Origin of the sequence: Aeromonas sobria, assembly GCF_050266975.1 — a bacterium.
GTDB classification, from domain to species: Bacteria; Pseudomonadota; Gammaproteobacteria; order Enterobacterales; family Aeromonadaceae; genus Aeromonas; species Aeromonas sobria_B.
Window position 1 is genome coordinate 1 of the sequence record NZ_JBKISU010000029.1, and the last position, 54,653, is coordinate 54,653.

Here is a 54,653-nt window from a genome sequence, read left to right on the forward strand (position 1 = left end):
TCCCGCTGCCGCTCGACTTGCATGTGTTAGGCCTGCCGCCAGCGTTCAATCTGAGCCATGATCAAACTCTTCAATTTAAGTTTGGTTGCTTCGAAAAGCGGCTCAATGAATTGCTGAAATAAACTGTGACAACCGAAGTTGTCTTGGTCACTTCACCAGACATTGAAAATCAAAAATTGTTTTTGATGCTCGATGCTGTGAGTGCCCACACAGATTGCTTGATTCAAATTGTTAAAGAGCGACGCAGCTTTTGGCTGCTGCGGGAGTGGCATTCTACTCAACCGCCTTCTCGAGTCAAGCCTTATTTTGTAAGGCTTTTCGAGGCTATCGACGAGGTTGTTTGCGTTGCCGCTTGCCCTGTCGATGGAGGCGCATTATAGAGAGATTGATCTCACTGGCAAGCCCCTCGATGCAATAAAATTGCAAAAATCGGCGTTTATTTAGTTATTCATAACCAACCACAGCTTTTATACAACTTTATCCACAGAGCCGGGTCTGGGATTGCTAGAATGGCCGTAAATCAAGGAGGCCAAGATGGACTTGCGACTAAGACCCTATAAGGGAAAGCGCCCGCAACTGGGCAAAGACGTATACGTGGATCCCTGCGCCACTTTGGTGGGAGACATAGTGCTCGGCGATGATGCCAGCATCTGGCCCCTGGTGGCGGCGCGGGGGGATGTGAACCACATCCGCATCGGCGCCCGCAGCAATGTGCAAGACGGCACGATTCTGCATCTCAGCCGCAGTAGCGAGGCCAATCCCCATGGTTACCCCCTGCTGATCGGGGAAGATGTCACCGTCGGCCACAAGGCCATGCTGCATGGCTGCACCATAGGCAATCGGGTGCTGGTCGGCATGGGGGCCATACTGCTGGATGGGGTGGTGGTCGAGGATGATGTGATGATAGGCGCTGGCTCTCTGGTACCACCGGGCAAACGGCTCGCATCCGGCTTCCTCTATATGGGGAACCCGGTCAAGCAGGCGCGGCCGCTCAAGCCGGCAGAGATTGCCTTTCTGAAAACCTCGGCCGACAACTACGTCCTGCTCAAGGACGAATACCTGCAAGAGGCCTGAAACACCGCCGCCACAAACAGGAAGCCCGGCATGATGCCGGGCTTCTCTGCTTATATGGCTAGCCAGTCACCCGGGTCAGGCTCAGTGGGCCTGATCCCAGTTGTCCCCCACCCCGGCCTCGACCACCAGCGGTACATGCAGCTCGGCCGCCGCCGACATCTTCTCCTTGATGAGGGTGACGTACTCGTCGACCTTGTCGGCACGGATCTCGAACACCAGTTCATCGTGGACCTGCATCAGCATGTGGATGGAGTCATCCTCGATGCCTTTGAGCCACCCTTCGACCTGGATCATGGCGCGCTTGATGATGTCGGCGGCCGTGCCCTGCATGGGTGCGTTGATGGCGGCCCTCTCCGCCGCCTTGCGCAGGCCGGCGTTGCGGGACTTGATGTCCGGCAGATAGAGGCGACGACCGAACAGGGTCTCGACGTAGCCCTGAGCTTCCGCCTGCTGGCGGGTACGCTCCATATACTCCAGCACGCCCGGGTAGCGCTCGAAGTAGAGATCCATGTATTTTTGCGCCTCGGCACGGCCGATCCCCAGCTGCTTGGCCAGACCGAAGGCACTCATGCCGTAGATTAGGCCGAAGTTGATCGCCTTGGCGCTGCGGCGCATGTCGCTGGTGACCGCATCGAGCGCCACCCCGAACACCTCGGCGGCGGTCGCCTTGTGGATGTCCTTGCCCTCGGCAAAGGCGGTCAGCAAACCCTGGTCACCGGAGAGGTGCGCCATGATGCGCAGCTCAATCTGGGAGTAGTCCGCCGCCACCAGCTTGTAGCCCTGGATCGGTACGAAGGCCTGACGGATGCGGCGACCCTGCTCGTTGCGCACCGGGATGTTCTGCAGGTTGGGGTCGGTCGAGGAGAGCCGGCCGGTCGCCGCCACCGCCTGATGGTAGGAGGTGTGCACTCGCCCGGTCTGGGGCTTGATCATCAGCGGCAGCTTGTCGGTATAGGTAGACTTGAGCTTGGCCAGGCCACGGTGCTCCATCAGCAGGCGCGGCAGATCGTAGGTCTCCGCCAATTCCGCCAGCACCTCTTCCGCGGTAGACGGGGCGCCCTTGGGGGTCTTCTTGAGGATCGGCAGCCCCAGCTTGACGAACAATATCTCGCCGAGCTGCTTGGGTGAGGAGAGGTTGAACTCCTGGCCGGCCAGCTCGTGCGCCTGCTTCTCCAGCTCCACCAGCCGCACCTCGATCTCCTGACTCTGCTGGTGCAGCAGCTTGGGATCTATGGTGGTCCCGAGCCTCTCCATCCGTGCCAGCACCGGCAGCAGGGGTAGCTCAATCTCGGTGAACACCTTGGCAAGCGTGGGCTGTTTGCTCAGTTCGCCCCACAGGGTCTGGTGCAGGCGCAGGGTGATGTCGGCATCTTCCGCCGCATAGGGCGCCGCCTGCTCCAGTTCGATCTGGTTGAAGGTGAGCTGCTTGGCCCCCTTGCCGGCGATCTCTTCGAACGAGATGGTGTCGACGCCCAGATACTTCCTGGCCAGAGAGTCCATGTCGTGACGGCTGGCGGTGGAGTTGAGCACATAGGATTCGAGCATGGTGTCGAAGGCGATGCCCTGCAGGTCTATACCGTGATTGAGCAGCACGTTGCGATCGTACTTAAGGTTCTGCCCCACCTTGAGACGGGCCGGATCCTCCAGCAGCGGCTTGAGCCTGCCCAGCACCTGCTGTTCGGTCAGCTGGGTTGGCGCCCCCAGATAGTCGTGACCGAAGGGAACGTAGGCCGCCTTGCCCGGCTCGATGGCGAACGACACGCCAACCACTCTCGCCTCCATATAGTCGAGACTGGTGGTCTCGGTATCGAAGGCAAACAGCTCGGCCCCGGCCAGCTTGCCGAGCCAGCCATCCAACTCGGCTTCGGTCAGGACGCATTGATACTCGGTCTCGATGGCCGCCGACGCCACCGAGTCAGCCTGGGCACCCTCTCCCTCGTCATCGCCCCCTTCCAGCTCCTTGAGCAGATTGCGCAACTCATACTCGCGGTAGACCGCCAGCAGGGACTCCTTGTCGATCGGGCCCAGCACCAGCTGCTCCAGGCTCTGTTCCAGCTCGACGTCGGTCTTGATGGTGGCCAGCACATAGGAGAGGCGAACCTGCTCCTCCTGCTCGCGGAACTTGTCGGCAAAAGCCTTGGAGCCGCGAAAGCCCAGGGCGGCGACCTTGTCCAGATTGGCGGCGATCTCGTCTATGCTGCCGATCCCCTGCAGCAAGGCCAGCGCCGTCTTCTCGCCAACCCCCGTCATGCCGGGGATGTTGTCCACCTTGTCTCCCATCAGGGCCAGGTAGTCGATGATGAGCTCTGGCGGCACGCCGAACTTCTCGATCACCCCGTCCCTATCTGTCTTCACATCCTTCATGGTGTCGATCAGGGTGACATGGTCGGAGACCAGCTGGGCCATGTCCTTGTCACCCGTGCTGATGAGCACCGGCAGCTTCTTCTCGGTCGCCTGACGGGCCAGGGTGCCGATCACGTCGTCCGCCTCCACTCCTTCCACCATCAGGAAGGGGAAGCCCATCGCCTTGATCATCTGGTGAATGGGAGCAACCTGGCTGCGCAGATCGTCCGGCATGCTGGCCCGGGTCGCCTTGTACTCGGGGTAGATGTCATCGCGGAAGGTCTTGCCCTTGGCGTCGAACACCACGGCGACATGGCTGTCGGGGTATTGCTTGCGCAGGCTGCGCATCATGTTTGCCATGACACGGACGGCGCCACTTGGCAATCCGGTGGAGGTTCGCAGGTCGGCCTGCTGGGAGGCGAAGAAGGCGCGATACAGATATGAAGAACCGTCGACCAGAATGAGGGGATTGCTAGGGGCCATGAAGTCGTCCTGCCAGAGAGATAAACAGCCGCTAGGATGCCACAGGGACCCCCTGGCACCAAGGGGGCCGGCCTAACCTATTGTTGGATGCATGCCAAACAAATTCTGTGGATAACTCTGTGACCAAAAATGGCATGAGCTGACCAAGCCTGTGAAGAACAACGGAAACAAAAAACAAAAAACCATTAATATCAATAAATTATACCATCACCACAAGATAAAGATGTATCAAGGATGACATGGCCAAATGTGGAAAAAATTTTAAGGGGATGAGTCAGGCAGGATCCAAAACGAAACAATCCTAGCACAGCATCCTGACTTGACCAGCCGGGGGCGAACGATAACCATACAAAAGTGCCAGTTTCCACCTTGGCTCACATTTTCGACAACAAGGAGTCTTCCCATGAAAAAAGTGGCCGTGATCTTGAGTGGTTGTGGCGTGTTTGATGGCGCCGAGATCCACGAGGCGGTGATCAGCCTGCTGGCGCTGGCGCGCCAGGGCGCCGCCGTCCAGTGCTTCGCTCCCGACGTGCCCCAACTGCATGTCATCAATCACCTGACCGGCGAGGTGAGCGAGGGGGAGAGCCGCAACGTGCTGGTCGAGGCGGCGCGCATCTGCCGCGGCCAGATCCGCGATGTGGCCGAGCTCGATGCCGCCGATTTCGATGCCCTGCTGCTGCCAGGCGGTTTCGGCGCCGCCAAGAACCTGTGTGACTTCGCACTCCAGGGGGCCCAGTGCCAGATCCAGCCCGATGTGCTCAAAGCGTGCCAGAGCTTTGCCCGCGCCGGCAAGCCCGCCGCCTATATCTGCATCGCGCCGGCCATGATCCCCCTGGTCTATGGGGCCGGCACCCTGGCCACCATAGGCAAGGATGAAGGAACCGCCAATGCCATGGAAGCCATGGGTGCCAGCCACCTCGCCTGTCCGGTCAACGAGTTCGTGGTGGATGAAGAGCGCAAGGTCATCTCCACCCCGGCCTACATGCTGGCCAACAACATCGTCGAGGCGGCAGACGGCATCGAGAAGACGGTCAAGCAGCTGCTGGCCATGTGCTGAGGCAAGGAGCCAGGTCGCTGCCCGCCATCAACGAGAAGGCCGCTCATCGAGCGGCCTTCTCACTTGCGGCGAGGAACGGCGTGGGATCAGATGGCTTCGTCCATCTGATCGATCTTGCCGAGCAGGGCGCGCAGACGCTCTTGCCAGGCTTGATGCTCGTTGCGCAGCTGATGGTTCTCATCTTGCAGCTGGTTGTTCTGCTGCTTCAGTTCGTCCAGCTCCATCTTCAGCAGGGAGATGTTGTCGACGGCGGATTGGACTTTGGATTCGAGTTGTTCAAGGACTTCTAATGACATGATGCGTACCTGTTTGTTCAATTGCGATGCCCCACAGAGGGCAATGCCAGCGCGTGGAGTCAGCATACCCTGAGCCGCTTCGCACAAACAAGCCGGCACGAGGGAAAATGCGGTCTCGCCGCCATCCCAGCTCAAATCTGCGTCGATTTTCTTCACATGGGCCGGGATTCATCCCTGCCAGGCGATATATCCGCCCAGCAGCAGACAGGCCATCAGATACATGAAGGCGCCATAGGTCAGGTTCCAGCGCAGCAGCAGAGAGGCACTCAGGTTGTAGCGGGCGGCCAATGCCAGGTTGGAGCCGGAGAGGGGGCTGGTACCGGTCGCCAGTCCCCAGCCGAGCAGGAAGCACATGCCGAGCAGGCTGGGATCCGGCTGCAGGGGCCAGAGCAGCGGCGCCAGCCCCGAGATGCTGATCAGGGGATGCACCCCGAAGATGGCCACCACCAGGATCAGCAGCAGGGTCAGCGACGCCTCGAACCAGCCGAAGTGCTGGAACAGCGGCAAGCCGTGATCGCCGACGGCCAGGGTGGACAGGGCGCTATTGATCCCTGCCGCCAGCAGGCCGGCACCGAGAAACAGTACCAGCTGGCCGCCGATGGCGGGGAAGCGTTCCACCACCTGACGCTTGAGCGCCAGGGCGCGCCCCTGGCGTGGCATGAAGATCAGCGCCAGCAAGGGGGCCACCAGAGCGATCACCGCCAGAATGCTGAGGGCGGGCCACCACTGCTTCACCAGCAGCACGGCCGCCGCCAGGGCCAGCGGCAGTCCCAGGGTCTGCAAGCGCAGCGGATAGCCCTGAAAATCGGCGATCGCCCCCAGCCGCTCGACCTGCCAGGCGGTGACCCCCATGGAGATGAGGGCGCCGAGCATGCCGAACGGCAAGATGGGAGCCAGTCGCATGCCGGGGGCATAGGTGAGCGCCACCGCCATGGCCACGAAGAAGGGGGACCAGAATGCAGCGGCGCAGAAGATACGGCTCAGCACCATGACCTGGCGTCGCTCCAGGCTGTTGTTGCGCTCCAGCCGATCGCCAATGATGAAGAGCACCGACAGATTGATCACGGCCCCCAGCAGATTGAGGCTCGCCATGGTGCTCCACAGCCCCTTGCGGCCTGACCAGGCAGGGGTGCCGGTCAGCAGCCCCGAGGTCGCGAGATTGAGGGTGCTCACGGCGGCGAACATGGTCAGCATGTTGATGTTGGGCAACAGCCACTCCCCCAGGGTGAGGTCGGCGCCACGCACGAAGGAGAACAGCAGCAGTATCAGGGCGGCGCCGTATAGCACCAAGGCCTGGCGCCTAGCGGCTCCCGCCATCCTGGGCCAGGTCAGCAGGGACGCCATCCAGGCCGCCAGGGCGGCGGGCCAGGGCGAGATGCCCCCGTAAAGGTGCAGCAGATTGAGCAGCCACATTGCCAGGATGAGCCATCCCGACCACCACTTGGCCATGGTCCAGCCTTACATCAGGAGAGTCAGAGGCACTGGTCCATGTCCAGCGAGGGTTTGTCGCACTCGGGATGACCGACGATCTTGGCAGGCACGCCGGCGACCGTGGTATGGGGCGGCACCGGGTTGATCACCACACTCCCCGCCCCTATCTTGGCCCCCATGCCGACCTCTATGTTGCCGAGCACCTTGGCACCGGCGCCGATCATTACCCCTTCACGGATCTTGGGATGGCGATCGCCCCCCTCCTTGCCGGTTCCCCCCAGGGTCACACTCTGCAAGATGGAGACATCGTCCTCGATCACCGCCGTCTCACCGACCACTATGCCGGTGGCATGGTCAAACATGATGCCTTTGCCGATGCGGGCGGCGGGATGCACATCCACCCCGAACACCACCGAGATCTGGTTTTGCAGATAGAGCGCCAGCGGGCGGCGCCCCTGCTGCCACAACCAGTGGGCCACCCGATAGCCTTGCAGGGCGTGGAACCCCTTGAGATAGAGCAGGGGGGTCGAGAAGAACTCGACCGCGGGATCCCGCTCCTGTACGGCACAGATGTCGGCTGCCACCACGGCCAGCAGGTCGGGATCGCTGCGCAGGGCCTGTTCTATCACCTCGCGCAGGGCGATGGCCGGCATGGTGGCGCTGTCGAGCTTGTTGGCAAGCTGGAAGCTCAGGGCCGAGCGCAGCGTCTCATGATTGAGAATGGTGGAGTGGAAGAAGCTGGCCAACATGGGCTCCTGGGTCGCCATCATGCCCGCTTCCTGCTGAATTTTTTGCCACGTACGGGCAACCAGATCATCCATGTTACTGCCTACTGTTGTTCGATGGGGGAGCCTTGCCGTTCCTTGTGCACCACAGAGATGGGGTCCATGTGAATGATGACGTCCGTCCGCTCAAAGGCCTGGCGCACCGCCAGTTCCGCCTCGTCGGCGATCTGGTGGGCCTTGACCAGGGGGAGCTGATCATCCAGCTCCAGATGTAATTGCACAAAACGGGTCGGCCCGGATTGGCGGGTACGCAGATCATGCACACCGTGCACACCGGCGACCTCACAGCAAAGGGCCATTATTCTCGCTTGTTCCTCCTCTGGCAACTGGCGATCCAGCAGGGCCTGCACCGACTCGTACCCTATGGTCAACGCCCCCCACAGCAGGAAGAGGCCGATCAGGATGGCAAACAGGCCATCGGCCCAGAGCCAGCCCTGTCCCGCCAATACCAGGGCGAGCAAGACGCCGCCATTGAGCAGCAGATCGGAACGGTAGTGCAGCATGTCCGCCTTGATGGCCACACTGCCAGTGCGCCGCACCACGAATTGCTGGAAGCCCACCAGCAGCAGGGTCAGCACCATGGAGCCCAGGCTCACCCAGATGCCCGCCTCCAGCCGCAAGATGGGATCCTCCTTGAGCAGGGAGGAGATGCCGTGCATCACCAGCAGCAGGGCCGACCCCGCGATGAAGGCGGACTGGATCAGGCCGGCCAGGGATTCCGCCTTGCCATGGCCGAATCTGTGCTCCTCGTCGGCGGGGGTCATGGCATAGCGGATGGCGAGCAGGTTGATGATGGAGGCACTCACGTCCATGAAGGAGTCGGTCAGGGAGGCCAGCAGGCTGGAAGAACCCGTCATCAGCCAGGCGATCAGCTTGCCGGTGATGAGCAGGGTGGCCGTGCCGACGGCGGCCATGCTGGCCAGGGTCACCCAGCGGGAATATTGTTGATGGCTCACAACCGGCTTTCCTCTTGCGGTTAAAAATCTATTATACCCTGACCCTGCGCCCCCCTTGGCGCGAAAAATGATCGGAACTGGCGACTGATGAACAGAATTTTGCTGGTCGATGACGACCTGGACCTCACCCAGCTGCTCCACGAAATCCTGACCCTGGAGGGTTTCCAGGTGACGGTGGCCGACGATGGCGAGCAGGGACTGCACCAGTTGGCGCTGCACGCCTTCGATCTGATCCTGCTGGACGTCATGATGCCCAGGCTCAACGGCTTCGCCATGCTGGCCAGGCTGAGGGAGCGGCTCGATACCCCAGTGCTGATGCTGACCGCCCGCGGCGACAGCCAGGACAGGGTCAATGGTCTGGAAGCGGGCGCCGATGACTACCTGGCCAAGCCATTCGACGACAGGGAGCTGCTCGCCAGGATCCGCGCCATACTGCGCCGCACCCAGGGCAGCAACCCAGCGCGAGTGGGCGCCGACGAGGTGCAGTTCATGGATATCCAGCTGCAACCCGGCTTGCAGCAGGCCTGCTGCGACGGCAGGCAGCTGGAGCTGACCGCCACCGAGTTTGGCCTGCTGGAGTGCCTGCTGCGCAGCCCGGGGCAGATCATCAGCAAGAAGCAGCTCTCGGAACAGGTGCTCGGCAAGAAGCTCGAGCCCTTCGATCGCGCCATCGACATGCACCTGAGCAACCTGCGCAAGAAGCTGCCGGAGCGAGCCGATGGTCAGCCCCGTTTCAAGACGGTGCGGGGCCGCGGCTACCTCTGGCTGGACGCGACATGAGACTCCCTCCCCTCCATGGTCTCTCGGGTCAGATCTTTCTCTGGTTCTGGAGCATGTTGCTGCTGATCCTGGCGGTGGTGATCAGCCTCCCCTCCCTGGATCCACGCAACACCATCCCCCTGCCCCCCAAGGAGCGGCTCTCCATGCAGCAGCACGTGCGCACCCTGCTGCAAGGTGCCCGGCCCGACCGGGCATTCGACCTGCAACAGGCGTTGCAAGCCGCCGGTCTGATGCAGGTGGGCAGCATCTATGTGCGGGACCAGGCGGGCCAGGTGCAGGCCTCCACGCCGCCGGACAAGTTCGTGATGCGGTTCATGCTGGAGGTGGATCAGCCGGACAACCCCATGATGGGCCGCGACCACAACGATGCGGTCACGGGTCCCTTCCTGCTCGAGCACAATGGTCACAGCTACCAGGTCTACTTCGGCCTCAATGTCGACAACCCCTATCTGTTTCTGGTGATCCAGATCCTGGACCACCCCGTGCTGATCCTGTTGGTCGCCATGCTGATCAGCACGCCACTGTGTCTGTTGCTCGCCATGCGGCTGACTCGCCCCATTCAGCAGTTGCAGCAATCCGTCTCCCAAATCGCCGCCGGTGAGCTGGAAACCCGGATCCCCAACCTGGAGCGGCGCGACGAGATTGGCCAGCTGGCCGACAACGTCAGCCACATGGTGGAAACTCTCAAGCTGATGATACAAAAACAAAAACAGCTGTTATCTGACATCTCCCACGAGTTACGCAGCCCTTTGACTCGCATCCAGCTGGCCCAGGCGCTGATCCGTCGCAAGCAGGGCGACAGCAACGAGCTGGCCCGCATCGAGTCTGAAATAGGGCGGCTCGACAAGCTGATCGGCGACCTGCTCGATCTCTCCCGCGCCCAGCAGCGGGTGGAGGCGCCCATCTACTACCCCCTCGCCGAGCTGCTCGAGCCCATACTGGATGACGCCCTGTTCGAGGCCCACCAGAGCGGCAAGCGCCTGGTCCTTCCCCCCCTGCCCAGCCTCTCGCTGCGGATCTGGCCCGAACTGCTGGCGCGCGCCCTGGAGAATCCGCTGCGCAACGCCCTCAAATACGCCGAGAGCCTGATCGAGGTGGAGTGGCACAGCACGGCGCAGCATTGGATCATGAGCATCCGCGATGACGGGGCAGGAGTGCCCAGCGATCAGCTGGCGCTGCTGTTCCAGCCCTTCTACCGGGTCGACGATGCCCGCAACGGCCAGACCGGCGGGACCGGCCTCGGACTGGCCATCGCCGCCGAGGCGGTGCACCGCCATGGCGGCCATATCACGGCCGCCCATAACGTGCCCCACGGCCTGCTCATCACCATCACGCTGCCGCTGACATGAGCCTCTTTTCATTGCCGCAGCGGCTGGGTATGCTGACGCCCCTCCCGGCCCCCATCAGGATCTTGTCATGCTCGATATCGTGCTCTATCAACCGGAAATTCCCCCCAACACGGGCAATATCATCCGACTCTGTGCCAACACCGGCTATCGGTTGCACCTGATAGAGCCACTAGGATTCGAGTGGGACGACAAGCGGGTCAAGCGCGCCGGGCTCGACTATCACGAATTCGCCGAAGTGAAGCGCTGGCCAAGCTATGAGGCCTTCCTCGCGGCCGTGGCGCCCAGGCGGGTATTCGCCTGCACCACCAAGGGTGCCCGACCCCACTCGGCCGTCGACTTCACCCTGGGGGATGCCTTGCTGTTCGGCCCCGAGAGTCGTGGCCTGCCCATGGAGATCATCGAGAGTCTGCCGGGCGAGCAGCGCCTGCGCATCCCCATGCTGCCCCAGAGCCGCAGCATGAACCTGGCCAACGCCGTCTCGGTGTTCGTCTACGAGAGCTGGCGCCAGCTCGGCTATCGAGGCGCCCAGTAGAACCCCACGACACAGAGGGCCCGCTTGCTGACAAGCGGGCCCTCTCGATATCGGCGTGGTGAAGCAGGATCAGGCGCGGGATGCGAGCAGCCGACCATCCCGCTCCATGCGCCAGCAGAGCAGACCCAGGCTCAGGCCCCGGCCGACCATGAGCGCCGCCATCGCCGCCCAGAGCGCATCACTGCCCAGGGATTGCGCCAGCCACCAGACCGGGAAGAAGCCGCCAAATACCGCCACCAGCATGCTGTTGCGCATCTCACGGGCCCGGGTCGCCCCGATGAAGACCCCATCGAACAGGAAACACCAGACCGCCAGCAGCGGCATGGCCACCAGCCAGGGCAGGTTGTGTTGTGCCTCCCGGATCACCTCGGGCAGATCTGTCATGCTGGCGACAAGGCCTGGTCCCCCCAGGGCGAACGCCAGGGTAAAACCGGCGGCAATCAGCAGGGCCCAGCCCAGGTTGAGCACTATCACCTCCCGCAGCCCCTGACGGTCACGGCGCCCTATGGCGCGCCCGACCATGGCCTCGGCCCCATAGGCAAACCCATCCAGCCCGTACGAGATCAGCATCAGCAGATTGAGCAAGACCGTATTGGCAGCCACCGTCACGTCACCGAGCCGGGCTCCCTGCAGCGTCATGAAGGCGAAGCAGAGCTGCAGGCAGAGGGAGCGGATGAAGATGTCGCGGTTGAGCCCCAGCAGACGCAAGAAGACAGGCCACTGCCGAAAGCGGCGCAGGGCGCCCTGCCAGACCGCCGGATCCAGCGCTCGCAGGCGGCGGCTCACCAGCCAGATGCCGACCCCGAGCGCACAGTGATCGGCGATGAGGGAGGCCGCCGCCACCCCTTTGACCTCCCAACCCAGTCCCAGCACGAAGAGAGCATCGAGGGCCATGTTGACGAGATTGGTCAGGATCAGCAGCGCCATGGGCGTGCGGGCATCCTGCAAGCCCAGCAACCAGCCCATGATCACCAGATTGCACAGGGCCGCCGGGGCACTCCAGATCCGCACAGCCACATACTGACCCGCATAGTGCTGCACCTCGGCCGAGCCTCCGCTCAACCCAATGATCTGAGGCAGGAGGGGGAACACCAGCAGCATGATGCCCACCCCCAGCAACAGTGCCAGCGCCATGGCCCGCATCAGGGTATCGAGCATCTCCCGCCCGCAGGCCGCGCCATGGGCCTGGGCGGTCAGCCCTGTGGTCGACATGCGCAGGAAGCCAAGCAGCCAGAAGATGAGATTGATCAGGGTCGCCCCGACCGAGACACCACCGAGAAACCAGGCCTGACTCAGGTGGCCGATGACCCAGGTATCGACCAGCCCGAGCAGGGGGGTGGTGATGTTGGAAAACACCATGGGCAATGCCAGGGCGAACACGGCGCCATGGCGGGCAGGGTCCCGCAGCCAGTCGGGGAAACGCGCCACGGGCTCAGCTGCCGGACAGGGTCAGGATACGGTCAAAATCCGAGACCAGTGCCTTCATCGCCACATGAGGCACCTGACCCGGGGCGGACTCGGGTCGAAAGATGGCTTGTAGCTGACCTTCTGGATTGACCAGCACGATGGAGGCCGAGTGATCGATGAGGTAATCCTTCTCCCCCTGCTCGGCGATTGAGTAGATGAGTCCCAGGTTGCGGACGAAGGGGAACAGGGCGCCATGGGGCGCGGTCGCCGCCTTGAAGTCGGGCTGGAAGAAGGCGACGTAACTCTTCAGGCGCGCCGGCGTGTCCCGCTGGGGATCCGCCGAGATGAAGACCACCTGACTGCGCTCGTCCAGCTTCTGCAACTTGGGATAGACGGACCTCAGATCGGCCAGAGTGGTGGGACAGACGTCGGGACAGAAGGTGTAGCCGACGAACAGGAAACTCCAGTGCCCTTTCAGGTTTGCCGGCGTGAAGGGCTGGCCATCGGCATCGGTCAGCGAGAAGGGGCCAAGGTCTCGCCCAGCGGCATAATAGGTGGCCTGTTCAGGCTCTTCGGGTTTGTGGATAAACCAGGCGCTGGAAACACCCGCGATAAATACCAGCAATAACAGGGGGAAACGCCACTTAGCCATAGTCAATCCAGTGATCCGCCAACAAGACGATGAAGAGTACCATCAGATGGGTGATGGAAAATTTGAAGCATTGTATCGCAGTCTGCTCGTCCGGGGAGAACTTGAGACGCCAGGCCCACTGCACAAACCTCAGATTGAGGCAGAGGCTGCCGATCAGATAACCCGGGCCTGCCATGCCAACCAGCCAGGGCAGCAGGCACACCAGGGTGAGCAACAGGGTGTAGAGCAGCACGCAGGTTTTGGTGAACTCGATGCCATGGGTCACCGGCAACATGGGAATATTGACCCTGGCATAGTCATCTCGTCTGTGGATGGCCAGCGCCCAGAAGTGGGGCGGGGTCCAGGTGAAGATGATGGCCACCAGCAGCAGGGCGTGGGGATCCAGCATCCCGGTGACCGCGGTCCAACCGAGCAGGGGAGGCATGGCCCCCGCCAGCCCGCCAATCACTATGTTCTGCGGGGTCGCCCGCTTGAGCCAGACCGTGTAGACGACGGCATAACCTATCAGGGAGCCTGCGGTCAGCCAGGCGGTCAGGCCGTTGACGCCCAGCCAGAGGATGGCGATGCCGCCGGCACAGAGCGCCAAGGCAAACGTCATCGCCTGACGAGTCTCGATACGCCCCCTGGCGACCGGCCTGTGGTGGGTACGCGCCATGCGCAGGTCTATGTGCCTGTCGAGCACATGATTGATGGCGGCCGCTCCTCCCGCGGCCAGGCCTATTCCCGTCAGGGACAGGAGCACCAATCCCGGGCCCGGCAGCTGGCCGGTGAGGTACATGCCGACCAGGGCGGTGAGCAACAGGAGCGCGACCACCTTGGGCTTGGTCAGCATCAGATAGTCTTGCCAACGCCATCTCGCCGTGGCGTGCAGTGCATGCGTTCGCGCCATCTCAACGCTCCCCTGTTTGGGCCGACCGGCGGCCGAGTGCAAACCAGACGGTCACCATGGTGAGCAGCAGCAAGGCGGCCACCCCATGGTGAGCCAGGGCCACGGGCAAGGGCAGCATGAGCCCAATGTTGCTCACCCCCAGCACCACTTGCAGCAACACCAGGGTGGCCAGCACGCCTCCCAGAACCGACCATCCCTCTCGACCCAGCTGCCAGGCCAGCCACAGCAGCGTCAGTACCGTCACCAGGGCCCAGCTTCTGTGGGTCAGTTGTATGGTCATGCGAGCCCCGTAGGGCAGCACGCCAAACTGATAACTGTCGCTCGGCGGCGGCACGGGATCGAACGCGCGAATGAAATCGAGCCAACGCCACCAGGGGCCCTCACACCAGGGCAGCTGATGGCAGGTGAGCGCCGCGTAGTTGGCCGACGTCCAACCACCAAGAGCTATCTGGATCACCAGCACCACCAGGCCGATCCGAAGCAGCCACAGCGTCCGCCCGGGCGCCTGCACCGATGGCGAGGCGTGTGTCGATGACCAGTGTCTGAGCGCGGCGAGCCAGAGCAAGGCCAGAATGGTCATGCCGCCCAGCAGATGGCTCAGCACCACCAGTGGAAACAGGTTCATGGTCACCGTCAGCATGCCGAGCAACCCCTGACCCACCACCAGTGCCAGCGTCAGCCAGGCGAGCCGCCGACCCTGCCGCCGGTGGAGAGAGAACAGGGCCTGAGCGAGGATGACAAGCCCGAGCAGGCCAGCGCAATAACGGTGGATCATCTCATTCCAGGCGAGGTGGGGTTGCAGTGGGGTATCCGGAAAGCGGCGCTCTGCCAGCATCAGCTCATGGCTCTGGCTCGGCACCAGGTGAAAACCGTAACACCCGGGCCAATCCGGGCAGCCGAGTCCGGCCTCCGTCAACCGGGTGTAGGCGCCGAGCACCACCACCACCGCCGCGAGCAACAGGGCACACAGACTGATCCAGCGCATATTCCCCCCATGGGCCCAATGGGCCAGATGGTCTCTTGTTATTATCCGATCCTTGATAACTTCAATAGCTTGCGAAGGTCTGCCAGCAATGCCTCCCCGGCCGCAAGGCCCCCTCCCGCCTCCAGAACGATGGGGTAGCGCAGTATCAGCCGTCCCTGGGGATCGGCGATATAGATGAACCCCTGGACCAGGCCGCTCTGATTCTCCGCCGCCTGGATCAACGGGTCGCCGCTCTCGCCGCCCAGGCGCATGGGCACCACCCGCTCCCGCTCCTGGCCAAGCGCCAACCAGCTCTGATGCAGCAGGAAGAGCCCGGCCTCACAACGGGCATCACACACCGCCTGCGTGGGCATGAGCATATGCCAGCGACCCTGTTGGGGAACCTGCCCCTCTACCCACTCCCCTTTCGCCGTCACCCCACCTTCGAACCAGTGCTGGTTCAGCACCAGCCAGGCGATCGTGGGAGAGGCCAGAAAGACCAGCACCAGACCGAGCAACGGCATCATCTTCATTCAACCTCCTTGTCATCGTCATGGGAGGACGCCTTGCGCCACCACCAGAGCGTGAGACCCGCCAGGGTCAGGGTCATGGCAAACCACTGCACGGCATAACCGATGTGGCGCTCGGGGGTCATGGGGTTACCCGGCTTGTGACGCACCAGGTCGGGCCAAGGGCCGCCTTCCTCCAATATCAGGACAAAGGGGAGTACCGGCCGCTGCCACCGTTCGGTCAGCCAGGCGGTGTCTATCGCCTGGACTCGCGTTGGCCACTCTTCCTCTGGGCCGCCGAGACGCAGAGGGGGATGATAGGGGCGCGCCACCCGTCCTCGAATTCGGTACTCTCCTGCCGGTTGCGAAACAGCTGGTATAACCTGACGATCTTCTCCTTGGGGCACCCAACCCAGATCGACCAGCAATAACCCCTGTGCCGTAACCAGAGGGCGTAAAACCTGGTAACCCGGCTGCCCTTGATAAACCTGGTTATCGAGGAAGAGGGTAAGCCCTGGGGCGAATCCCCCTTCCAGTGAGAGCTGATAGCCATACCTGTCCTCCTTGACCAACAGGTCCTGCAGACTCAGTTCAAGCTGGCCACGCTGCTGACCCTGGTCAAGCAGCTGGCGCTTTTGCGCTGCACGAGTCAACTGCCAGCTGCCCAGCCAGGCCATGAGCAACCCCATGGTCAAGGCCAGCACCAGCAGGCCAACCCTGCCTTTTGCCCCTGCAAAACCGCCTATAATCATGGCATTACCCTTAGAGTGACGCCCATGATCATCAAACTCCTTATTGTATTGCTGCTCGCCATGGTACTGATTTCCCTGTTCAGGGCCCTGTATCAACTCGTCAGGGGCCAGACTCACCTGCCGGCGAGCCACTACCTGGGGCGCAGAGTGATCTTCTCCGTGCTGCTGGTCATATTGCTCTTGCTGGCCATGATGAGCGGCCTGCTGACCCTCAATCCCTCACCTTTCTGATCACTCTCTAAAGGATATAGACGAAAACAAACAGGCAGAGCCAAACCACGTCAACAAAATGCCAGTACCAGGCGCTCGCCAGGAAGGCAAAGTGGTGATGCGCATTGAAGTGTCCCTTCATGACCCTGAGCCACATGATGGCCAGCATCAGGGTACCCAGGAAGACATGCATGCCGTGGAAGCCGGTCAGCATGAAGAAGGTGTTGCCATAGATGCCGGATTTGAGGGTCAACCCCATCTCGGTATAAGCGTGGTAATACTCAAGCACCTGCAATGACAGAAAGAGGAGGCCGAGCAGTACGGTGCTGCCAAGCAACAGCTTGACCCTGTTGCGATGGCCCCGCTCCAGGGCCTGGTGAGCGAGCTGCAAGGTCACCGACGAGCTGAGCAGCAGCAGGGTATTGATAAGGGGCAGGCCTTGCCAGGGCATGGCCTCGGTCTGGCTCCCACCCGGAGTGGTCACCAGTGGCCAGATGGCCTTGAAGTCGGGCCAGAGCACTTGGTGAGTGCTCAGATGGTGCAGATGTTCTCCCCCCAGCCAGGGTACTGACAGCACCCGTGCATAGAAGAGTGCCCCGAAGAAGGCACCGAAGAACATGACCTCGGAGAAGATGAACCAGCTCATCCCCTGGCGAAAGGATCTGTCCATCTGTGGGCTGTACAGCCCGCTCATCGACTCGTGGATGACATGGCCGAACCAGCCAAACAGCATGCCCGTGAGAGTCAGGGCTCCCGCCAGCAGGAGCCAGCCCCCGGGGTTGCCATGGCTGATCAGCATGCCGGCTCCCGATGCCATCAGGAACAAGCCAACCGCCCCCATGATGGGCCAGGGACTCTGCGCTGGCACATAGTATCTCGAATCGTTCGCCATTCTCGCCTCCGATACCGGACTCTCGATCCCCTTGCCCGGGGTAAGTTCAACCATTTTGGCCGCCCTGGCCCGCCGCCTTGGTCACGTCATACAGGGTGTAGGATAGGGTCAGGGTATGCAGCTCGGCCGGCAGCGCCTGATCGACATAGAAGTACAAGGGCAACTGGGCCTGCTCCCCGATCGCCAGATGTTGCTGCTGGAAGCAGAAACACTCCGTCTTGTGCAGATAGCGGGCGCCGATCCCCGGCGTGACGGAGGGCACCGCCTGCAACACACGTGCACTGTCGGCCGCGTTTTCAACGTTGAAGTGCGTGCGGCTCAGCTCGCCCGGGTGCACCTTGATGCGCTGCACCACGGGGGCAAACTTGCCCTCGAACCCAGGGAAGGGATAGGCCACCAGCTCCAGCGTCACGGTGCGGCTGCTGTCTATCTCGCCCGTCGCGGCAGTGGCGGCCACGGACGCCGTCTTGCCATTGATCCCCGTGATCCGGCACAGGACGTCATACAGTGGCACCAGGGCATACCCGAAACCGAACATCAGCAGGGTGGCCAGTACCAGTTTGAGGGTGAGCCGAGCGTGCATGTCACTTCACCTCTGGCGGGGTGGTGAAGGTGTGATAGGGGGCTGGCGAGGGAACCTCCCACTCCAGACCATGGGCCCCATCCCAGGGTTTGGCCGCGGCCGCCTTGCCACCGCGGATGCACTTGATGACCAGGTAGAGAAAGATGAGCTGGGACAGACCAAACGCGAAACCGCCCAGGCTGACGATGCCGTTCACATCGGCGAACTGGATGGAATAGTCGGGGATCCGCCGCGGCATGCCCGCCAAGCCGAGAAAATGCATCGGGAAGAACAAGACGTTGACCGAGATGACGGAACACCAGAAGTGCCACTGGCCGAGTCGTTCGTCATACATATGGCCAGTCCACTTCGGCAGCCAGTAGTAGGCCGCTGCCATGATGGAGAAGACGGCTCCCGTCACCAGGACGTAATGAAAGTGGGCCACCACGAAGTAGGTGTCGTGATACTGGAAATCCGCCGGTGTGATGGCCAGCATGAGGCCGGAGAAGCCACCCATGGTGAACAACACGATGAAGGCGATGGCAAACAGCATGGGCAGCTCGAAGCTGAGGGAGCCTCGCCACATGGTGGCTACCCAGTTGAACACCTTCACGCCGGTGGGCACCGAGATCAGCATGGTGCAATACATGACAAACAGCTCGGCAAACACCGGCATCCCCGTGGTGAACATGTGGTGGGCCCATACCAGGAAGCTCAAGCCGGCGATCGAGGCGGTGGCGTAGACCATGGAGCTGTAACCGAACAGCGGCTTGCGGGAGAAGGTGGGGACAATGGCCGAGATGATGCCAAAGCTCGGCAGGATCATGATGTAGACCTCGGGGTGACCAAAGAACCAGAAAATATGCTGGAACATGACGGGATCCCCGCCCCCTGCGGCATCAAAGAAGCTGGTGCCAAAATACTTGTCGGTCAGCACCATGGTCACCACCCCCGCCAGCACCGGCATGACGGCGATCAACAGGAAGGCGGTCACCAGCCAGGTCCAGACAAACAGGGGCAGCTTCATCCAGGTCATGCCTGGTGCCCTCAGGTTGCAGATGGTGACGATGACGTTGATGGCCCCCATGATGGAGCTGATCCCCATGATATGGATGGAGAAGACAAACAGCGCCGTGCTGTCCGGGGAGTAGTGGGTGGAGAGAGGGGCGTAGAAGGTCCAGCCGAAATTGGGGCCGCCCCCTTCGGTGAACAGGGTGCCGAACAGGATCAGGAAGGCGAACGGCAAGATCCAGAAACTCCAGTTGTTCATGCGCGGCAATGCCATGTCTGGCGCCCCTATCATCATGGGGATCATCCAGTTCGCCAGCCCGGTAAAGGCGGGCATGACGGCGCCAAACACCATGATCAGGCCATGTACCGTGGTCATCTGGTTGAAAAAGCCGGGGTCGACCAGCTGCAAGCCGGGTTGAAACAGCTCGGCACGGATCACCATGGCCATGGCGCCGCCGGTCAGAAACATGATGAAGCTGAACCAGAGATAGAGGGTGCCGATGTCCTTGTGGTTGGTGGTCAGCAACCAGCGCAACAAGCCTCTGGGCTGATGGCCATGCTCTGCCTGATGATCGAGATCCGTGACGACACTCATCTTGCTCTCTCCTACATGGATTTGCCCTTGAGGAAGGCGTCGACATCCTTGGCCTGAACCTCGTCACCCTTGTCATTGCCCCAGGCGTTGCGTTCATAGGTGATGACCGCCGCCAGCTCCTGCAAACTGAGCTGCTTGGCGAAGGCCTGCATGGCCGTGCCCGCCTTGCCGTTGAGCACAATATCCAGGTGTCCCGCCTTGGGACCCAGCGCGATCTGGCTGCCCTTGAGGGCGGGGAAAGCGCCCGGAACCCCTTGCCCGTTGGCCATGTGGCAGGCGGAGCAGTGGCCAAGATAGACCTTCTCGCCGAGCGCCATCAGCTCATCCCGGCTCATGGTCATCGAGAGCAGCTTCTGCTCTTGCTCCTTGGCCGCCAGCTGCTCGGCCCGCGTCTTGCTCAGCCACTGGTTGAATTCGGCCTCCGGCTTGGCGATCACCACGATGGGCATGAAGCCGTGCCCCTTGCCGCAAAGCTCGGCACACTGACCCCGGTAGAGGCCGGGGTGATCGATGCGGGTCCAGGCCTCATTGATGAACCCGGGGTTGGCATCCTTCTTCACCGCAAAGGCCGGCACCCACCAGGAGTGGATCACATCCTGGGAGGTGATGAGAAAGCGCACCTTCTTGCCGGTGGGCAGCACCAGAGGGCGATCCACCTCGAGCAGATAGTTCTCCCCCTTGCGGCGCTTGTTGTCTATCTGCGCCTGAGGCGTGGCCATCAGGCTGTAATACTCGACACCGTCGTCGAAATAGCGGTAATGCCATTTCCATTGGGACCCCGTTATCTGCACCGTCAGGTCGGCATCGCTGGTATCTTCCATGGCGATCAGGGTGCGGGTGGCGGGTACGGCCATGCCGATGAGAATGAGGAAAGGGATCAGGGTCCAGAGGATCTCGACCCGGGTGCTCTCGTGGAAGTGGGCAGCCTGCGCCCCCTTGTCCTGCCGATGATGCCAGATGGCCCAAAACATGACCCCAAACACCAGCAAGCCTATCAGGGCACAGATGATGAGTATGGTCATGTGCAGGTCGTACACGTTGCGACTGACGGCGCTGACCCCCTCCGTCATGTTGAAGCGCATGCTGTTGCCGAGCGATGACTCGCTCCAGACACACAGAAAGATTGAGAGAGTAATCAGGACTCTTTTCACTCTGCCCCCCATTGTTAGCGCTGCCCTGCCGGGCGTCTCTTCCCCGAGATTGGTCTTGCGTGCCAATCAACAGGCTAAGTAAAGCAGCAAATGAGAATGTGTGAAAAAAGTGTTAAGAAATAAATTGAAAAAACAGCAGGGAATAAAAAGGCCCCGCGAGGGGCCTCAATCACATCCAGTCGGCGTTGCGGATCACGCCGACGGCCAGTCCTTCTATGGTGAGATGCTGGCTCGCCAGGTCGACGGCGATAGGCTGCAACTCTTCGTTTTCCGGCAACAGCCAGACCTGGCTGCCCTTGCGCTGGAAACGCTTGACGGTGACATCCTCATCGAGCCGTGCCACCACCACCTGACCGTTGCGCACCTCCTGGGTCTTGTGCACCGCCAGCAGATCCCCGTCCATGATGCCGATGTTCTTCATGCTCATGCCCTGCACCCGCAGCAGGAAATCCGCTCGCGGATGGAACAGCGCAGGATCCACCTGATAGTGGCTCTCGATGTGTTCCTGGGCCAGGATGGGCTCGCCGGCCGCCACCTTGCCGATGAGGGGCAGCCCCTGATCTTCGTTGGCAGCCTCCTCAACCTCGTCGAGCAGCAGACGGATGCCCCGCGAGGTGCCCGGCAGGATCTCGATGGCCCCCTTCTTGGCCAGCGCCTTCAAGTGCTCTTCGGCCGCATTCGCGGATTTGAACCCAAGCTTCTGGGCGATCTCGGCGCGGGTCGGCGGCATACCGGTCTCGCTCATGTTGACCTTGATGAGATCAAGAACCTGAGCCTGGCGGGGAGTGAGGGGTTTCATAAGATTGGCACCTGTCTTTTTATACAGCACACTGGCAGTATATACAGTGTGCTGACCAAGGCAAGGCTCGACTGACAATTGTCGCAGGCGAGGCCAAAATAACCCTGCTCCGGCCCTCATCGGCGGACTCATCGTACCTCTCGGCGACAAGCCCTGCGTGATTTGCTATGCTCACGCCGCATTTTTTTGGAGAGCAGACGCACATGTCCCTCGGGCAGAGTATTTCCAGAGCCATACTGCAGTGGCCGGTCAGCGGCTTGGTCAATCACAAGAGCCTGCCGGAAAATCCCATCACAGAGCTCAAGCTGGATCCGGCCAGACCCATCGTCTATGCCCTGAAGACCAGTTCGATCACCGACCTGATGACACTGCAGCAGTGCTGCGAGGATCTCGGTCTGCCGGGTCCCTTCACCCCGCTCGAACTGGGGGGCAGAACCGTGCCACGCTACGTCTGCCTCGATCGGCCGCCCCCCCTGTTCGGCTCACGCAGCAAGCCGCTCCCCTTCCTGCAGGAGTTTCAGCAACTGCTGGACTTGCACAAGCTGGATGCCGATCTGGATGTGCAGATGGTCCCCGTCACCCTGTTCTGGGGCCGCGCCCCGGGCCGGGAAGGGGAGGAGGCCTCCGGCTGGAACATCATCAGCAGCCTGGCGCCGAACCGCCTCAAGAAGGCGCTCATCGTCATCCTCAAGGGGCGCGAGAACCTGGTGCGCTTCTCCCCGCCGCTCTCCCTGCGCCACATGGCGGACAAGCACGGCACGGATCAGGCCATCGCCCACAAGCTGGCGCGGGTGGCACGCATTCACTTCAGCCGCCAGCAGCTGGCGGCCACCGGTCCCAAGCTGCCCAACCGCACCCTGCTGTTCAGGCAGTTGCTCGATTCCGGCGTGATCCAGCAGGCCATAGAGGAAGAGGCCGGGCGCGAGGGCATCAGCCTGGAGAAGGCCCAGAAGCGTGCCCATGACTACATGGACGAGATCGCCTCCGACTTCTCCTACCGGCTGATCCGGCTCGGTGAGAGCTTCCTCGGCTGGCTGTGGAACAAGCTCTATCGCGGCCTCTCGGTCAACGGCGCCGAACAGGTGCGCCAGCTGGCGCAGGAGGGACACGAGATCGTCTACGTCCCCTGCCATCGCAGCCACATGGACTACCTGCTGCTCTCCTATGTCATCTATCACCAGGGCATGGTGCCGCCCCACATAGCGGCAGGCATCAACCTCAACTTCTGGCCGGCGGGCCCCATCTTCCGCCACGGTGGCGCCTTCTTCATCCGCCGCACCTTCAAGGGCAATCCGCTCTACAGCACCGTCTTTCGCGAATACCTCAACCTGCTGTTTGCCAAGGGCTATTCGGTGGAGTTCTTCACCGAAGGGGGCCGCTCGCGCACCGGCCGTCTGCTACCACCCAAGACCGGCATGCTGGCGATGACCTTGCAGGCCATGATGCGCGGACTGGACAGGCCGGTGACCCTGGTCCCCGTCTATCTGGGCTACGAGCACGTGATGGAGGTGAACACCTACCACAACGAGCTCAAGGGCAGCCGCAAGGAGAAGGAGAGCTTCCTGCAGGTGCTCGGCATATTGCGCAAGCTGCGCAACTATGGCCGCGGCTTCGTCAACTTCGGCGAGCCGCTGACTCTCAACGGCTACCTCAACGAACACGTGCCGACCTGGAAGGAGCACATCGGCGAGGAGGAGCGCCCCGAGTGGATGGCGGGCACCGTCAACCAGCTGGCCGAGCTGCTGATGACCCGGATCAACGATGCCGCCGCCGTCAACGGCCTGACCCTGAGCGCCCTGGCACTGCTGGCCGCCGAGCGCCATGCCCTGACCCGGGACGAGCTGCAGGCCCAGATCAACACCTATCTGGATTTGCTCAAGCAGGTGCCCTACAGCGAGCGGAGCACGCTGCCCCAGGACAACGCCAAGGATCTGCTGGATCAGGCGATGGAGCTCAACAAGTTCGAGGTGAGCGAGGACAAGCTGGGCCAGATCATCAGCCTGGACCGCTATCAGGCGATCCTGTTGACCTATTACCGCAACAACATACTGCACCTGTTCGCCCTGCCCTCCCTGGTGGCGGCATTGATTGAGCGCTGCGAGGGGATCTCCCGCGGCGAGATCGTCGCCCGCTGCGTCGACATCTACCCGCTGCTCAAGACAGAGCTGTTCCTTCGCTACCAAGAGGAGGAACTGCCGGAGCTGGTCGATGCCCTGCTGGCCGAGCTGCAACGCCAGCAGCTGATCGAGGCGCGCGATGGCGGCTACTGGGTCAATCCGGGCAACCAGATGCGCCTGCTGCTGCTGGCCGAGAGCATCCAGGAGACACTGCAACGCTACGCCATCGTGCTGACCCGCATGCTGGCCCAGCCCCACATAGAGGCGGAGCAGCTGGAGGCGGACGGCCTGATGATGGCGGAGCGCCTCGGCACCCTGCACGGCATCAATGCTCCCGAGTTCTTCGACCCCAAGCTGTTCAGCACCCTGATCCACACCCTGCGCAGCGAAGGTTACCTGGATCCGGGCTGCAAGCCGGATCTCGGCCGCTTCCAGGCCCTGGCCGACAACATAGTGCCGCTGCTGAGCAACAAGATCCGCCGCACCATACAGGCGGGCAACCGGCAGCCAGGCTGATCATGCCAGCCAATGAAACAGGGCCCCAGCACGGGGCCCTGTTTCATTGATGCTCCTATCACCCGCCAGTCTGCCTCTTGCAGCCCATCCACGCGAGCATCCGTCAGAAACGACCAGGGCCGCATCCTGCGGCCCTGGCATCGAGATGGCGCAACCGGCCGGTTACCAGTAATGCAGTACCAGCCCGGCAAACACCAGGGCCCCGACATAGTTGTTGTTCAGGAAGGCCTGGAAGCAGGCCTCCCGCTGCCGCTCCCGGATGAGCCGCTGCTGGTAAACGAACAGGACGGCGGCACCCAGCAGGCCCCAGTAATAACTGGCCCCCAGCGTCATCAGCTGGCCTGTTCCCAACAGGATCAGCAGGGTTGCCAGCTGCAGCAGGCCGATGATCAACTTGTCGAAACGGCCAAACAGGATGGCACTCGACTTGATGCCGAGCGTGAGATCATCATCCCTGTCCACCATGGCGTACTGGGTGTCATAGGCGATGGTCCACAGCACATTGGCCAGGAAGATGAGCCAGGCCGCCGGGGGCAAGGCATTGGCCGCCGCCGCATAGGCCATGGGGATCGACCAGGAGAAGGCCAGACCCAGCACCAATTGGGGGATGGGGATGAAGCGCTTCATGAAGGGGTAGCAGACCGCCAGCACCAGGGCGGCGAACGACAGGGCTATGGTCAGCGCATTCTGGGTCAGCACCAGGGCAAAGGAGAGCAGTGCCAGCACGGCAAACAGTGCCAGCGCCTCCCTCGGGCTCACCTTGCCCATGGGCAGGGGCCGCCCCGCGGTGCGCTTCACATGACCATCGAAATGACGATCCGCGTAGTCGTTGATGACGCACCCCGCCGAACGCATGGAGAAGACCCCTACCACGAACACCAGCAGGGTGCCGAGCGCCGGCACGCCCCCGGCCGCCAGCCAGAGCGCCCACAGGGTGGGCCAGAGCAGCAACAGGGTGCCGATCGGCTTGTCTATCCGTGCCAGCTGGACATAGGCCAGCCCACGCTCCTTGGTCAATACAGTCACAGCAACTCCTTGTTTTAAACTGGAATATCAAGAGAAACGGCGATAGGCGCGCCAGGATCCCACGCTATTGTGGTTCCTGGCTCAATCCAGCCACGACGGTGAGGGGAGATCGGTCAGCACGAGGCCGGGCAAGAGCACCTCGTGCACCAGCAGGGGCCAGCCATTGAGATAGAGGCGCGAGCGCCGCCCCCAGAGCGACAGTGGTTGGTCCTGTGCATCCGTCAACGTGAAACGGGCCAGTTGCAGGCCATCCCGCCGGGCGGGAGCCGCGCCGAAGAGGCGCTCTCCCAGGGGCTGATCCCCCAGCCGATCCAGCCCAGCCCCCGTCAGCGCCGCCTCGGCAAACAGGGTCCATCCCAGTACTGCGGGCCCGTTATCGCCATGCAGCAACACCTCCCGTCGCAGGCCGGCATCGACCCCCAGCAGGCCCTGTTCGTCCGGGGCCAGCCCTTGCAGGTGGTGACCAAGCAGCTCGAGAGAGAAGTGGTGGTTGTGGCGGCGCAGGCGCGCCGTCATGGAGCCCGCGTCGAGCAGCCAGGGCGCGAGTCGCGCCGGTGGCTCGGCCAGCGCAGGCAGCAACCAGTCACTGGTCCGCGTGAGGGGAACAGTCAGCTCGGATTTCACCGCATCACCATCCAGAGAGTTCCGTCATCAGGTTAAAATCGGGCTTATTATCGGTAAATCGATCGAAAAATGTAAGGAAATCCGTGCTTGACGCCCCAGCGGCCAACATCAAAAATGGGGCATCTCACCAGTCTGAGTCCCTACCATGCCCAATGTATCGCAACGCGTTCGCCAGCTCGTCCCCTTGCTGCTCGCCCTCCTGGCCAGCCCGGTCTGGGCGGCAGACCCCGCCGCCGATGCCACGACCCAGCAGGATGGGGTCGCCTACCACCCGATGGAGCCCGACATCATCACCAACTATCTCAGCGAGGGTAAGACCCTGGGCTATGTGAGGGTCACGGTCGAGCTGATGGCCGACAATCACGGGGACCTCAAGCTGCTGGAAGTGCACGATCCCCTGATCCGCGACGCCATCATCCGCCTGATGGGCAGCAAGACAGCGGAGCAGATCAAGTCCCTCGCCAGTCGTGAAGAGCTGCGCAAGGAGTGCGAGGCCAGAGTCAATGAACTGCTGGTGCGCGAAACCGGCAAGAAGGCGGTCAAGGAACTGATCTTCACCAAGTACCTCTATCAGTGAGGTCGGCGCCTGTATTCGCAATGCAAATTGATTAGAATACGGCGAAGTCATAAGCCAAGGTGATCGACGCGGATGGGCAACAAAACCCTGTGTGAATGGCGCCGCCACGAGATCCCGTTCGATCTCAAGACGCTGCGCAAGATAGTACGCAAGCCCAAGTTCGTCTGTGGCAAATGCGCCCGCAGCGCCAACGACAAGGCTTACCTCTGCCAGCCCTTGCGGCTCAAGGAGAAGTGACTCGCCGCCAGCGGATGCGGATTGCCCTGACCAGCTGACCAGCTGACCAGGCCGGGCTACTGATCCGTCCACCCCTGCCTACCCTGGGCAAACAGCTTGCGCGCCTGGGCATCGTTGGGACAGACACCGCGATACTCCTCCCCGGAGCGACCGGCCAGATAGAGGTGCTCGGGACGACAGTACCAGGCGAGCCCCTTCTGGTGGCCCTGTGACCACAAGGCATCATCGACCCTGTCGCCACAGCGGGTCTGGTGAAATTCGACCCGCTGGGCGGTGAATCCCAGCTTGCCATCGGCTTCCCCCACCCCGTCCCAGGGTTGCTCGCACGGGTCGTCCGAGTTGGAGACGCAGCCGCCGAGCAGAGCGGCGACGCAGAGCATGAGTAATGGGCGCATCTTGATCCTTGAGCGTCATTCGGGCTTTCATTCTAGCGAGCCAGTCTCCCGCCACCAAGCCCGGTTTTCACCCACCACCAACAAATCAGGCGGGCCCTTGGCCCGCCTGATTTGTTTACCGTCTGGCCTCACTGGTCGTCGAAGTCGTCGTCAAACTGCCAACTGTCGTCGTCCAGCTCCTCCAGCTGCTCCTCCCAGGATTCCGGCTCCCAGTCATCGTCGAGCTCGTAATCCGGCTTGTGTCCACCCATGCTCATTCTCCTTGGACAGTGCACCCGCTCTCAAAGTCTATCCAGAAAAATGGGGCTCGCCAGTGCACGATGGGCGGACTCCCGGCCGGGCAATTCAGTCGAGCCCGTCCAGGCAACGGGACAGGGTGCGAGCCAGCGCCCCCTGATTGCGCAGCACCACGGCGCGGGCCTGCTCCCCCCGCTCGCGACGCTCGTGCTCATCGGCCAGCAGGGTGCTCACCTTCTCCCCCAGCTCGTCGCTGCGTGCCACCACGATGGCGCCGCCCTGGGCCACCAGCTGGCGAGTGATGTCGCTGAAATTGAAATAGTGAGGCCCCGTCAGGCAAGGTTTGCCCAGCGCCGCGGGCTCCAGCAGGTTGTGGCCACCCACACCGACCAGGCTGCCCCCCATGAAGGCCACATCGGCCGCCGCCAGCATCGACGGCAACTCGCCCATGGTGTCCCCCAGATAGACGCCGTCCTCCTCGCGGATCGGGTCGCCGCCGCTGCGCCGCACGCAGCCGTAAGGGGCGCACAGCTCGGCCACCCGATCGAAACGTTCCGGATGGCGGGGCACCAGGATCAGCAAGGCCGAGGGATGGCTAAGCCGCACCCGATCGAAGGCGGCCAGTACCTGCTCATCCTCTCCCTGATGGGTGCTGGCGGCGATCCAGACCGGTCGATCCCGGCCCAGCGCCTGGCGCAGGGCTAGCCCCTTGCTCAGCACCTCGTCACCGAACTCGATGTCGAACTTGATGGAGCCGGTCACCGCCAGCCGTTCACGGCCGATGCCGAGTCGATGGAAGCGATCCGCGTCATCCTGATGCTGGCAGAGCAGCAGGCCAAGGGGGCGACTCAGGGCATCGAAGGCCCCCTGGAAGCGGCGGTAACGCCCGCAGGAGCGTTCCGAGAGCCGGGCATTGATGATGGTCACCGGCAGGTGGCATGCCTCGCAGGCCGCCAGCCAGTTCGGCCACAGCTCGGTCTCCATCACCCAGAGCGCGCGAGGCTTGAAGGTGGTCAGAAACTTTGAGACGGCCCAGGGATAGTCGAGGGGGGCGTAGCGATGCATCACCAGATCGCCGAGCCTGGCCGCCTGTTCGGCGCCGGTGCGGGTGGTGGTGGTGAGCAGGATCGGCAGATCCGGGCGCTCGGCCTTGAGGGCCCGGATCAGCGGGCTGATGGCGAGGGTCTCCCCCACACTGACCGCGTGGATCCAGAGCGGCGCCTCCTGCCCGGTGGCAGGTGCCCGCCCCAGGTGCTCGCGCCAGCGCGCCCCGAACCCGGGCTTGCCACGCCTGGGCCGGTAGAGCGCCAGCAGCGCCAGGGGCAAGCCCAAATGGATCAAGAAGTTATAGAGCAGTCGATAGCCCATCAATCGCCCAGCTCCAGTCGCTTGCCGGCCTCGATCACCTGCTCGGGCGGCAGATCGTTGAGGCATTTCAGATGGCCGAACTTGCAGGTGCGCTTGAAGCAGGGGCGGCACTCTATGTCGGTGTGCACTATCTCGACCCTGTCCGCCAGAGGCGGCGTATAGAGCGGCGAGGTGGAGCCATAGACGCCGATCAGCGGCCGGTTCAGGGCAGCGGCGATGTGCATCAGGCCCGAGTCGTTGGAGATGACCTGGCGGGCCAGGGCCATCAGGTCGATCGCCTCATGCAGGCTGGTCTTGCCTGCCAGCACATGGCAGTGACTCTGGCTGCGGGGGTTGAGGCTGGCCCGGATCTGGTTGGCCACCTCCACATCCTTGCCGGAGCCGAAGATCCACACCTGCCAGCCCTCGTCGAGCCGGATCTGGGCCACGGCCGCGTAGTGGCGCTCCGGCCAGCGCTTGGCGGGGCCGAATTCGGCCCCGGGACAGAGCACCAGCACGGGGCGGGCGTTATCCAGTCCGAGTCGCTCAAGCGCCTTGCTCTGGTTGATGAGATCCACATTCAGGGCCGGGTGGGGAATGGCCGGGATATCGGCCCGGCTCTTCATCTGCGCCTTGGGGTACGCCAGGGCCAGATAGGCCTCCACCATCAGCGGGAAGGCGGATTTGTTGCTGCGCAGGTCGTTGAGCAGGCCGAAACGATGCTCCCCCTTCCAGCCGGTTCGCACCGGTATCCTGGCAAACCAGGGGATGAGCGCCGACTTCAAGGAGTTGGGCTGGATGATGGCCTGATCGTACTGCTCGGCGGCCAGCTGCTTGCCGAGCCGGCGCCGCTCTCCCAGCTTGAAGTCACCGTGGCCGAGGGGCATGGGCACCGCCTTGTCCACCTCCGGCATGCGCGCGAGCAGGGCGCCGCACCAGGCCGGCGCCATCACGTGCAGCTCGCAGCCGGGGTGGTTGGCCTTGATCGCCTTGTAGAGGCTCTGGGACATCACCATGTCGCCGACCCAGGAGGGGCCGATCACCAATATCTTCATGCTTGTTCTGTTCCTGCGTCTTGCAACACGCCTCTCACGAAGTCTTCGCCGGCCACCCAGCTGAACACCTCATGGGCCTTGATATGGGTCTGAAAATAGCTGTGCAGACCATAGTGATGATACCCATCCCGTCTGACGGTGCGCCCCCACCAGCGCTTGAACCGTTTCTCCAGCCTGTCCTTGGCGTGCAGGTCGTGCATCGTCTCCATGGCCACCACCTTCTCCTTCTGGCGTGCCAGCGACAACGGGTGGCTGTAGCAGCGCCAGGGCCCCAGCGGCGAGGTCTCCTGCTGCCAGGGCGGCAGCGTGGTGCCCGCATGCTCGGGTCCATAGGGGAAATCATGGACCCGGCGCAGGTGATTGGCATAGAGCAGCACCCGGGCCGGCACCTGGCCGCTGCGCCGGATCGCCAGGGCCAGGGCACGGGCCGTGGCCACATGATCCCCATGGGGGTCCACTTCGGGATGGGTCACCAGCACGGTACTGGGTCTGATCTGGGTCAGCAGGGCCGCCAGATCGGCCAACAGCAGCGCCCCCTGGTTGCCTGGCTGCTCATCTCCCGGCAACGGCCGGGGATTCCAGCGCCGAAACGGCGCCGGGGTCAGCGCAGGCAGCTGACCATGGGCCACCCTGGCCTCCGGGTCGGCCACCAGCCTTGCCAGGCTGTCGTTGAAATAGCCCAGGCAGAACAGACGGGCGGCACTCACCCCGGCCAGCAGCGGGGTCGTCACGCTGTTCCAGGCCCGGATCATCCCCTTGCGCGCCGAGGCGCTCGGCAGATCCGCGTCCAGACCCGGGATGTATTGGCGATCCAGCCGACCGAGCTTCTCCCCTGCACTCAGGGTCACTATCCAGCTGCGTTCGGCATGGTCGCTGTAGAGCCCGAAGGCGGCCAGCTCGGCATCGTCCGGATGGGGGGAGAGGATGAGCACAGGGCCATCCGCCAGCGCCGGATTGGCGAAGGCCAGCAGCCGGGCCTGCTCCTGCCAGCGGCAGTCGATGCCCCGCAGTCGCACCCGATCCAGCTCGCCCAGACCCGTCAGGTTGAGAAAGCGCCTGCCCCGCTGGTTCGCTTCGAAATATTGCTCACTGCCGACGCTGTCGGCGTCGATGCGCAGGCACCCCTGGCGCCGCTTGTGGGTCGCCTCATAGCCAAATTCCAGCAACAGGGTGTGCTGGGTCAGCTCACCGGGAGTGGCCACATCCAGCCTGCCATCCGGCGACAGCTTGACGGGGGAAACCCAGCTCGGGGCCAGGGGATAGCAATGATCCTGTGTCGTCATGATTTAATCCTGAATGAGGGCGAGGAAACGCCTGGCTATCTCGCCATCATCGAACCGCTCGACCCAGTGAGGCTGGATCCGGACCGGGTCGGCCAGCGCCTCACCCATCTTGGCGGCCAGGGCGACCTCATCGGCTGGCGCCAGCAGGCGGGTCTGCTCCTCGATCAGCACCTCGCGGATGCCACCGGGCACATCCGTGGCCACCACCTGGGTGCCGCAGGCGAGCGCTTCAATCAGCACCAGCCCCAGCCCCTCGGTGCGGGAGCTGAGCACGAAGGCCTCGGCACGGGCGACCCAGGGATAGGGATTGTCCCTGTGGCCCAGCAGGATCACCCTGCCAGCCAGCCCCAGAGACGACACCTGCCGCTCCAGGGCGGCACGCTCGCTACCCTCGCCGATGATCACCAGTTTGCACTCCAGCTGCGCCCGCTTGAATGCCCGCAGCAGCAGGCCCTGGTCCTTGACCGGTACCAACCGCGCCACATGCACCAGGAAGGGGCCCTCGATCACGGGGTCGGGAGCAGACTGCGCCAGCTGGCGCACCCGTGCCAGGGGGACACCATTGTGGATCACCGCCTGACGGGCCGGTCGCACCGAGAAGTGGGACAGGGTCTGCTGCAGCACCCTGGCGATGCCGTGGGAGACACAGATCACCTGCTTGTCCTGAAACAGCTTGGCGGTGAGCCAGCCACCGAGGCGATAACCCCTGAGCTTGGAGGAGGGCCCCTCCACCAGCTGCCAGCAGCGGGGGTCGCGCAGACCCCACAACAGTTCGAACGCCCCCTGGCCCCGGATCAGGATCTGATCGAAGGAGCCGAATCGGGTCTCCATCTCGGCGATCCGCTCTCTGGCCAGGGCGCTGGTGCGCCAGCCAGTCCAGACGAATCCAGATCCCGGCAGCAGATGCCTGAGCAGGCCTCGCCCCAGCAGATCCCAGCCCAGCCCGGCCAGGCCACGCCTGGCGTCACGCTCAATGTCGCCCCCGGCGTGCAGTTGCACGGCGGGATCCGGGCTCAGTCTGGCATCCCCGCGCAACACCCAGATATGCACCTCATGGCCCTGTGCAGCCATGGCATTGGCCAGGGTGATGCTTGCCTGCTCTATGCCTCCTTGTTGCAGGCGGCGCAATATGATGAGAATGCGCTTCATCTGGCCGCATCCGCCAGACCGCGGGGATAGCGGCGGCGCCAGCAGAGGGTCACCAGGCCCCCGACTATGATGTTGAACACGAAGGTGCCCGTGCCAAACGACATGTAAGACTCGAAGTTGTTGACGATGACCCAGAACACGAAGAAGCAAAAACCGAATACCAGCACATCAGTCGGCATTAGGCCCACCCGCCAGCTCAGCCAGCAATCCCGACCAATGGCCCCGGCCAGGGCCACCAGCAGCAGGGTTCCGGCCAGGCCGTAACTGAGCTGCACCTCGAGGAAATAGTTGTGCAGATGGCCAAACTGCTGCTTGACCCAGTCAGGCAGGGCATCGGAGTGGGCCAGCACCCGGCTGCGGGCCTGGGAGCCCCAGCCGAACCAGGGCCGCTCCAGGATCTTCTCGGCGGCCACCTTCCAGGTGTTGGCCCGGATCCCGACGCTGGTGTAGGGGATGTCGTCCCAGTCGCCACGCAGCAGTTGCTGGATGACCGGAGCCTCTTGCTCGTAGCGCTGCTCCACGTGGGCGATGCCACGCTCCCCCAGGGTCACGCACAGCAGGGCCGTGGCCGCGAGCAGCAGGCCGAGCAGCCAGCAGCGGGGACGCTTGAGCCAGACCCAGAACACCAGGGCCAGCAGCAGGGCCATGAAGATGGCCAGAAAGATAGCCCGGGTCTGGGTCACCATGATCCCCAGCGCCGCCACCGCCAGGGTGCCTAGCCAGAGCGGCAGTCGCCACCAGAGCCGCGGGCCGGCCGCCAGCCAGCGCTGGCTGAAGCAGAGGCAGCCGAGCATCAGGGTGCCGAAATACATGGCCACATGCTGGGCATTGCGGATGCCAAAATCGACCCTCACCCCCGCCATGCCCTTTTGCCACGCCTGCCAGTCAGCGGACGAACTCAGCACGGCGAACAGGAGCCCCAGCGCGGCTATGCCCCACAGCCAGAAGACGTTGCGCAACCTGCCCGCCAGCAGCACGGCGGTGGCGAAGAAGAAGAAGATCTTGGTCAGTCGATCGAGGTGGGGATTCGGGCTGGAGATGACGGTCGGCGCCAGCATCCCCAGGCACCAGGGGATCAGCTGCACCAGCACCGCCAGCAGGACAAACTTGAAGTAGGTATCGAGGGCCATGCGCCTGTGGGAGGTCAGCATCAGCAACAGGGTCATGGCCAGAAACCCCACCTCCATCGCCTTGCCGACCCCGCCAAACCAGATGCGGCAGAGGGCATAGATCAGCAGGCAGGCGACACCCAGGCCCCTCAGGTAAGGAGACAAGCCAGCCTCCTCTCCCCCACCCCATTGTCCATCCAGGCGTTTGATGATGTTTGTATTCAAGGTGTGGCTCGCTGCGGCAATGACAAGGCCTCAAATTGAGGCAAAACGCTCTCGGCGAGGAAGGGCTGGTAGTAATCCGCCGTGATGGTGACGGGGGCGGCATCCATGCGGGCGATGGCATCGGCCAGGGCCACCTCGTCTTGCAGCGGCACCAGGAAGGCGGCCAGCTCGCCACTCAGTATCTCCTTGGGGCCGGACGGACAATCGACACTCACGATCGGGGTGCCGAGGAAAAGCGACTCGATCAGTACCCTTGGCAACCCCTCCCCATCCGAGGTGAGGATCAGCGCCTTGGCGTGCTTGATGTAGGGATAGGGATTGGTCTGGTAGCCGGGCAGTATCACCCTGGATGTCAGGCCGAGCTCGTCGATGAGCCCCCGCACCCTGGCCTCCTCCTCCGGCTTGCCCTTGCCCAGCAGCAGCAGGGGCGTCTGCACCCCGCTGGCCCGGTAGGCCCGCAGCAGCCGGTCGTGGCGCTTGCGATGCTCGAAGGTGCCCACATTGATCAGATAGTCCCCGGCGGGCAGGTCGGCCGGCTCGGCGGCCATGCGCACGAAGCCTTCCCGCTCGTAGGGGTTGTAGATGGCGAGGATCCGCTCCGGGGTGAGTTCGGCATCCTGCAACAGGCCCTCGACCACCCCCTGGGAGCAGCCGATCACCTTGCGGCCGTTATAGAAGCGCTGCAGCTTCGCCTTGGCCTTGGCCTTGGCCTTGGGGGTATAGCGGGAGGCGAGCATGTTGCTCTTCACCCAGAACCAGAGGTTGGGGTGATCGAGGTGGCGGGTGATCTTGTCACAGGAGCAGGAGAGCACCACATCCGGCGCGAGGCGACGGATGGCCCGGGCGATACGCCAGGCTTGCCATTTTTCGACCAGCACATTGGAGAGGGCCTTGGTGACCCCATTGACCAGGGCCAGGTTGATCACCTCCAGCTCAGGCGGCAGACGATGTTCGATCAGGTCGCGCAGTATGAAGACCGTCACCCTGTGGCCGCGCTGACGCAGCCCTTCCGCCGTGTTGATGAGAGACTTTTGCGCGCCACCACCATACAAATCTTCAATCACAAATACGAAACGCTTGGAGTTCATGCATCATCTCATCAAGGAATAACGTCGGTCACTCGGTGAGTCACCGATCGGCCCGCCCGGCGCGGCAACCACCCGCCCCCTGGCAGACAGAGGGAGCACGACAGGGGCGAGTAACCCCCGTATCGGGATGAAAAATCATCTTGGCTGCCAACAAATCGACTTGAACAGCCATAAAGCGGCACAACCCATGCCAAGCGAGCAAAGGATAATCGGCGATTTTCCGTGACCCCCAGCGGCAAGTCAAACTTTGCCCACCAAACTTGAATCAGGATAGAATGTGGCTCACCTTCCTTCGCCGGTTATTTCCATGGAACAACAACAACCTGTCACCCTGGCGGTGGCCCTGACCACCTTCAACAGCATGCGCTGCCTGCCCATGGTGCTCGATAGCGTGCAGGGGCTGGCACAACGCATAGTGGTGGTCGACTCCGGCTCCACCGACGGTACCCGGGAATATGCGGCCGAACGAGGCTGCATCGTCATCGAACGCCCCTGGCCAGGCCCGCTCAAGCAGAAGGTCTTCGCCATGGAACAGTGCGCCCCGGCCAGGTGGATCCTGCTGCTCGACTCCGACGAATCTCTTGAGCCCGAACTCAGGAGCGACATGGAGCGGGTGCTGCGCGAGGACGATCCCGCCATCAGCGCCTGGGAATTCCAGCGCAAGATCTGGTTCCTCGGCGGCTGGCTCCACCACATGTATCAGCCGGAGTGGCGTCTGCGTCTGGTGCGCAGCGATCAGTGGCGGATGGAGGGCAAGATGGACCTCTATCACGACAAGCTGGTCACGGACGGCAAGGTAGGCAAACTCAAGGGCATCTGTCGGCACGACTCCTATGCCGACATCAAGGACGCTGTGCTGCGGGCCCAGCGCTACGCCGAGCGCGCCGTGGGTCGCGAGATGAAGGGGGGTCGCTGGTACGACTTCATCTGGTGCATCATCGACGTGCTCTGGCGCCACGGCATTCGTCAGCGCGCCTTCCTCGATGGCAAGCGCGGCCTCATCATGCTGGGCATCACCATGGCCTCCAAGCTGATCCGTCAGGCCTATTTCTGCCAGCAGCGGTTGCAGCCGCCGAAGAAGGACTGGGAAAACCCAGTGGTCTGAACGACCTCAAAAGCAGCATCATTCAGGGCCCGTCATGGGCCCTTCTGCTGCGCCCGTCAGGCAGGTTGCCAGAGCGCCCTGCCCCAGTGCGCGATGGCGCCGGCCATGGTCTTGGGATCGAGCTGACTCATGTCCTCGGGATGATCGCTGTCCTCGGGGGGGCTGAATGCCAGGTGGCGCCCCTCCTGGTTGAGCGGGCGCCAGCGCAGCGGCCGGGCCGAGCGGTGCGCCGGGAAGAAGCCCACGGTCGGGACATCCAGGGCGGCCGCGATGTGCAGCGGCCCCGTGCTGCCCGCCATGAACAGGGCGGCATTGGCCAGCACCTGACAGAACTTGGGCAATCCCTCGTCGGAACGATAAATCCAGCCGTTGCCGCCATGGGCCAACAGCTCGGCCGCCAGCTGCTCGGCCTTGGTCTCTTCCCCGGGCCCGGCGGTCAGCACGCACTGCAACTCGGGGCAGGCCTGGTTGAGCTTGATGATGAGCCGGGCATATTGCGCAATGGAGAGGTTGTTGGCCGATCCACCGCTGCCCGCATGCACCATCAGCCAGGGGCGCGTCACCTCCAGACCCAGCTTGTTGGCGGTCTCGGCACGCACCCTGGCCAGCAGCTGGGGCTCGAACGCCAGATAGGGCGCCTGCGGCTCGACCACGCTCGCCTGCTGATCGGCCAGGAAATGACGGATCAGATCGAGGTTGTACTCATATTCCGGCTTCTGGGAGCGGGAGCGGCGCTGCACCAGGCGCTGGTTGTAGAGCACCTGGGCCAGCTTGGTGGCCGGGGCGAGCCGGTAGGGAATGTGGGCCTTCCACACCAGCTTGGCGTTGCGGGTGTTGGAGAACAGGCAGATGGACGCATCGAAGGCGGCCGCCTTGATGCGGGCCAGCAGGGCGCGCTGCTGCTCCTTGTCGGCGTGGGCGCCCGGATCCAGGATCACCTCGTCAATCCAGGGGCAGAGCCGTGCCAGCGGCGCCGTATAGCCGGGAACCAGGGCCGTCACATGACAGTTCATGGAGCGCTTGAGCATGGCAAAGCTCGGCCAGGCCAGCATGAAGTCACCAATCTTGTCATTGCGAACAACCAGAATGCGTTTCATAAAAGATCCCTTTGCTCCCCACACCCAAGGCGGGAAGGCTGAATGCGCGATGGGGTATTCTTGCCTGATGCACTGCTATTCTCAAGCGACGACCTTATAATGCCAGCAATTTTCCGGTTGCAGGACGTCATCACATGAGCACCAGGGTTATCTATCCGGGGACCTTCGACCCCATCACCAATGGCCACACCGATCTGGTGGCGCGGGCCGCCAGTCTGTTCGATGAAGTCGTGGTCGGGGTGGCCAACAGCCCGAGCAAGCGGCCGCTGTTCGATCTGGCCGAACGGGTCGCCCTGGCCAGCGAAGTCACGGCCCATCTCGGCAACGTCAAGGTGGTGGGCTTCTCCGGTCTGCTGGTCAACTTCGCCCGGGAGCAGAACGCCAACGTGCTGATCCGCGGCCTGCGCGCCGTCTCCGACTTCGAATACGAATTTCAGCTCGCCAACATGAATCGTCGCCTCATGCCGGAGCTCGAGAGCGTCTTCCTCACCCCGGCCGAGGAGAACTCCTTCATCTCTTCGAGCCTGGTGAAGGAGGTGGCCCTGCATGGCGGCGACATCCACCAGTTCGTCGACCCCAGGGTCGCCCGGGCCATCGCCGCCAAGCTGATCAAGCCCTGAGTCCCCATAACAGCAGAGCGGGCCCAAGCCCGCTCTGCATCATGCCTCCCGCCGCCACGGCTCCCGACAGGCGAGCGCCAGGGCATCCAGCCACTCGTAGCGACGCCGGTACATGGCCCGCTTCTTGGAGGCGATCTCCGTCAGCGGCTTGCGCACCACGGGGGCCAGGGTCACGAAGTTGGCATCCAGCCCCTGGGCGCCGAACTCCTGCCACAGCTCATCATAATCGGCCTGCAAACTGGCCTTCTGCTTGCTGCTGTAACGTCTGGCCTGAAACACATGGGCCCGCTTGCGCACCGCATTGACCCTGACGGCCCCCATGGCCCCCGCCATCTCCAGCACCAGCATCACCACCAGCGACTTGGGCCGCAGACCATGGCCCTCCTTGGTCAGCTCGCGCACCCGTTCATGGGCCTGCGGGACAGCGGGCTCCGGCCCCTGCACCGAGCCGATCACCAGGCTCAGGGCATCGGCCTGGCCCGCGAGAGAGAAGGCGCAGCTGTAGAGACGCCGTCCCTGCGGATCCACGATGGAGACGGCCAGCTCGGCCTCCCGCCTGAAAGTGCCATCATGGCGCAGCACGATGCGGCAACCGCTCTGGGGATAGTGCCCCAGGGTCACCCCCTCTCCCAGGTAGAGGGGGGCAATCAACCCCGGATAGCACAGCTGCAACAGCCGGTAGTGCTCGACCAGCATGCTCGCCCGCTGCCGCGCACTGGAGCTGGCGAAGCGATAGGGGCGCAGGGGCTTGTCGAGCAGTTCGGGGTACTGGGCCGGCAGCGCCTTGAGCGGCTCGCTGCGAAACAGCTCGAACACCTGGGCCATGGCGCGGCGATAGATCAGGCTGCGCAGCACGAACTTGCCGCGCTTGAAGCCCAGGCGGCGGCCACCGTCCGGGTAAAGATAACGGGCCATGGCCAGGGCGCCATAGCGGGGTTGGCGGGAGAGTTGCTCCCAGCCGAAGAGGGCCTTGCTCGTCATAACCGGATCTCCTGCCACCTGAATGGGGGGCGATCCTAGGATTGACGGCCGCTCACTGCAATCGGCTGGCAACACTTGCTTACAACTCCTCCAAATAAGTCCCTTGTCAATGCTGGCACTGGCTGCAGAACACAGTGGTGCGCTGACCGATGCGGATCTCGGTCAAGGGCTGCTGGCACTGGTGGCAGGGCTGCCCCCCCCGGCCATAGACCTGCAACTGCTGCACGAAGTAACCGGGCTTGCCATCGGCGCTGGTGAAGTCCTTGAGGGTAGTGCCCCCCTGGACAATGGCCGCCGCCAGCACCCGCTTGATCTCGGCCACCAGGGTCGCCAATCGCTCGCCGCTCACCTCCCCCGCCGCCCGCCTGGGGTGAATGCCGGCGGCGAACAGCGCCTCGTTGGCGTAGATGTTGCCCACCCCGACCACCACATGATTGTCCATCAGGAAAGTCTTGATGGCGGTGCTGCGCCCCTTGGCCCGCTCCCGCAGATAGTCGGCGTTGAAGGCGTCGGTCAGCGGCTCGGGCCCCAGCTTGGCCAGCAGGGCGTGGGCCTCGGCCGGTTCACGGGTCCAGAGCAGGGCCCCGAAGCGGCGCGGGTCATTGAGCCGCAGCAGCTTGCCGTTGGCGAGCTCTATGTCCACGTGGTCGTGCTTCTCGGCCGGGGTGCCAATGTCGAGCACCCGCAGGCTGCCGGACATGCCAAGGTGCAGGATGGCGGTGCCGAAGTCCGTCTCCAGCAGCAGGTACTTGGCGCGGCGGCTGACCCTGTGGATGGTGAGGTTGACCAGCTCCTGGATTTCGCCTGGCACCGGCCAGCGCAAACGGCCGTCGCGCACCACCACGCGGGTGACCTGGATGCCAGTGAGCCAGGGGGAGATGCCCTGGCGGCTGACTTCGACTTCGGGTAATTCGGGCATCTCGTCCTCTTTGGGGTCAGGGGGCGGGTTTGAGCAGGTCACGATACTGATCGGCGGAGAGGGCCAACCAGCGATCTTGTGCCAAACGGACGGCATAGCGGCCATTGTCCTGGTAGAGCGCCAGAGTCACCGGCTCGCCCTGGCCCGCCAGCCAGACAGCCACCTCGACCGGCGCACCGCGCAGCGGATCACTCGACGGCAGCAACCAGCCTTGCCACTGCGCGACCCGAGCGGCCAGGGCGTCGCTGTCCAGCCCCAGATCCGGCACGCTGCGCCAGCCCTGCCCAATCCGCTCAACGCGCCAGCTCGGTCCCTGCCAGCTGAGTACCACGGCACTGTCAGGCAGCAGGCCATGGCGCCGCTGGGCACTGTTCTCCTGCTGGGCCTGCTCGAGGCGATGCAGCAACACTATCACCGCCAATACCGCCACTATGATGACGTTGTTCCAGCCTTTACGGCTCAGTTTTACCATGACAAGCCTCCGTTCGAGTCGGCAGTGTACTGAATTTGGGCCATAAAAAAACCCGGCACTAGGCCGGGCTTTTGCAACAAAACCAAGTAATTACTTGATTTTGCCTTCTTTGTAGATCACATGCTGACGAATCACGGGATCAAATTTCTTGATCTCCATTTTTTCGGGCATGGTGCGCTTGTTCTTGGTAGTGGTATAGAAGTGACCAGTACCGGCGCTGGAGTTCAGGCGAATCTTATCGCGAATACCTTTAGCCATGATCTAATTCCTTATACCTTAACGCCGCTGGCACGCAGTTCAGCCAGAACCACTTCAACGCCGCGCTTGTCGATGATACGCATGCCTTTTGCGGATACGCGCAGGCTTACGAAGCGTTTTTCACTCTCAACCCAGAAACGGTGAGTGTGCAGGTTCGGCAGGAAACGACGCTTGGTAGCGTTGTTAGCGTGCGAACGGTTGTTACCAACTGCCGGGCGCTTGCCGGTTACTTGGCATACTCTAGACATGTCAGTCTCTCCAAATCTTACTTCATTGCTCGAGCAAATATCTGCCCCGCTGGCCTTCGATTGCGGGGCAAACAGAAGGCGGCATTTTATACAGCATCCGTGATCAAAGATCAACTAATACAGAGCCAGAGCCCGGTTATAACCAACCACGCTCTGCAAAAGAAACCGTGATGCCGTCACCGATCACCAAGTGATCCAGCACTCTGATATCGATCAGGGCCAGGGCGGCCAGGATACGATCTGTGATCTGACGGTCGGCCCGACTGGGCTCGGCCACGCCAGACGGGTGATTATGCGCCAGAATGACGGCCGCTGCATTATGTTTGAGTGCTATCTGCACGATTTCTCTGGGCCAGACACTCGCCGAATCCAGGGTGCCGTAGAAAAGTTCGACAAACTTGATCACCCTGTGCTGGTTGTCGAGCAGCAGCAGGGCAAACACCTCCCGCGGCCGGTCCCGCAGCTGGGCCTGCAGATAGTCCCGGGTCAGCTGGGGCGAGGTGAGCGCATCCCCCCGTTGCAGCTGCTCGGCCAGGTGGCGCCGGCCCATCTCGAGCACCGCCTGTAACTGGGCATATTTGGCGGGCCCCAGGCCATGGGCGGCGCAGAACAGCTGTTGATCGGCCCCCAGCAATGCCCGCAACGAACCAAACTCCCCCAACAATTGGCGGGCCAGATCCACGGCACTCAGGCCACTGACCCCGGTGCGCAGGAAGATCGCCAGCAGCTCGGCGTCGGAGAGTCCCGCCGCCCCCTGCAGCAACAGCTTCTCCCGCGGACGCTCCCCTTCTGGCCACTCTTTGATGCTCATATGCCACCCTCCCTGTGCCGCCGAGCGAAGCCGGGCGACGTTTGACGAGAGTCTGACCACAAGTCGTCCATGTCAGCCTCTGTCGTCACCCTCAGGCTGTGTTATCTTAGCCGACCAGTCAGAACGAGCCGGAAGCAAAGCAGATGAGATTGGCCGATAAACGCATCCTGTTGGGGATCAGCGGCGGCATCGCCGCCTACAAGAGTGCCGAACTGGTGCGCCGCCTGAAAGATCAGGGCGCCGAGGTGCGGGTGGTGATGACCCGCTCCGCCAAGGAGTTCATCACCCCGCTGACCCTGCAGGCGGTCTCCGGCCACCCCGTCGCCGACAGCCTGCTCGACCCCGCCGCCGAGGCGGGCATGGGCCACATCGAGCTGGCCAAGTGGGCCGATCTGATCCTGATCGCCCCGGCCAGCGCCAACCTGATGGCCCGCATGGCGGCCGGCATGGCCGACGAGCTGCTGACCACCCTCTGCCTGGCGACGCCGGCCCAGGTGGCGTTGGCCCCCGCCATGAACCAGCAGATGTATCTCAATGCCGCCACCCAGGCCAACCTCAAGACCCTGGCCAGCCGCGGCATCCTGCTGTGGGGGCCGGATTCCGGCAGCCAGGCCTGCGGCGACATAGGGCCGGGCCGGATGCTGGATCCCCTGGAACTGGTGGAGCGCTGCTGCCAGCAACTGGCCGCCGAACCGCTGCTGGCGGGGGTCAGATTGCTGCTTACCGCGGGGCCGACCCGGGAGGCGCTGGATCCGGTGCGTTACATCAGCAACCACAGCTCGGGCAAGATGGGCTATGCCATCGCCCGCGCCGCCCGTGAGGCGGGCGCCGACGTCACCCTGGTGAGCGGCCCGGTCGCCCTGCCAACACCACCTGGGGTCGAGCGGGTCGACGTGGAGAGCGCCTTGCAGATGCACGAGGCGGTGATGAGCCGGGCCGGCGCATGCGATCTCTTCATCGGCTGCGCCGCCGTGGCGGATTATCGCCCGGCGCAGGTGGCCCCTCAGAAGATCAAGAAGACGGATGACAACGATCAGATGACCCTGGCCCTGGTCAAGAATCCCGACATCATCGCCGCCGTGGGCGCCCTGGCCGACAAGCCGTTTACCGTGGGATTTGCCGCCGAAACCGTGGATGTGGAACAATACGCCCTCGATAAATTGCGACGAAAGCGGCTGGACATGATCGCCGCCAACGATGTCTCCCAAGCCGGGCAGGGCTTCAACGCCGATGACAACGCCCTCGCCGTGTTCTGGCAAGGAGGTCAGGCCACCCTGCCCCTGGCCGACAAGCTGACGCTGGCCCGTCATCTTGTCGCCCTGATTGCGCGCCATTATCGGCCCTGAGCCCATTGAACATGCCGGGAGCCCCGCAGGCTCCCGCAGTACCACCCGATCGCCTCCGGGCGATCCCATTGAAAAAATGATTCATGACGACACAAATTGAACTGAAGATCCTGGATGCCCGCATCGGCACCGAATTTCCCCTGCCCGCCTATGCCACACCGGGTTCCGCCGGCATGGATCTGCGTGCCCTGCTCGATCAGGCCATCACGTTGGCACCAGGTGAAACCACTCTCGTCCCCACCGGCCTCGCCATCCATATTCAGGATCCGGGTCTGTGCGCCACCATCTTGCCCCGCTCCGGCCTAGGCCATAAGCACGGCATAGTGCTGGGCAACCTGGTGGGCCTCATCGATTCCGACTATCAGGGGCAGCTGATGATCTCGGTGTGGAACCGGGGCAACGACAGCTTCACCGTTCAGCCCGGCGAGCGTATCGCCCAGCTGGTGATCCTGCCCGTGGTTCAGGCCCGCTTCCAACTGGTCGATGAGTTCAATCAGAGTGAGCGGGGTGAAGGCGGTTTTGGTTCTTCTGGTCGCCAATAACAAGACCCGGTGCAGCCCCTGGCTGCGGCGCAAATAACAGAATCAAGCCATTGTTTTTTTAGGGGAATCCATGGCAAGCAGTAATCAGAAACAGAGTCGACGCGACCAGATCCTGCAGGCGCTCGCCCACATGCTGGAGACCAGCCCGGGTCAGCGCATCACCACGGCCCGACTCGCGGCCGAGGTGGGTGTCTCGGAGGCGGCCCTCTATCGTCACTTTCCCAGCAAGGCACGGATGTTTGAGGGGCTGATCGACTTCATCGAGGATTCCCTGCTGTCGCGGGTCAACATGATCCTGGCCGACGAGAAGGACACCATGGCCCGCTGCCACCACATACTGCAACTGCTGCTGGTGTTTGCCGAGCGCAACCCGGGCATCACCCGTATCCTCAATGGCGATGCCCTGCTGGGAGAGCATGACAGGCTGCGGGATCGCATCAGCATCCTGTTCGACAAGCTGGAAACCCAGCTCAAGCAGGTACTGCGGGAGAAGCGGCTGCGGGAGGGGCAAGGCTTTCAGCTGGACGAGACCATGCTGGCCAACCTGCTGCTGGCCTATACCGAGGGCCGGATCAGCCAGTTCGTGCGCTCCGAGTTCAAACTCAAGCCGACGGCGGATTTCGAGGATCAGTGGCAGTTCATCCGCAGCCAGCTGCTGCAGAGCTGATCCCGCCTATATGAGAGGAGGCCCCTTGGCCTCCTCCCTGTTTTATGTCAGAACTGAACGGGTCTCGACCACCTGCGACTCAGGTTGTCGCACCATGCTGCTATATTCCGACGTTTTGATGAATTAACCCACAGGAAGTTCTATGGAACCCGAAATCATCGCCGAAGCGCAAACCTGGCTGGTCAACAATCAGGGCCTGCTGATCGAGTACGGCGTCAACATCGCCGCCGCCCTGGTCACCCTGCTCATCGGCTATCTCGCCGCCAATCTGATCAGAAACGGCGTCGAGCGCGTCATGAAGGCTCGCAACCTCGACGCCACCGTGACCCACTTCGTCGGCAGCGTGCTCAAGTATGCCCTGCTGGTATTCGTCGTCATCGCCGCCCTGGGCCGGGTCGGGGTGCAGACCGCCTCCTTCGTCGCCATCATAGGTGCCGCCGGTCTGGCCATCGGTCTGGCGCTGCAAGGTTCCCTCTCCAACTTTGCCGCCGGCTTCCTGCTGATCATCTTCCGCCCCATCAAGGCCGGTGAGTTCATCGAGGTGGCAGGCACCTCCGGCTCGGTGCAGTCGGTACAGCTGTTTACCACCACCCTCACCTCGCCGGACAACAAGATGGTGGTGGTGCCCAACTCCGCCATCCTCAACGGCAACATCATCAACTACTCGCGCATGGACACCCGTCGGGTCGACATGACGTTCGGCATCGGCTACGGCTCCGATCTGCGCAAGGCCAAGCAGCTGCTGGAGCGACTGGTCAGCGAGGAGCCCCGCATCCTGAAGGATCAGGCCGCCACCATCGCCGTCGCCGCCCTGGCCGACTCCTCGGTCAATATCGTGGTGCGCCCCTGGGTCAAGACCGCCGACTACTGGGGCGTCTGGTTCGATTTCCACGAGAAGGTGAAGCTGGCCTTCGACGCAGAAGGCATCGAAATCCCCTTCCCTCAGATGGCGCTGCACATGCAAAAGCAGGCCGCCTGACCACGAAAAAGCCGCTCACTTCAATGAGCGGCTTTTTTTATGCTGACGGCACCAAGCGGCGTCAGATGCCGTACTGGGCGCGATAGGCCTTCATGGCCGCCAGTTGCTCGGCCAGCGCGGACTGCTCGACCTGCTTCCCTTCCAGCTTTTCTTCCAAATAAGCGATCAGGTCGCTCATCTGGATGATGGCGATGATGTGGGCGCCGTAGTCACGCTCCACCTCCTGGATGGCGGAAAGCTCGCCCTTGCCCTTCTCCTGGCGATCCAGGGCGATCAGCACCCCGGCCAGGGAGGCGCCGTTGGCCTGGATCAGATCCATGGATTCGCGGATGGCGGTCCCGGCGGTGATGACATCGTCCACCAGCATGATGCGTCCCTTGAGCGGGCTGCCCACCAGATTGCCGCCTTCGCCGTGATCCTTGGCTTCCTTGCGGTTGAAGCACCAGGGCACGTCCACGTCGTGCTGCTCCACCAGCTGCACCGCGGTGGCGGAGGCGATGGGGATCCCCTTGTAGGCCGGGCCAAACAGCACATCGAATTCGATGCCGGCATCCATCAGGGCGGCGGCATAGAAGCGGCCGAGGCGGGCCAGATCGCGGCCGCTGTTGAACAGGCCGGCGTTGAAGAAGTAGGGGCTCTTGCGGCCGGATTTCAGGGTGAACTCACCGAATTTGAGAACCTGTTTCTCCAGGGCGAACTCGATAAATTGACGCTGGTAGGCTTTCATTCTGGCTCCTTGCTTGGCTTGTCGTTGACTGGTGTGGGGGTATAAAAAAACGCGGTCAATGCCGCGTTTTTCAAATCAGAAATTCAAGCGAGCGCCTGCTTCTGCAGCGCTATGATGTCGTCGATGCCGCCCTTGGCCAGCGCCAGCATCGCCAGCAACTCCTCGTGGGTGAAGGGCTCGGCCTCGGCGGTGCCCTGCACCTCTATGATGCGACCATCTTCGGTCATCACCACGTTCATGTCGGTCTCGGCGGCGGAGTCTTCCACGTACTCCAGATCGCAGATGGCTTCGCCCTGATACATGCCGACGGAGACGGCGGCGATCATCTGCTTGAGCGGGCTCTGCTTGAGCATGCCCTTCTCGACCATCCAGTTCAGCGCATCCACCAGGGCCACGCAGGCGCCGGTGATGGCGGCGGTGCGGGTGCCGCCGTCGGCCTGCAGCACGTCGCAGTCCACCGTGATGGAGTGCTCGCCCAGCGCAGTCAGGTCTACCGCCGCGCGCAGGGAGCGGGCGATCAGGCGGGAGATCTCCAGGGTACGGCCGCTCTGCTTGCCGGCGGCCGCCTCGCGGTTCATGCGCGAATGGGTTGAGCGCGGCAGCATGCCGTACTCGGCGGTGACCCAGCCCTGACCCTTGCCTTTCAGGAAGCGCGGCACGCTGGTGTCGACGCTGGCGGTGCACAGCACGCGGGTGTGGCCGAACTCCACCAGCACAGATCCTTCCGCATGCTTGGTGAAGTTGCGGGTGATGGTAACCGGGCGCACTTGCGCGGCACTGCGATCGCTGGGACGGGACATGGGACTGACCTCTGGGCTGGCTCAAATTGGCGGGGGATTATAAGTGATCCCGCCCCAAATATCAGCCGCTAAAACCACGCCGTCGGCTGACGGGGCAGGCCTGGCTGAGTATACTGGCCGCACACTTCATCAAGCCCGGAACAATCAATGATTCACAGCATGACCGCCTACGCCCGCAAGGAATTCAAGGGCGACTGGGGCACAGCCGTTTGGGAAATTCGTTCGGTCAACCAGCGCTATCTGGAAACCTACATTCGCCTGCCGGAGCAACTGCGCAGCCTGGAGCCGGTCCTGCGTGAGCGTTTCCGTGCCAAGCTGCAGCGCGGCAAGGTGGAGTGCAACCTGAGGTTCGAGGCCGCGCAAGCCGCCGCCAGCCAGCTGCACATCAATGAAGAGCTGGCCAGGCTCATCATCGACAGCGCCAACTGGGTAATGAAAGAGGCGGGCCAGGGCCAGCTCAACCCGGTGGACGTGCTGCGCTGGCCCGGCGTCATGGCCGCCGCCGAGCAGGACATGGACGCAGTCGCCACCGAACTGCTCGGCGGTTTCGATCTGACCATGGAAGACTTCCTCGCCTCCCGCGCCAGCGAAGGGGCCAACCTCAAGGCGCTGATCCAGCAGCGTCTGGACGGCATCCAGGTGGAAGTGAAGAAGGTGCGCGAGCACCTGCCGCAGATCATCGAGTGGCAGCGCCAGAAGCTCACCGACCGTCTGGCCGAGGCCAAGGTGGAGCTGGATCCGGCCCGCATCGAGCAGGAGATCGTGCTGCTGGCCCAGAAGGTCGACGTGGCCGAAGAGCTGGATCGCCTGGAGATGCACATCGGCGAGACCATCAAGATCATGAAGAAGGGTGGCGCCTGCGGCCGTCGTCTCGACTTCATGATGCAGGAGTTCAACCGCGAGTCGAACACCCTCGGTTCAAAGTCGATCAACGCCGAGGTCACCCAGTCCGCCGTCGAGCTGAAGGTCCTCATCGAGCAGATGCGAGAGCAGATCCAGAACATTGAGTGACGCTTCGCCGAGCGTTATCTGATACAGAAAGACGAGCCCTTGACCCTCAAGGGCTTTGTTTTTTCTCCCCAATGTAAAACCCACCCTGCTTTCAATGCTCAGGCTGGCAAACATGGCCCCATCAGGCGGGCCAGAAGCTGGCACAACACTGGTACGTCAAGCTGGGGGGGCAGGCCCATCCCTTCCCCGGTTGAGCCCCTCGCCCCCACGCAAGCAAGAAACCCTTCACGGCTCGCCGCGAGTTTCCTTATCATAGGGGCCGATGCCGTCCGCCGTTGAGACGCGCCCGCAGCAAGCCGCGGGTCGCATCCCGACTGTGCCACGAGCCATGGCATCACGATCTCCGATCGGCCCCCATGCGCCGGTTTTATTGGTAGTGAATGGACACTTGCATGTATCAAACAAGACTGCGCACCCTGCTGGGTACCCTGGGCTATCAGCTGCTCTGGCTGGTGCTGATCCTGATGGCGGCCCGCTATCTGATGCTGGACCACTTCGTCGAGCCCGAACAACTGCAGAACCGGACCGACGATCTGCAGCGCATGTGGCTGACCGGGTTGCGCTACGACCTGCGCATCGCCGGCATGGCGCTCTCTCCCTTCGCCTTGGCCGGGCTCATGCTGGCGGCGGGCGAACGCGGCTGGCAGGGCATGCAGCGCTGGGCCCCGCGCCTGCTGGGGCTGGCGGCCTTTCTCATCGGCGCCGTCGCCATCGGCAACTACTACTATTACCAGACCTATCACACCCACATAGACGTGTTCGCCTTCGGCCTGGTCGAAGACGACACCCGGGCCGTGCTGGCCAACATGTGGCAGGATTATCCCATCATCAAGGGGCTGGCCCTGGCGCTGCTGCTGGGCTGGCTGCCGGCCCGTTGGGCCAGGCGTACGCTGACGCGTGCCGGCCACAAGCCCTGGCCCCTGCCCGTCTTCATCGTCTACCTGCTCATCGCCCTGACCCTGCTGTTTGTCATCAGCCGTGGCAGCGTGGGCACCTTCCCCCTGCGCCGCGGCAACGCCCAGGTCTCGGATCTGCTCGCCCTCAACAAGCTGACCCCGAACGGCCTGATGGCCATCGACTGGGCCGTCAAGGACAGGGCGGAGGACATCGTCTTCACCCCGGTCAGCCAGGCCGAGGGAGAGACCCTGCTTGAGCGCAGCGGGCTCGACTCCCTGATGGCGCGCACGCCGGTCAATCCCTGGCTCGCCGCCCACAAGCCCAATGTGGTGATGGCACTGATGGAAAGCTTTGGCAGCAACATGCTGGCCTTCGATGAGCCGGGCAAGAACGACCTGCTCGGCAGCCTTCGCCCCCACTTCCAGGAGGACTTCGTCTTCAAGCGCTTCCTGTCGGAAGACAACGGCACGGCCCCCTCCCTGGCCGCCCTCTTCTTCCACAGCCCGGTGCAGAACATCAGCCACAGCTCGGCCCAGCACCAGACCCTGAGCGGCACCCCGTTCGCCCTCTACAAGCAGGCGGGCTACAAGCTGGTCTTCATCTCCCCGGGCAACATGATGTGGCGCAACCTGGTCAATTACCTGCCGGTGCAGGGGGTCGACGAGGTCTATGACCAGAATGCCCTGATCAAGCGCTACCCCGAGGCCGCCAAGGAGGTCACCGCCTGGGGCGTGCCCGATGACTACGCCTATCGTCTGGCCCGTACCCTGCTGGAACAATCCCGTGAGCCGCTCTTCATCAGCATTCTCACCATCACCAATCACCCCCCCTACGAGACGCCGGCCCGCTACCAGCCGCAGCCGACCACCCCCACTCCCAGGGTCATGGCCCATGCCGAGGATGGCGACATAGAGCAGGCCAACATCCTCAGGACCTATCAGTTCGCCGCCGATGCCCTAGGCCGATTCGTCAGCGCCATCAAGGGCTCCCCCCTGGGGGACAAGACGCTGATCGCCGCCAGCGGCGATCACCAGATGCGCCGCCTCAAGGCCTTCTACCCTCGCGAACAGGTGCTGGATCGGGCCGTGCCCTTCTACCTCTATGTGCCCAAGACCATACTGGCCCACAGCCGGTGGCGCTTCGATCCCCAGCGGGTCGGCTCCCACAAGGACATCTTCCCCACCCTGTATGGCTTCAGCCTGTCGGACACCCCCTATCAGACCCTGGCCGGTCGCAACATGCTGGCCCCGGTCGACGACAAGCGGCGCGCCTTCGGCTACAACGTCACCCTCTGGATCGATGACAAGGGCGCCTACCCCATGAGCGGCAAGCCCAGCTTCTACCCCTGGCAGGATGACAGCCCGCTGGAGGTGAAGGAGCAGGCAGAGCCCGTCAGCGAGGCGCAGCAGGCCCGCCAGCAGGCACTGCCCGAGCTGCTGCGCTGGCAGCTCAACAGCCGGATCAAGGGCTTCATCGAGCCGCAGACCGCGGCCCGCTGAGGGGCGACCCAGCAAAAAGGCTTCCCGTGGGAAGCCTTTTTCATGGTGCCTGATGGGGCCGCGTCTCAGCCCTGGTAACGCCGGGCCAGCTCATCCAGGTGATGGCTCATGGAGAACTCCCGCTGCGCCCGCTCCCGGGCCGCCGCACCCAAGCGCTGGCGCAGCGAGTCATCCACCAGCAAGCTGGCTATCTGGCCGGCGAGGGCGGCCGGGTCGGTGGGGGTCGCCAGCAGACCCGCCTCCCCCAGCACTTCGGGCACGGCCCCCGTGCTGGCACCGACGATGGCCTTGCCCGCCGCCATCGCCTCGATCACCGTCAGGCCGAACGCCTCGTTATGGGAGGGGATGGCCACCAGATCCATGGCTTGCAGCATGCGCTGGGTATCGCGGCGAAAGCCGGTCAGCCGCACCCTCTCCTGCACGCCCGCCTCGGCGATGCGTTGGCGCAGCGCCGCCACCACCTGCTCGTCCGACCCTTCGCTGGCCTGGGTGCCGCCCACGATCAGCAGGTGCAGCCTGGGGTGCACCTGCGCCAGCAGCAGGAAGGCCTCCAGCAGCTCGGGCTGGCCCTTGCCCCGGCCGATCCGGCCAAGCACCCCGAGCAACTGGGCATCCTCTGCTATCCCCAGTTCGGCGCGTATCTCCGCGGCGGGCTCATCGCACCGGGTCAGATCGGTGCCAAGCCAGAGCCGTTCGATGCGCGAGGCCGGCAGCGGCAGCGCCTTGAGGTTGCGGCGGCGGGTCTCGTCGCTGATGGAGAGCACCAGGTCCACCCTGCCGTAGATCCAGCGATGGAGCGGATCTCGCTTGGGCCGGGTCGCCCCCATGTGCTCGGTGAACAGCAACCGCAGCGGCCACAGGCGCTTGAGCAGGGCCGCCAGCAGCAGATCCCCCGACTTGTGGCAGTGCACCAGCCGGATGTCCCGCGCCTTGAGCCAGCGGCGCAGGGTCAGCAGCTGGCGCAGCCCCTGGCCGCGAGAGTCCAGCTCGAACACCTCGAAGCCTTGCGCCTTCATGCCCTCGGCCACCTTGCTGCCGCGCAGCGCCAGACCATGGACCCGCCAGCCGCGCGCCATCATGCCGCTGCCGACCCGCAGCGGGTACATCTCCAGGCCGCCCCAGCCCTGGGAGAGACAAATATGCAGCAACCCCGTCATCTCGCTCGCCTTCATCTTCTTGCTCGCCTTCGCCCAAACAGAGAGGGCGCCGGAGAAGGCGCCCTGACATGACATAAACCTGACTCAGCGGTTCAGCCAGGCCATGTAATCGGCCACGCCTTCGGCCACCGTCTTGAACTCGCCGGGGTAGCCGGCGGCGCGCAAGCGGGTGAGGTCGGCCTGGGTGAAGCTCTGGTAGCGGCCCTTGAGGTGATCCGGGAAGGGGATGTACTCGATGGCCCCTTGCTGATAATGCTTGATCACCGCCTCGGCCACGTGCTGGAACGGCTCGGCCCGGCCGGTGCCGCAGTTGAAGATGCCGGACTGCTGCGGGTTCTGCCAGAACCAGAGGTTGACCTTGCAGACGTCATCCACATAGATGAAGTCGCGCATCTGGCCGCCGTCCGGGAAGCCGTCGCAGCCCTCGAACAGCTTGGGATTTTCTCCCTTCTTCACCTGGGTGTTGAGGTGGAAGGCGACGGACGCCATGGCGCCCTTGTGTTGCTCGCGCGGGCCGTAGACGTTGAAGTATTTCAGGCCCACCACCTGGGAGTTGATCTCCGGCAGCCAGCGGCGCACGTACTGATCGAACAGCTGCTTGGAGTAGCCGTAGACGTTGAGGGGCTGCTCGAACTGGGGATCTTCGATGAAGTTGTCGTTGCGCCCGCCATAGGTCGCGGCGGAAGAGGCGTAGATGAAGGGGATTTCCCGCTCGATGCAGTAGTGGAACAGATCCTTGGAGTACTCGTAGTTGACCTCCATGATGAACTTGCCGTTCCACTCTGTGGTGGCGGAGCAGGCCCCTTCGTGGAAGATCACCTCAATGCCGCCGTCCCACTCCTCGAACTCGTCACCGGAGACGATCCGCGCCTGGAACTCATCCTTGTCCATGTAGTCGGCAATGGTCAGATCCACCAGGTTGACGAACTTGGTGCCATCGGTCAGATCATCGATGACCACCACATCGGTTCGTCCCATGGCATTGAGTTGCTTGACCAGATTGCTGCCGATAAAGCCTGCACCGCCCGTTACTACGATCATGGAGTTTGCCTCGTCTGCGTTGATGCCCACCGTGTGACGGCCGATTAAAGCTGTGTATAGTGAGCCAATTTGAAATTGCCGAAAAGTCTATCACGGGCCGCCAGGGGATACGACCTCGACGCAAGGCGACCCGGCAGAGGGAACCGCGATGAAAACCAGAGACAAGATCATTCACAGCGCCATCGAACTGTTCAACGATCAGGGCGAGCGCAACATCACCACCAACCACATCGCCGCCCACCTCGGCATCAGCCCGGGCAACCTCTACTACCACTTTCGCAATAAAGAAGACATCATCCACTCCATCTTCGACCAGTACGCCCGCCATCTGAGCGAGAGCTTCACCCCGGCCCGCAGCACCGAGATCCGGCTCGACGATCTGATGGGCTACCTGGATGCCATCTTCTACCTGATGTGGCAGTTCCGCTTCTTCTACGCCAACCTGCCGGACATCCTCAGTCGCGACGAGCTGCTGCAACAGAAGTACCTCAAGGCCCAGGAGCAGCTGCGCGCCGCCGTGGAGGCCCTGCTCAGGAGCCTGCGCGAGGGGGGCATCATAGCCGTCAGCGACGCCGATCTGCCGGATCTGGGCCAGACCATCAAGATGGTGGTCACCTGCTGGATCCCGTTCCAGATAGCCCAGGCTCCCCACACCCGCATCACCAAGCCCCTGCTCTATCAGGGGGTCATGCGGGTGCTCTTCCTGCTGCGCCCCTATGTGCAGCCCCGGGTCGCTCCCCGGATCCAGCAACTGGAACAGCACTACCGCCAGCTGGCCCAGCTGGGCGGCTGAGGGCAGAACCCGTCTGACGCTGCGGGCCGACCCGCCGGGGTGGCGCCGGCCCGCTCATCCGGGGAAGAAGAGACTGGCCAGACGGCTCCCTTTATCAGGAGCGACTATGCGGGCATCGCCATTTGGCATAGGGCGTCGGGTGATCTGTTTCACACATGTTGAATATCAGCATAATAATTTGAATTGATGGGACGCAGTTGCAGTAAAATGTTGCCCAATGTTGATAAACCGCTGTAATAGCCAATGAGGTTCGAGGATGTCTAACGGATTCTATCGCCACCTGACCGAGCAGCTTGACCAAGTGCAGGCAGAAGGACTCTACAAGCAGGAGCGCATCATCAGCTCGGCGCAGCAGGCCAGCATAGAGGTGGGCCAGCAGCAGGTGCTGAACTTCTGTGCCAACAACTATCTCGGCCTGGCCAACCACCCCGAGCTGATTGCCGCCGCCAAGGCGGGCCTCGACAGCCACGGCTTCGGCATGGCCTCGGTGCGCTTCATCTGCGGCACCCAGGACAGCCACAAGGTGCTGGAGCAGAAGCTCTCCGCCTTCCTCGGTACCGAGGACACCATCCTCTACTCCTCCTGTTTCGATGCCAACGGCGGTCTGTTCGAGACCCTGTTCGGCGCCGAGGACGCCATCATCTCCGATGCCCTCAACCACGCCTCCATCATCGACGGCGTCCGGCTGTGCAAGGCCAGGCGCTATCGCTATGGCAACAACGACATGGCCGAGCTGGAGGCCCAGCTCAAGCAGGCACAAGCCGATGGCGCCCGCTTCAAGCTGATCGCCACCGACGGCGTCTTCTCCATGGACGGTGTCATCGCCGACCTCAAGTCCATCTGCGACCTGGCGGACAAATACGACGCCCTGGTGATGGTGGATGATTCTCATGCCGTCGGCTTCATCGGCGAGAACGGCCGCGGCACCCACGAATACTGCGACGTGCTGGAGCGGGTCGACATCATCACCGGCACCCTGGGCAAGGCCCTCGGCGGCGCCTCCGGCGGCTACACCTCCGGCAAGAAAGAGGTGATCGACTGGCTGCGTCAGCGCTCGCGCCCCTACCTGTTCTCCAACTCCCTGGCCCCTTCCATCGTCTCGGCCACCATCAAGGTGCTTGAGCTGCTGGAACAGGGTCACGCCCTGCGCGCCAGCCTGAAAGAAAACAGCGACTACTTCCGCGCCCGCATGAGCGCCGCCGGCTTCACCCTGGCCGGGGCCGATCACGCCATCATCCCGGTCATGCTGGGGGACGCCAAGCTGGCCAGCGAGATAGCGAGCCGCATGCTGGCCGAAGGCATCTATGTGGTGGGCTTCTCCTTCCCCGTGGTGCCCAAGGGCCAGGCCCGCATCCGCACCCAGATGTCAGCCGCCCACACCCGCGAGCAGCTGGATCGGGCCATCGATGCCTTCATCCGCATCGGCCGCGACCTGAACATCATTCAATAAACAGCGAGGGGCCGACAGGCCCCTTCTTGAACCGACTCATAGCTCAACCTCTGCACCGGGCCCGGCCCGTGAGGAACCGTCATGAAAGCACTCTCCAAACTCAAATCCGAACCCGGCATCTGGATGACGGATGTGCCCGCCCCCGAGCTCGGCCACAATGACCTGCTGATCAAGATCCGCAAGACCGCCATCTGCGGCACCGACATGCACATCTACAACTGGGACGAGTGGTCCCAGAAGACCATCCCCGTGCCCATGGTGGTCGGCCACGAGTACGTGGGTGAGGTAGTCGCCATCGGTCAGGAGGTGCGCGGCTTCGCCGTGGGGGATCGCGTCTCCGGCGAGGGCCACATCACCTGCGGTCACTGCCGCAACTGCCGCGCCGGTCGCACCCACCTGTGCCGCAACACGGTCGGGGTCGGGGTCAACCGCCCCGGCAGCTTCGCCGAATATCTGGTGATCCCCGCCTTCAACGCCTTCAAGCTGCCGGACAACATCCCCGATGAACTGGCCGCCATCTTCGATCCGTTCGGCAACGCCGTGCACACCGCCCTCTCCTTCGACCTGGTGGGTGAAGACGTGCTCATCACCGGCGCCGGCCCCATCGGCATCATGGCCGCCGCCGTCTGCCGCCATGTGGGCGCCCGTCACGTGGTGATCACCGACGTCAACGAATACCGCCTCGAACTGGCCCGCAAGATGGGCGCCACCCGCGCCGTCAACGTAGCCAAGGAGAAGCTCTCCGACGTGATGGAAGATCTCGGCATGA

58 protein-coding genes and 1 rRNA gene (1 of these 59 running past the window's edge) are annotated in these 54,653 nt (G+C 63.1%); 21 read left to right on the plus strand and 38 right to left on the minus strand.

The window, feature by feature from the left end; genetic code table 11:
- Positions 1-77: ribosomal RNA gene (locus tag ACLHZ1_RS15675) — 16S ribosomal RNA — on the minus strand; the annotation flags it as partial.
- A gap of 48 nt (positions 78-125) precedes the next feature.
- On the opposite strand from ACLHZ1_RS15675, the gene ACLHZ1_RS15680 reads away from it, so the two are divergent.
- Positions 126-380 (plus strand): hypothetical protein, encoded by a 255-nt coding sequence (locus tag ACLHZ1_RS15680; protein ID WP_427262839.1) that lies wholly within the window; start codon positions 126-128, stop codon positions 378-380.
- 154 nt (positions 381-534) lie between these two features.
- Positions 535-1,074 (plus strand): gamma carbonic anhydrase family protein, encoded by a 540-nt coding sequence (locus ACLHZ1_RS15685; protein ID WP_408798068.1) that lies wholly within the window; start codon positions 535-537, stop codon positions 1,072-1,074.
- An 81-nt stretch (positions 1,075-1,155) separates the two neighbouring features.
- On the opposite strand, the gene polA is transcribed toward ACLHZ1_RS15685, so the two are convergent.
- Positions 1,156-3,900 carry a DNA polymerase I gene (polA, locus tag ACLHZ1_RS15690; protein WP_427262840.1) on the minus strand — a complete coding sequence of 915 codons (2,745 nt, stop codon included), beginning with the start codon at positions 3,898-3,900 and terminating at the stop codon, positions 1,156-1,158.
- Between the two features lie 403 nt (positions 3,901-4,303).
- Here polA and elbB point away from each other — a divergent pair, with 403 nt between their 5' ends.
- Positions 4,304-4,957, plus strand: coding sequence for an isoprenoid biosynthesis glyoxalase ElbB (gene elbB / locus ACLHZ1_RS15695; protein ID WP_408798072.1), 654 nt, complete (start codon positions 4,304-4,306; stop codon positions 4,955-4,957).
- An 86-nt stretch (positions 4,958-5,043) separates the two neighbouring features.
- Here elbB and ACLHZ1_RS15700 read toward each other — a convergent pair whose 3' ends face one another.
- The 4 genes from ACLHZ1_RS15700 to ACLHZ1_RS15715 form a co-directional block, all read right to left on the minus strand.
- Positions 5,044-5,253, minus strand: coding sequence for a cell division protein ZapB (locus ACLHZ1_RS15700; RefSeq protein WP_041997460.1), 210 nt, complete (start codon positions 5,251-5,253; stop codon positions 5,044-5,046).
- A gap of 168 nt (positions 5,254-5,421) precedes the next feature.
- Entirely contained in the window at positions 5,422-6,702 is a 1,281-nt protein-coding gene (locus tag ACLHZ1_RS15705; RefSeq protein WP_427262841.1) for a hypothetical protein, read from the minus strand.
- Between the two features lie 23 nt (positions 6,703-6,725).
- A complete protein-coding gene (cysE, locus tag ACLHZ1_RS15710) occupies positions 6,726-7,505 on the minus strand; it encodes a serine O-acetyltransferase (RefSeq protein ID WP_041997466.1) in 780 nt (259 codons plus the stop codon).
- 8 nt (positions 7,506-7,513) lie between these two features.
- Positions 7,514-8,425: a cation diffusion facilitator family transporter gene (locus ACLHZ1_RS15715; RefSeq protein ID WP_408798076.1), complete on the minus strand. Its 912-nt coding sequence runs from the start codon at positions 8,423-8,425 to the stop codon at positions 7,514-7,516.
- An 87-nt stretch (positions 8,426-8,512) separates the two neighbouring features.
- Between ACLHZ1_RS15715 and ACLHZ1_RS15720 the strand changes: the two genes are divergently transcribed.
- The 3 genes from ACLHZ1_RS15720 to trmL all read left to right on the plus strand — a co-directional run bounded on the left by ACLHZ1_RS15720 (position 8,513) and on the right by trmL (position 11,086).
- Positions 8,513-9,205 carry a response regulator gene (locus tag ACLHZ1_RS15720; protein ID WP_427262842.1) on the plus strand — a complete coding sequence of 231 codons (693 nt, stop codon included), beginning with the start codon at positions 8,513-8,515 and terminating at the stop codon, positions 9,203-9,205.
- Positions 9,202-10,554, plus strand: coding sequence for an ATP-binding protein (locus tag ACLHZ1_RS15725; RefSeq protein ID WP_427262843.1), 1,353 nt, complete (start codon positions 9,202-9,204; stop codon positions 10,552-10,554). The genes ACLHZ1_RS15720 and ACLHZ1_RS15725 overlap by 4 nt, the downstream gene beginning before the upstream one ends.
- Before the next feature lie 67 nt (positions 10,555-10,621).
- Complete coding sequence (gene trmL / locus ACLHZ1_RS15730; protein WP_427262844.1) at positions 10,622-11,086, plus strand: tRNA (uridine(34)/cytosine(34)/5-carboxymethylaminomethyluridine(34)-2'-O)-methyltransferase TrmL; 465 nt, start codon at positions 10,622-10,624, stop codon at positions 11,084-11,086.
- Between the two features lie 69 nt (positions 11,087-11,155).
- Here trmL and ACLHZ1_RS15735 read toward each other — a convergent pair whose 3' ends face one another.
- From ACLHZ1_RS15735 to ACLHZ1_RS15760, 6 genes are all read right to left on the minus strand, one after another.
- Positions 11,156-12,445: an MATE family efflux transporter gene (locus ACLHZ1_RS15735; protein WP_427262882.1), complete on the minus strand. Its 1,290-nt coding sequence runs from the start codon at positions 12,443-12,445 to the stop codon at positions 11,156-11,158.
- Between the two features lie 73 nt (positions 12,446-12,518).
- A complete protein-coding gene (locus tag ACLHZ1_RS15740) occupies positions 12,519-13,145 on the minus strand; it encodes an SCO family protein (protein ID WP_427262845.1) in 627 nt (208 codons plus the stop codon).
- On the minus strand, positions 13,138-14,034 hold the full coding sequence (gene cyoE / locus ACLHZ1_RS15745) for a heme o synthase (protein ID WP_427262846.1): 897 nt from the start codon (positions 14,032-14,034) through the stop codon (positions 13,138-13,140). The genes ACLHZ1_RS15740 and cyoE overlap by 8 nt, the downstream gene beginning before the upstream one ends.
- 1 nt (position 14,035) lies before the next feature.
- A complete protein-coding gene (locus ACLHZ1_RS15750; RefSeq protein ID WP_427262847.1) occupies positions 14,036-15,019 on the minus strand; it encodes a COX15/CtaA family protein in 984 nt (327 codons plus the stop codon).
- Between the two features lie 41 nt (positions 15,020-15,060).
- Complete coding sequence (locus ACLHZ1_RS15755) at positions 15,061-15,531, minus strand: hypothetical protein (RefSeq protein WP_427262848.1); 471 nt, start codon at positions 15,529-15,531, stop codon at positions 15,061-15,063.
- Positions 15,528-16,259 (minus strand): SURF1 family protein, encoded by a 732-nt coding sequence (locus ACLHZ1_RS15760; protein ID WP_427262849.1) that lies wholly within the window; start codon positions 16,257-16,259, stop codon positions 15,528-15,530. The genes ACLHZ1_RS15755 and ACLHZ1_RS15760 overlap by 4 nt, the downstream gene beginning before the upstream one ends.
- Positions 16,260-16,283: 24 nt before the next feature.
- On the opposite strand from ACLHZ1_RS15760, the gene ACLHZ1_RS15765 reads away from it, so the two are divergent.
- Positions 16,284-16,490, plus strand: coding sequence for a DUF2909 family protein (locus ACLHZ1_RS15765; protein ID WP_041997493.1), 207 nt, complete (start codon positions 16,284-16,286; stop codon positions 16,488-16,490).
- A gap of 7 nt (positions 16,491-16,497) precedes the next feature.
- Here ACLHZ1_RS15765 and ACLHZ1_RS15770 read toward each other — a convergent pair whose 3' ends face one another.
- The 5 genes from ACLHZ1_RS15770 to lexA form a co-directional block, all read right to left on the minus strand.
- Positions 16,498-17,415, minus strand: coding sequence for a cytochrome c oxidase subunit 3 (locus ACLHZ1_RS15770; protein WP_427262850.1), 918 nt, complete (start codon positions 17,413-17,415; stop codon positions 16,498-16,500).
- Positions 17,408-17,944 (minus strand): cytochrome c oxidase assembly protein, encoded by a 537-nt coding sequence (locus ACLHZ1_RS15775; RefSeq protein ID WP_427262851.1) that lies wholly within the window; start codon positions 17,942-17,944, stop codon positions 17,408-17,410. The genes ACLHZ1_RS15770 and ACLHZ1_RS15775 overlap by 8 nt, the downstream gene beginning before the upstream one ends.
- A gap of 1 nt (position 17,945) precedes the next feature.
- On the minus strand, positions 17,946-19,529 hold the full coding sequence (ctaD, locus tag ACLHZ1_RS15780) for a cytochrome c oxidase subunit I (RefSeq protein WP_427262852.1): 1,584 nt from the start codon (positions 19,527-19,529) through the stop codon (positions 17,946-17,948).
- Positions 19,530-19,540: 11 nt separating this feature from the next.
- A complete protein-coding gene (gene coxB / locus ACLHZ1_RS15785) occupies positions 19,541-20,680 on the minus strand; it encodes a cytochrome c oxidase subunit II (protein ID WP_427262853.1) in 1,140 nt (379 codons plus the stop codon).
- 169 nt (positions 20,681-20,849) lie between these two features.
- Positions 20,850-21,479: a transcriptional repressor LexA gene (gene lexA / locus ACLHZ1_RS15790; protein ID WP_408797481.1), complete on the minus strand. Its 630-nt coding sequence runs from the start codon at positions 21,477-21,479 to the stop codon at positions 20,850-20,852.
- 203 nt (positions 21,480-21,682) lie between these two features.
- Here lexA and plsB point away from each other — a divergent pair, with 203 nt between their 5' ends.
- Positions 21,683-24,112 carry a glycerol-3-phosphate 1-O-acyltransferase PlsB gene (gene plsB / locus ACLHZ1_RS15795; protein ID WP_427262854.1) on the plus strand — a complete coding sequence of 810 codons (2,430 nt, stop codon included), beginning with the start codon at positions 21,683-21,685 and terminating at the stop codon, positions 24,110-24,112.
- 162 nt (positions 24,113-24,274) lie between these two features.
- Here plsB and ubiA read toward each other — a convergent pair whose 3' ends face one another.
- Together ubiA and ACLHZ1_RS15805 are read right to left on the minus strand one after the other, a co-directional pair.
- A complete protein-coding gene (gene ubiA / locus ACLHZ1_RS15800; RefSeq protein ID WP_427262855.1) occupies positions 24,275-25,138 on the minus strand; it encodes a 4-hydroxybenzoate octaprenyltransferase in 864 nt (287 codons plus the stop codon).
- 81 nt (positions 25,139-25,219) lie between these two features.
- Positions 25,220-25,762: a chorismate--pyruvate lyase family protein gene (locus ACLHZ1_RS15805; RefSeq protein WP_427262856.1), complete on the minus strand. Its 543-nt coding sequence runs from the start codon at positions 25,760-25,762 to the stop codon at positions 25,220-25,222.
- A 145-nt stretch (positions 25,763-25,907) separates the two neighbouring features.
- Between ACLHZ1_RS15805 and ACLHZ1_RS15810 the strand changes: the two genes are divergently transcribed.
- Together ACLHZ1_RS15810 and ACLHZ1_RS15815 are read left to right on the plus strand one after the other, a co-directional pair.
- On the plus strand, positions 25,908-26,339 hold the full coding sequence (locus ACLHZ1_RS15810) for a flagellar basal body-associated FliL family protein (RefSeq protein WP_427262857.1): 432 nt from the start codon (positions 25,908-25,910) through the stop codon (positions 26,337-26,339).
- 72 nt (positions 26,340-26,411) lie between these two features.
- The gene (locus ACLHZ1_RS15815; protein ID WP_408797490.1) at positions 26,412-26,576 is read left to right on the plus strand and encodes a hypothetical protein; all 165 of its coding nucleotides are present in this window, start codon (positions 26,412-26,414) and stop codon (positions 26,574-26,576) included.
- A gap of 56 nt (positions 26,577-26,632) precedes the next feature.
- Here ACLHZ1_RS15815 and ACLHZ1_RS15820 read toward each other — a convergent pair whose 3' ends face one another.
- From ACLHZ1_RS15820 to ACLHZ1_RS15855, 8 genes are all read right to left on the minus strand, one after another.
- Complete coding sequence (locus tag ACLHZ1_RS15820) at positions 26,633-26,971, minus strand: DUF2799 domain-containing protein (protein ID WP_427262858.1); 339 nt, start codon at positions 26,969-26,971, stop codon at positions 26,633-26,635.
- A gap of 128 nt (positions 26,972-27,099) precedes the next feature.
- The gene (locus ACLHZ1_RS15825; protein ID WP_408797494.1) at positions 27,100-27,222 is read right to left on the minus strand and encodes a hypothetical protein; all 123 of its coding nucleotides are present in this window, start codon (positions 27,220-27,222) and stop codon (positions 27,100-27,102) included.
- 94 nt (positions 27,223-27,316) lie between these two features.
- The gene (gene waaA / locus ACLHZ1_RS15830; protein WP_427262883.1) at positions 27,317-28,576 is read right to left on the minus strand and encodes a lipid IV(A) 3-deoxy-D-manno-octulosonic acid transferase; all 1,260 of its coding nucleotides are present in this window, start codon (positions 28,574-28,576) and stop codon (positions 27,317-27,319) included.
- The gene (gene waaF / locus ACLHZ1_RS15835) at positions 28,576-29,610 is read right to left on the minus strand and encodes a lipopolysaccharide heptosyltransferase II (protein ID WP_427262859.1); all 1,035 of its coding nucleotides are present in this window, start codon (positions 29,608-29,610) and stop codon (positions 28,576-28,578) included. Before waaF ends, waaA begins: the two co-directional genes overlap by 1 nt.
- Positions 29,607-30,893: a PIG-L deacetylase family protein gene (locus ACLHZ1_RS15840; RefSeq protein ID WP_427262860.1), complete on the minus strand. Its 1,287-nt coding sequence runs from the start codon at positions 30,891-30,893 to the stop codon at positions 29,607-29,609. Before ACLHZ1_RS15840 ends, waaF begins: the two co-directional genes overlap by 4 nt.
- Before the next feature lie 3 nt (positions 30,894-30,896).
- Positions 30,897-32,042, minus strand: coding sequence for a glycosyltransferase (locus ACLHZ1_RS15845; RefSeq protein WP_427262861.1), 1,146 nt, complete (start codon positions 32,040-32,042; stop codon positions 30,897-30,899).
- Positions 32,039-33,316, minus strand: coding sequence for an O-antigen ligase family protein (locus ACLHZ1_RS15850; RefSeq protein WP_427262862.1), 1,278 nt, complete (start codon positions 33,314-33,316; stop codon positions 32,039-32,041). The genes ACLHZ1_RS15845 and ACLHZ1_RS15850 overlap by 4 nt, the downstream gene beginning before the upstream one ends.
- 56 nt (positions 33,317-33,372) lie before the next feature.
- Positions 33,373-34,464 carry a glycosyltransferase gene (locus ACLHZ1_RS15855; protein WP_427262863.1) on the minus strand — a complete coding sequence of 364 codons (1,092 nt, stop codon included), beginning with the start codon at positions 34,462-34,464 and terminating at the stop codon, positions 33,373-33,375.
- Between the two features lie 307 nt (positions 34,465-34,771).
- On the opposite strand from ACLHZ1_RS15855, the gene ACLHZ1_RS15860 reads away from it, so the two are divergent.
- Positions 34,772-35,569, plus strand: a complete 798-nt coding sequence (locus ACLHZ1_RS15860) for a glycosyltransferase family 2 protein (protein ID WP_111874932.1) — start codon at positions 34,772-34,774, stop codon at positions 35,567-35,569.
- A gap of 56 nt (positions 35,570-35,625) precedes the next feature.
- Here ACLHZ1_RS15860 and ACLHZ1_RS15865 read toward each other — a convergent pair whose 3' ends face one another.
- On the minus strand, positions 35,626-36,666 hold the full coding sequence (locus tag ACLHZ1_RS15865) for a glycosyltransferase family 9 protein (protein WP_427262864.1): 1,041 nt from the start codon (positions 36,664-36,666) through the stop codon (positions 35,626-35,628).
- 134 nt (positions 36,667-36,800) lie between these two features.
- On the opposite strand from ACLHZ1_RS15865, the gene coaD reads away from it, so the two are divergent.
- The gene (gene coaD, locus ACLHZ1_RS15870; protein ID WP_427262865.1) at positions 36,801-37,286 is read left to right on the plus strand and encodes a pantetheine-phosphate adenylyltransferase; all 486 of its coding nucleotides are present in this window, start codon (positions 36,801-36,803) and stop codon (positions 37,284-37,286) included.
- A 39-nt stretch (positions 37,287-37,325) separates the two neighbouring features.
- Here coaD and ACLHZ1_RS15875 read toward each other — a convergent pair whose 3' ends face one another.
- The 6 genes from ACLHZ1_RS15875 to radC all read right to left on the minus strand — a co-directional run bounded on the left by ACLHZ1_RS15875 (position 37,326) and on the right by radC (position 40,975).
- Positions 37,326-38,201, minus strand: coding sequence for a VirK/YbjX family protein (locus tag ACLHZ1_RS15875; RefSeq protein WP_427262884.1), 876 nt, complete (start codon positions 38,199-38,201; stop codon positions 37,326-37,328).
- 172 nt (positions 38,202-38,373) lie between these two features.
- A complete protein-coding gene (gene mutM / locus ACLHZ1_RS15880; protein WP_408797508.1) occupies positions 38,374-39,186 on the minus strand; it encodes a bifunctional DNA-formamidopyrimidine glycosylase/DNA-(apurinic or apyrimidinic site) lyase in 813 nt (270 codons plus the stop codon).
- Between the two features lie 16 nt (positions 39,187-39,202).
- Entirely contained in the window at positions 39,203-39,658 is a 456-nt protein-coding gene (locus tag ACLHZ1_RS15885) for a hypothetical protein (protein WP_427262866.1), read from the minus strand.
- A 90-nt stretch (positions 39,659-39,748) separates the two neighbouring features.
- Positions 39,749-39,916, minus strand: a complete 168-nt coding sequence (rpmG, locus tag ACLHZ1_RS15890) for a 50S ribosomal protein L33 (protein ID WP_005323752.1) — start codon at positions 39,914-39,916, stop codon at positions 39,749-39,751.
- Positions 39,917-39,927: 11 nt separating this feature from the next.
- Complete coding sequence (gene rpmB / locus ACLHZ1_RS15895) at positions 39,928-40,164, minus strand: 50S ribosomal protein L28 (protein ID WP_005307492.1); 237 nt, start codon at positions 40,162-40,164, stop codon at positions 39,928-39,930.
- 136 nt (positions 40,165-40,300) lie between these two features.
- On the minus strand, positions 40,301-40,975 hold the full coding sequence (gene radC, locus ACLHZ1_RS15900; RefSeq protein ID WP_041997546.1) for a RadC family protein: 675 nt from the start codon (positions 40,973-40,975) through the stop codon (positions 40,301-40,303).
- 143 nt (positions 40,976-41,118) lie between these two features.
- On the opposite strand from radC, the gene coaBC reads away from it, so the two are divergent.
- The 4 genes from coaBC to mscS all read left to right on the plus strand — a co-directional run bounded on the left by coaBC (position 41,119) and on the right by mscS (position 44,509).
- Entirely contained in the window at positions 41,119-42,321 is a 1,203-nt protein-coding gene (gene coaBC, locus ACLHZ1_RS15905; RefSeq protein WP_427262867.1) for a bifunctional phosphopantothenoylcysteine decarboxylase/phosphopantothenate--cysteine ligase CoaBC, read from the plus strand.
- Between the two features lie 83 nt (positions 42,322-42,404).
- Positions 42,405-42,863 (plus strand): dUTP diphosphatase, encoded by a 459-nt coding sequence (gene dut / locus ACLHZ1_RS15910; RefSeq protein ID WP_408797514.1) that lies wholly within the window; start codon positions 42,405-42,407, stop codon positions 42,861-42,863.
- 70 nt (positions 42,864-42,933) lie between these two features.
- Positions 42,934-43,530: a nucleoid occlusion factor SlmA gene (gene slmA, locus ACLHZ1_RS15915; protein WP_041997555.1), complete on the plus strand. Its 597-nt coding sequence runs from the start codon at positions 42,934-42,936 to the stop codon at positions 43,528-43,530.
- A gap of 142 nt (positions 43,531-43,672) precedes the next feature.
- On the plus strand, positions 43,673-44,509 hold the full coding sequence (gene mscS, locus ACLHZ1_RS15920; RefSeq protein ID WP_427262868.1) for a small-conductance mechanosensitive channel MscS: 837 nt from the start codon (positions 43,673-43,675) through the stop codon (positions 44,507-44,509).
- 61 nt (positions 44,510-44,570) lie between these two features.
- Here mscS and pyrE read toward each other — a convergent pair whose 3' ends face one another.
- Positions 44,571-45,236 carry an orotate phosphoribosyltransferase gene (gene pyrE / locus ACLHZ1_RS15925; RefSeq protein ID WP_427262869.1) on the minus strand — a complete coding sequence of 222 codons (666 nt, stop codon included), beginning with the start codon at positions 45,234-45,236 and terminating at the stop codon, positions 44,571-44,573.
- An 83-nt stretch (positions 45,237-45,319) separates the two neighbouring features.
- Positions 45,320-46,036 (minus strand): ribonuclease PH, encoded by a 717-nt coding sequence (gene rph, locus ACLHZ1_RS15930; protein WP_041997563.1) that lies wholly within the window; start codon positions 46,034-46,036, stop codon positions 45,320-45,322.
- A gap of 147 nt (positions 46,037-46,183) precedes the next feature.
- On the opposite strand from rph, the gene ACLHZ1_RS15935 reads away from it, so the two are divergent.
- Both ACLHZ1_RS15935 and ACLHZ1_RS15940 read left to right on the plus strand, forming a co-directional pair.
- Positions 46,184-47,047 (plus strand): YicC/YloC family endoribonuclease, encoded by an 864-nt coding sequence (locus tag ACLHZ1_RS15935; RefSeq protein ID WP_427262870.1) that lies wholly within the window; start codon positions 46,184-46,186, stop codon positions 47,045-47,047.
- 392 nt (positions 47,048-47,439) lie between these two features.
- Positions 47,440-49,443, plus strand: coding sequence for an LTA synthase family protein (locus ACLHZ1_RS15940; RefSeq protein ID WP_427262871.1), 2,004 nt, complete (start codon positions 47,440-47,442; stop codon positions 49,441-49,443).
- A 65-nt stretch (positions 49,444-49,508) separates the two neighbouring features.
- Here the strand turns inward: ACLHZ1_RS15940 and ACLHZ1_RS15945 are convergent, their stop codons facing one another.
- The gene (locus ACLHZ1_RS15945) at positions 49,509-50,675 is read right to left on the minus strand and encodes a glycosyltransferase family 4 protein (protein ID WP_427262872.1); all 1,167 of its coding nucleotides are present in this window, start codon (positions 50,673-50,675) and stop codon (positions 49,509-49,511) included.
- A 9-nt stretch (positions 50,676-50,684) separates the two neighbouring features.
- Positions 50,685-51,641, minus strand: a complete 957-nt coding sequence (rfaD, locus tag ACLHZ1_RS15950) for an ADP-glyceromanno-heptose 6-epimerase (protein ID WP_427262873.1) — start codon at positions 51,639-51,641, stop codon at positions 50,685-50,687.
- 148 nt (positions 51,642-51,789) lie between these two features.
- On the opposite strand from rfaD, the gene ACLHZ1_RS15955 reads away from it, so the two are divergent.
- The 3 genes from ACLHZ1_RS15955 to tdh all read left to right on the plus strand — a co-directional run.
- Positions 51,790-52,434, plus strand: coding sequence for a TetR/AcrR family transcriptional regulator (locus tag ACLHZ1_RS15955; RefSeq protein ID WP_427262874.1), 645 nt, complete (start codon positions 51,790-51,792; stop codon positions 52,432-52,434).
- Positions 52,435-52,690: 256 nt separating this feature from the next.
- Complete coding sequence (locus ACLHZ1_RS15960; protein WP_427262875.1) at positions 52,691-53,884, plus strand: glycine C-acetyltransferase; 1,194 nt, start codon at positions 52,691-52,693, stop codon at positions 53,882-53,884.
- Positions 53,885-53,965: 81 nt separating this feature from the next.
- Positions 53,966-54,653, plus strand: the 5' portion of a protein-coding gene (tdh, locus tag ACLHZ1_RS15965) for an L-threonine 3-dehydrogenase (RefSeq protein WP_427262876.1). The gene runs 338 nt beyond the window's last position; the window shows 688 of its 1,026 coding nt (coding positions 1-688); its start codon is at positions 53,966-53,968; the stop codon falls past the right edge of the window.

Bases quoted from the DNA above. Each gene is read 5' to 3' on its own strand.
- ACLHZ1_RS15685 (WP_408798068.1), top strand. From the start codon at position 535: ATGGACTTGCGACTAAGACCCTATAAGGGAAAGCGCCCGCAACTGGGC.
- polA (WP_427262840.1), bottom strand. From the start codon at position 3,900: ATGGCCCCTAGCAATCCCCTCATTCTGGTCGACGGTTCTTCATATCTG.
- elbB (WP_408798072.1), top strand. From the start codon at position 4,304: ATGAAAAAAGTGGCCGTGATCTTGAGTGGTTGTGGCGTGTTTGATGGC.
- ACLHZ1_RS15700 (WP_041997460.1), bottom strand. From the start codon at position 5,253: ATGTCATTAGAAGTCCTTGAACAACTCGAATCCAAAGTCCAATCCGCC.
- ACLHZ1_RS15705 (WP_427262841.1), bottom strand. From the start codon at position 6,702: ATGGCCAAGTGGTGGTCGGGATGGCTCATCCTGGCAATGTGGCTGCTC.
- cysE (WP_041997466.1), bottom strand. From the start codon at position 7,505: ATGGATGATCTGGTTGCCCGTACGTGGCAAAAAATTCAGCAGGAAGCG.
- ACLHZ1_RS15720 (WP_427262842.1), top strand. From the start codon at position 8,513: ATGAACAGAATTTTGCTGGTCGATGACGACCTGGACCTCACCCAGCTG.
- ACLHZ1_RS15725 (WP_427262843.1), top strand. From the start codon at position 9,202: ATGAGACTCCCTCCCCTCCATGGTCTCTCGGGTCAGATCTTTCTCTGG.
- trmL (WP_427262844.1), top strand. From the start codon at position 10,622: ATGCTCGATATCGTGCTCTATCAACCGGAAATTCCCCCCAACACGGGC.
- ACLHZ1_RS15735 (WP_427262882.1), bottom strand. From the start codon at position 12,445: ATGGTGTTTTCCAACATCACCACCCCCCTGCTCGGGCTGGTCGATACC.
- ACLHZ1_RS15740 (WP_427262845.1), bottom strand. From the start codon at position 13,145: ATGGCTAAGTGGCGTTTCCCCCTGTTATTGCTGGTATTTATCGCGGGT.
- cyoE (WP_427262846.1), bottom strand. From the start codon at position 14,034: ATGGCGCGAACGCATGCACTGCACGCCACGGCGAGATGGCGTTGGCAA.
- ACLHZ1_RS15750 (WP_427262847.1), bottom strand. From the start codon at position 15,019: ATGCGCTGGATCAGTCTGTGTGCCCTGTTGCTCGCGGCGGTGGTGGTG.
- ACLHZ1_RS15755 (WP_427262848.1), bottom strand. From the start codon at position 15,531: ATGAAGATGATGCCGTTGCTCGGTCTGGTGCTGGTCTTTCTGGCCTCT.
- ACLHZ1_RS15760 (WP_427262849.1), bottom strand. From the start codon at position 16,259: ATGATTATAGGCGGTTTTGCAGGGGCAAAAGGCAGGGTTGGCCTGCTG.
- ACLHZ1_RS15765 (WP_041997493.1), top strand. From the start codon at position 16,284: ATGATCATCAAACTCCTTATTGTATTGCTGCTCGCCATGGTACTGATT.
- ACLHZ1_RS15770 (WP_427262850.1), bottom strand. From the start codon at position 17,415: ATGGTTGAACTTACCCCGGGCAAGGGGATCGAGAGTCCGGTATCGGAG.
- ACLHZ1_RS15775 (WP_427262851.1), bottom strand. From the start codon at position 17,944: ATGCACGCTCGGCTCACCCTCAAACTGGTACTGGCCACCCTGCTGATG.
- ctaD (WP_427262852.1), bottom strand. From the start codon at position 19,529: ATGAGTGTCGTCACGGATCTCGATCATCAGGCAGAGCATGGCCATCAG.
- lexA (WP_408797481.1), bottom strand. From the start codon at position 21,479: ATGAAACCCCTCACTCCCCGCCAGGCTCAGGTTCTTGATCTCATCAAG.
- plsB (WP_427262854.1), top strand. From the start codon at position 21,683: ATGTCCCTCGGGCAGAGTATTTCCAGAGCCATACTGCAGTGGCCGGTC.
- ACLHZ1_RS15810 (WP_427262857.1), top strand. From the start codon at position 25,908: ATGCCCAATGTATCGCAACGCGTTCGCCAGCTCGTCCCCTTGCTGCTC.
- ACLHZ1_RS15815 (WP_408797490.1), top strand. From the start codon at position 26,412: ATGGGCAACAAAACCCTGTGTGAATGGCGCCGCCACGAGATCCCGTTC.
- ACLHZ1_RS15820 (WP_427262858.1), bottom strand. From the start codon at position 26,971: ATGCGCCCATTACTCATGCTCTGCGTCGCCGCTCTGCTCGGCGGCTGC.
- ACLHZ1_RS15825 (WP_408797494.1), bottom strand. From the start codon at position 27,222: ATGGGTGGACACAAGCCGGATTACGAGCTCGACGATGACTGGGAGCCG.
- waaA (WP_427262883.1), bottom strand. From the start codon at position 28,576: ATGGGCTATCGACTGCTCTATAACTTCTTGATCCATTTGGGCTTGCCC.
- waaF (WP_427262859.1), bottom strand. From the start codon at position 29,610: ATGAAGATATTGGTGATCGGCCCCTCCTGGGTCGGCGACATGGTGATG.
- ACLHZ1_RS15840 (WP_427262860.1), bottom strand. From the start codon at position 30,893: ATGACGACACAGGATCATTGCTATCCCCTGGCCCCGAGCTGGGTTTCC.
- ACLHZ1_RS15845 (WP_427262861.1), bottom strand. From the start codon at position 32,042: ATGAAGCGCATTCTCATCATATTGCGCCGCCTGCAACAAGGAGGCATA.
- ACLHZ1_RS15855 (WP_427262863.1), bottom strand. From the start codon at position 34,464: ATGAACTCCAAGCGTTTCGTATTTGTGATTGAAGATTTGTATGGTGGT.
- ACLHZ1_RS15860 (WP_111874932.1), top strand. From the start codon at position 34,772: ATGGAACAACAACAACCTGTCACCCTGGCGGTGGCCCTGACCACCTTC.
- ACLHZ1_RS15865 (WP_427262864.1), bottom strand. From the start codon at position 36,666: ATGAAACGCATTCTGGTTGTTCGCAATGACAAGATTGGTGACTTCATG.
- coaD (WP_427262865.1), top strand. From the start codon at position 36,801: ATGAGCACCAGGGTTATCTATCCGGGGACCTTCGACCCCATCACCAAT.
- ACLHZ1_RS15875 (WP_427262884.1), bottom strand. From the start codon at position 38,201: ATGGCCCGTTATCTTTACCCGGACGGTGGCCGCCGCCTGGGCTTCAAG.
- mutM (WP_408797508.1), bottom strand. From the start codon at position 39,186: ATGCCCGAATTACCCGAAGTCGAAGTCAGCCGCCAGGGCATCTCCCCC.
- ACLHZ1_RS15885 (WP_427262866.1), bottom strand. From the start codon at position 39,658: ATGGTAAAACTGAGCCGTAAAGGCTGGAACAACGTCATCATAGTGGCG.
- rpmG (WP_005323752.1), bottom strand. From the start codon at position 39,916: ATGGCTAAAGGTATTCGCGATAAGATTCGCCTGAACTCCAGCGCCGGT.
- rpmB (WP_005307492.1), bottom strand. From the start codon at position 40,164: ATGTCTAGAGTATGCCAAGTAACCGGCAAGCGCCCGGCAGTTGGTAAC.
- radC (WP_041997546.1), bottom strand. From the start codon at position 40,975: ATGAGCATCAAAGAGTGGCCAGAAGGGGAGCGTCCGCGGGAGAAGCTG.
- coaBC (WP_427262867.1), top strand. From the start codon at position 41,119: ATGAGATTGGCCGATAAACGCATCCTGTTGGGGATCAGCGGCGGCATC.
- dut (WP_408797514.1), top strand. From the start codon at position 42,405: ATGACGACACAAATTGAACTGAAGATCCTGGATGCCCGCATCGGCACC.
- slmA (WP_041997555.1), top strand. From the start codon at position 42,934: ATGGCAAGCAGTAATCAGAAACAGAGTCGACGCGACCAGATCCTGCAG.
- mscS (WP_427262868.1), top strand. From the start codon at position 43,673: ATGGAACCCGAAATCATCGCCGAAGCGCAAACCTGGCTGGTCAACAAT.
- pyrE (WP_427262869.1), bottom strand. From the start codon at position 45,236: ATGAAAGCCTACCAGCGTCAATTTATCGAGTTCGCCCTGGAGAAACAG.
- rph (WP_041997563.1), bottom strand. From the start codon at position 46,036: ATGTCCCGTCCCAGCGATCGCAGTGCCGCGCAAGTGCGCCCGGTTACC.
- ACLHZ1_RS15935 (WP_427262870.1), top strand. From the start codon at position 46,184: ATGATTCACAGCATGACCGCCTACGCCCGCAAGGAATTCAAGGGCGAC.
- ACLHZ1_RS15940 (WP_427262871.1), top strand. From the start codon at position 47,440: ATGTATCAAACAAGACTGCGCACCCTGCTGGGTACCCTGGGCTATCAG.
- ACLHZ1_RS15945 (WP_427262872.1), bottom strand. From the start codon at position 50,675: ATGTCATGTCAGGGCGCCTTCTCCGGCGCCCTCTCTGTTTGGGCGAAG.
- rfaD (WP_427262873.1), bottom strand. From the start codon at position 51,641: ATGATCGTAGTAACGGGCGGTGCAGGCTTTATCGGCAGCAATCTGGTC.
- ACLHZ1_RS15955 (WP_427262874.1), top strand. From the start codon at position 51,790: ATGAAAACCAGAGACAAGATCATTCACAGCGCCATCGAACTGTTCAAC.
- ACLHZ1_RS15960 (WP_427262875.1), top strand. From the start codon at position 52,691: ATGTCTAACGGATTCTATCGCCACCTGACCGAGCAGCTTGACCAAGTG.